This window comes from Streptomyces sp. TOM-9 (assembly GCF_056858595.1).
The window spans coordinates 4877952-4934905 of the sequence record NZ_JBXEQB010000001.1 but is presented as its reverse complement, the minus strand read 5'-3'; the positions used below and the strand labels follow the sequence as shown (position 1 = coordinate 4934905).

Genomic DNA, 56954 nt, shown 5'->3' with positions numbered 1-56954 from the left:
TCGGCGAAGTACGCCCCCGCCACCATCGGCGGCTCCTGGGCCGCGATGGCCTCAGGGGTTTCACGTGAAACCGGGATCGCAGCGGTGCCCTCGCGGCCCTGCTGTTCCACCAGGGCCGCCACCTTGGCGACGGCGACCCCTCGTTCCGGCGCCAGGACCGGGGCGGCGTTCGCCGCCGTCGCCACCGCGGTCGCGGCCGCCGCGTCCGCACCGTTCGGTGCGGCGGGAATCAGCGCGCCGAGACCACGGCCGAGTCCTCTGCGTCGCTCACTCACTGGATCCCCTCCGACGTGTTCTGCTCATTGACTTCTTGGGTGCGTCCCAGCCCGCGCAGGGCCATCTCGCGTGCCGCCTCGAGGTACGACAGCGCTCCGCTCGAACCCGGATCGTAGGTCAGCACCGTCTGGCCGTAGCTGGGGGCCTCCGAGATGCGTACCGAGCGCGGGATGCTCGTGCTCAGCACCTCCTTGCCGAAGTGGGTGCGCACTTCTTCGGCGACCTGCGAGGCGAGCCGGGTCCGGCCGTCGTACATGGTCAACAGGATGGTGGAGACGTGGAGCTTCGGGTTGAGGTGGCCCCGGACCAGTTCCACGTTGCGGAGCAGTTGGCCCAGTCCTTCCAGGGCGTAGTACTCGCACTGGATGGGGATGAGGACCTCGGCACCGGCCACCATGGCGTTGACGGTCAGCAGACCGAGCGAGGGCGGGCAGTCGATGAGGATGTAGTCCAGCGGCTGCTCGTAGGACTCGATGGCCCGCTGCAGCCGGCTCTCCCGGGCCACCAGCGAAACCAGCTCGATCTCGGCACCGGCCAGGTCGATGGTGGCGGGGGCACAGAACAGGCCCTCCACGTCCGGCACCGGCTGGACGACGTCGGAGAGCGGCTTGCTCTCGACCAGGACGTCGTAGATGGAGGGGACTTCGGAGTGGTGGTCGATCCCGAGGGCGGTGGATGCGTTGCCCTGGGGGTCGAGGTCGACGACCAGCACCCGGGCCCCGTGCAGGGCCAGGGAGGCGGCCATGTTGACCGTGGTGGTGGTCTTGCCGACCCCGCCCTTCTGGTTGGCGACCACGACCACCCGGGTCTGGGGTGGGCGGGGGAGTCCTTCACCGGCCCGCCCCAGTGCCTCCACGGCCAGTTGGGCTGCACGGCCGATGGGGGTGTCGTCCATCGGGGGCGGTGTTTCACGTGAAACATCATCCCCGTACGACTCGGTGCGGGGACCGGGGACCGGATCGGCCATCGGTCCCGCGATGTTGGCGTCGGACCGCAAGGATTCACTCTCCTCGACTACAAGCTCGCAATGAACAGAGCCTGCCATGCTTTCGGGGTCACGAACCAGTGAGGGCCGTTCTCCTGTGGATGAATCCACCGGTTGGGTCGCTGAATGGGTCATCTCGACGGCCCGATGAGAGAGCGATTCGGCCGCGGCGCGGGCGCGGCCGAGGATTCCTGGAAGCAGAGAGCGCCGTTTCACGTGAAACACGATGCGCAGCGCGGCGACCGTTTCCTACACGACACTCCGGATCATGTACGTATGGCCGTTTTATGGAGCACACGGACCCGGCCGCGATCAGCGCTGCCGCCGCCGGCTCTCCCGGGCCGCCTTGGCCCTCCGGGTCGCCGCACGGACACCGCCGGGGCTCTCCCCCGCGAGCACCCGCACCACGGTCGACAGCGGATCCACGATGCCCTCGCCGACCTGGACCACGGAGGTCTCCACGGCACCGAGACGGCTCAGCGCGGCACGCGCCGCCTTCAGCTCCTCCTCGGCCGTGTCGCCCTTGAGGACGGTCATCTCCCCGTGCGGACGGAGCAGGGGAAGTCCCCAGCCGGCGAGCCGGTCCAGCGGGGCCACGGCGCGCGCGGTCACCACGTCCACCGGAGGCACCTTGCCCACCATCTCCTCGGCCCGGCCACGCACCACCACGACGTTGGACAGCCCCAGCAGCCGCACGGCCTCCTCGAGGAAGGTGGTCCTGCGCAGCAGCGGCTCCAGCAGGGTGATGCTGAGGTCCGGCCGGGTCAGTGCCAGCGGAATGCCCGGCAGTCCCGCTCCCGAGCCCACGTCGCACACCGAGACGCCCTGGGGGATCACCTCGGCGAGCACCGCGCAGTTCAGCAGATGGCGTTCCCACAGCCGGGGCACCTCCCGCGGACCGATCAGCCCGCGACGCACGCCCGCGTCGGCCAGCAGTTCCGCGTACCGCACCGCGTCCGCGAAGCGCTCCCCGAACACCTCACGTGCCGCCTCCGGCGCCGGGGGAAGCTCCGCCGCTGCCTCCGTCACGAGAACCGTCCTTCCGTTGTTACGGGCCTTCTCCAGGCTGACAAGATTCGGCCCCGCCTGCGAACAGACGGGGCCGAGTGAGTACCGCTGAGACCGGGGGAGGTCAGGAGGCCGGAAGGACGACCACCCGGCGCTCGGGCTCCTCGCCCTCGGACTCGCTGCGCAGCCCCGCGGCGGCCACGGCGTCGTGCACGACCTTGCGCTCGAAGGGCGTCATCGGCTTCAGCTTGACCGGCTGGCCGGAGCCCTTGACCTCCTCGGCCGCCTTCTCGCCCAGCTCGGTCAGCTCGGCCCGCTTCTGCGCCCGGAAGCCGGCGATGTCCAGCATCAGCCGGCTGCGGTCGCCGGTCTCCCGGTGGACCGCGAGCCGGGTCAGCTCCTGGAGCGCCTCCAGCACCTCGCCGTCCCGGCCGACGAGCTTGTTGAGGTCACGGCTCGACGGGTCGCCGACGATGGAGACCGAGGCGCGGTCCCCTTCGACGTCCATGTCGATGTCACCGTCGAGGTCGGCGATGTCCAGCAGCCCCTCGAGGTAGTCGGCCGCGATCTCGCCCTCCTGCTCGAGGCGGGTGAGCGCGTCGGTGGTGTTGCCGTCCGTCACGGCAGGACTCCTCTACTACTTCTTCTTCGACAGGTTCGGCTTGTCCGCGCCGCTGCTCGGCTTGGGCTTGGTGCCCGCGGTCGTTCCGCCGCCCGGCTTGGGCTTCGGCTTGGTGCCGCCGGCAGCAGCACCCGGCTGCGCGGGACCGCCCGTCTGGCGCTGGGACTTGGTCTGGCGCTTGGGCTGGCTGCGCTTCACCGGCGCCGCGTCCTGCAGCTCCTTGTCGGCGGCGGGCTCGTCCTTCAGCTTGCCCTTGGCCTTCAGGCGCTCCTGGCGCTGCTGGAAGGCGAGGCTGCCGGGGGTCGGGTTCCGGCGGATGACGAACATCTGCTGCCCCATGGTCCACACGTTGGTGGTCAGCCAGTAGATGAGGACACCGACGGGGAAGTTGATGCCGAAGACGGCGAACATGATCGGGAAGACGTACATCAGCATCTTCTGCTGCTGCATGAACGGCGTCTTCACCGTCATGTCGACGTTCTTCGTCATCAGCTGGCGCTGCGTGTAGAACTGCGAGGCCGACATCAGGATGATCATGATGACGGTGACCACGCGGACGTCGGTGACCGAGGCGCCCAGCGAGGCGAGCTTGTCAGCGCTGTCGGTGAACTTCGCGGCGAGCGGGGCGCCGAAGATGTGGGCCTTCTGGGCGCTGTTGACCAGGTCCTGGCTCATCACGCCGACCTGCTTGCCCTGCGCGATGTAGCTCAGCACGTGGTAGAGCGAGAAGAAGAAGGGGGACTGCGCCAGGATCGGAAGGCACGAGGAGAGCGGGTTGGTGCCCGTCTCCTTGTACAGCTTCATCATCTCTTCGGACTGACGCTGCTTGTCGTTCTTGTAGCGCTCCTGGATCGCCTTCATCTTGGGCTGGAGCGCCTGCATGTTCCGGGTCGACTTGATCTGCTTCACGAAGAGCGGGATCAGGCAGATCCGGATCAGGACCACCAGGGAGACGATCGACAGGCCCCAGGCCAGGCCGCCGTCCTTGTCAAAGACAAGGCCGTACAGCGAGTGGAACTGGACAATGATCCACGAAACGGCATCGTAGAGGGGGTTCAAGATCCCCACGGTCAGGCTCCTTGGGCATGAGGCGTCTCGACGGGCTCGGGAGTAACGGACCCGCCCGGTGCGTCACCCCGGAGGGCTTCGCGCAGGCGAGCGTGCCACGGCGGTCGCTTGCGCGGGGGGACATGGTCCACACCGCCGAGCGACCACGGGTTGCAACGCAGGATCCGCCACGCGGTCAGGGCAGTGCCCTTGATCGCGCCGTGCCGATCGATCGCCGTATACCCGTAGTGGGAGCACGAGGGGTAGTACTTGCAGACCGGACCGAGCAACGGGCTGATGGTCCACTGGTAAATCTTGATCAAGGCCAGCAACGGGTACTTCATAGCGCCACCCCCAGGAGCCTCCCGAGGGCGGCATCCAGGTCTCGGGCCAGCTGTGAATGGTCTGCGTCACCCGCACCGGGCAGCGCTCGTACGACTACCAGGCTACCGGGGGGCAGCACGGACAGACGTTCGCGGACGAGGTGACGAAGCCGACGCTTGACCAGGTTCCGGGTCACGGCGTCACCGACGGCCTTGCTCACGACGAAACCCGCACGCGCCGGGGAAGCACTCCCCCCCGCCGCGTGCGGGTCCCTTGTGTCACTGTCGGTGCGCAGGTGGACGACCAAGAGCGGCCGTCCGGCCCGGCGTCCTCGACGTACCGCCGTCGCGAAGTCCTGGCGCCGCCTCAGCCGATTACCGCTGGGCAGCACGACTCACACCTCGCGCTTCGGTGCGATCAGGCGGACAGACGGGCGCGGCCCTTGCTGCGGCGGGTCGCGAGGATGGCGCGGCCGGCACGCGTACGCATACGCAGCCGGAAGCCGTGGGTCTTGGCGCGACGACGGTTGTTCGGCTGGAAGGTGCGCTTGCTCACTCGGGGGCTCCAGGATGAATCGGGTGGTGGCGGGGCGTCGCCTGGCTGTCACCGTGCGCCCACGAGAAACTCGCGGAACATTCAGGTGTGCACCGCTTGACGATCACCTTGGTGATCCTCGCCCATCGGTAGGCAGGCGGCAGCAGCCATCGACAACTCGACCTGGTTACGGTACGCGGGGCCGCGGCGTCAGGTCAAACCCGCCGGGGCGCGGGCCGTCGGCACCGCCATCCGGACGTGGTTTTGCACACCCTGTGGACAACGACTTGAACCAGGTAGCCCGCGCTGACTACCGTGGCCAAACCCCGAAACATTCCCGTCCGTCCCAAGAACCACACCTTCGTGGGACCCATCGGCACCAACCAGCGACCGACGAGAGAGCGTGCACTGTGGCTGACGTAACTGCCGATCTTGCCTCAGTGTGGCCCAGGGTCCTGCAGAAATTGCTCGCCGAAAGCGACGACCTCAAGCCGAAGGACGCGGAGTGGCTGCAGCGGACGCAGCCGCTGGCGCTCGTCGCGGGCACGGCGGTGCTGTCCGCCCCCAACGAGTTCGCCAAGAGCGTGCTGGAGGGACGACTCCTCCCGCTGATCACCGATGTACTCAGCCGTGAGTTCGGGCACCCCGTGGGCATCGCCATCGCCGTGGCCTCGGGCGGCGAGCAGGAGGCGGCCCCCGCGCCGCCGGCCCCGGTCGCCCCCGAGCCGCAGTCGCAGGCCCAGCAGCAGCCCCCCGTGTACGGGGCGGAGCCCGCCCGGTACGGCGAGCAGCCGCACGGCTACGGCGAGGTCCCGCGGATGCGCCCGGCCTACCCCGACCACGCGGTCGGGCCCACCGGCGGTGCCGGCGGCTGGCCGCCCCACGAGCCCGTGGACCGCTGGCAGCAGCAGCACTTCGGCGACTACCAGGAGCGCGAGCCGTACCGGCCGCCCGCCTCCCGCTACGAGATCCCCCCGCCCCACCAGCCTCAGGGGCGTCCGGAGCCGGTGCCGCCGCAGCGGCCGGCCATGCCCACCATGCCGACGCCGCGCACCGGTGGCGGCGGTGGGGCCGGTTCCCCCACGGGCGCCGGGACGGGGGCGAGCGGTTCGGGTGGTTCCGTGGGCCCGGCCGAGCCCACGGCGCGGCTGAACCCCAAGTACCTCTTCGACACCTTCGTCATCGGCGCCTCCAACCGCTTCGCGCACGCCGCGGCGGTCGCCGTCGCGGAGGCACCGGCCAAGGCGTACAACCCGCTGTTCATCTACGGGGAGTCCGGCCTCGGCAAGACGCACCTGCTGCACGCGATCGGGCACTACGCCCGCAGCCTCTACCCGGGTACGCGGGTGCGCTACGTGAGCTCCGAGGAGTTCACCAACGAGTTCATCAACTCCATCCGCGACGGCAAGGCGGACGCGTTCCGCAAGCGCTACCGCGACATGGACATCCTGCTCGTCGACGACATCCAGTTCCTGGCGAGCAAGGAGTCGACGCAGGAGGAGTTCTTCCACACCTTCAACACCCTGCACAACGCCAACAAGCAGATCGTGCTCTCCTCGGACCGGCCGCCCAAGCAGCTGGTGACCCTGGAGGACCGGCTGCGCAACCGCTTCGAGTGGGGCCTGATCACCGACGTCCAGCCGCCCGAGCTGGAGACCCGGATCGCGATCCTCCGCAAGAAGGCGGTGCAGGAGCAGCTCAACGCCCCGCCGGAGGTGCTGGAGTTCATCGCCTCCCGGATCTCGCGGAACATCCGCGAGCTGGAGGGCGCGCTGATCCGCGTGACGGCCTTCGCCAGCCTCAACCGGCAGCCGGTGGACCTCCAGCTCACCGAGATCGTGCTGAAGGACCTGATCCCGGGCGGGGAGGACTCCGTCCCCGAGATCAGCGGGCAGGCGATCATGGCGGAGACGGCCTCGTACTTCGGTCTGGACGTGGAGGACCTCTCGGGCTCCTCCCGCAGCCGGGTGCTCGTCACGGCCCGGCAGATCGCCATGTACCTGTGCCGTGAGCTCACGGACCTGTCGCTGCCCAAGATCGGCGCCCTGTTCGGCGGCCGCGACCACACGACCGTCATGCACGCGGACCGCAAGATCCGCTCCCTGATGGCCGAGCGGCGGTCGATCTACAACCAGGTCACCGAGCTCACCAACCGCATCAAGAGCTGAGCGCAGCGCCCTCGGCGTCCACCGAGACCTCCACAGCGCCCCGGGCCAACTCCCGGGGCGCTTCTCGTTGTTCGATTGCGCCGGCCGCGTCTTGGGGACAGGAACGTCTCTCCACAGGCGGGGGCGGTTTTCCCCCGTCCACAGCCTGGGGATGCCCGGGTTGTCCCGAACGTGTCCACAGGCACGACTGCGGGATACTCATTCGGGCTGCTGGAGGCCGTGTGGATTTGTGGGCAACCCTGATCCACAGACTGTGGACGCTCCGGCCGCCCACAAGGCCGCCCTCCCGGTTGTCCACCGGCCGCCCACAGGCAGGGGCCCGTTGTCCCCAGTCAGGGACCACTTCTCCACAGTCCTGTCCACTGTTCGGCAACGGAACACACCCGCTCACCGATCGGAGTGAACCGCATCACACCAACGTGGTGGGTTGGGCTGGGGAGAACCTGGGTATTCCTGGGGACAGCGCTGGGGAGAACTGGAGCCTCCCTGTGAATCGCGTGTGCACAACTTCCGGGCGTCCACAGATCGCCCGGGTTGTCCACGGGCTCCACCCACAGGCGCGGTGGATAAAAAACAGGGCCTGACCTGCACCGGAACCACTTATCCACGGTATCCACACCCCCTATTACTACGACCAGGGATAGTTACCGGGGAACCTGCTTCGAAGTGGGGCCTGTGCACAACCGAGCCGCGGGCCGTCCGCCTCCCCGCCCTCCGGCTTGACCGCAACCCGCACCGCATGTCCGTGGCGGCTGTCAGACTGTTCTCCGGCAAGAGGGCCAGCAGGGCCAAGAGACAGTCGGCCACAGACAGCCAGCAACAGCAGGAGGCGGTTCCGGTGAAGATCCGGGTGGAGCGCGATGTACTCGCGGAGGCAGTGGCCTGGGCGGCCCGCAGTCTCCCGGCCCGTCCCCCGGTGCCGGTCCTGGCGGGCCTGCTGCTGAAGGCCGAGGAAGGCCAGCTGAGCCTGTCCGGCTTCGACTACGAGGTCTCGGCCCGCGTCTCCGTGGAGGCGGACGTCGAGGAGGACGGCACCGTCCTGGTCTCCGGCCGGCTGCTCGCCGACATCTCGCGGGCGCTCCCCAACAGGCCTGTGGAGATCGCCACCGACGGCGTGCGCGTGAGCGTCGTCTGCGGCAGCTCGCGATTCACACTCCACACCCTGCCTGTGGACGAGTACCCGGCGCTGCCCGCGATGCCGACCGCCTCCGGCACCGTCCCCGGCGAGGTCTTCGCCGCAGCCGCCGCCCAGGTCGCGATCGCCGCCGGCCGTGACGACACCCTGCCGGTGCTCACCGGTGTGCGGATCGAGATCGAGGGCGACACGGTCACCCTGGCCGCCACCGACCGCTACCGCTTCGCGGTCCGCGAGTTCCTGTGGAAGCCGGAGACCCCGGACATCTCCGCGGTCGCCCTGGTGCCCGCCAAGACGCTGCTGGACACCGCCAAGTCCCTCACCAACGGCGACTCGGTCGCCATCGCCTTGGCCGGCTCCGGCGCGGGCGAGGGCCTGATCGGCTTCGAGGGCGCGGGCCGCCGCACCACCACCCGCCTGCTCGAGGGCGACCTGCCGAAGTACCGGACGCTCTTCCCGACCGAGTTCAACTCCGTCGCGGTGATCGAGACCGCTCCGTTCGTCGAGGCCGTCAAGCGCGTGGCCCTGGTGGCCGAGCGCAACACGCCGGTCCGGCTGAGCTTCGAGCAGGGCGTGCTGACCCTGGAGGCCGGTTCCAGCGACGACGCACAGGCTGTGGAGCGTGTGGACGCCAAGCTGGAGGGCGACGACATCTCGATCGCCTTCAACCCGACCTTCCTGCTGGACGGCCTGAGCGCGATCGATTCGCCGGTGGCGCAGCTGTCGTTCACCACGTCGACCAAGCCCGCGCTGCTCAGCGGCCGTCCGGCGGTCGACGCCGAGGCCGACGACGCGTACAAGTACCTGATCATGCCGGTCCGGCTGTCCGGCTGACGCGAGGCCTGTCCGGTCGCGTCGCCCTGCAGGTACCGACGTAGGCTCGACGTAGGTCAGGCAGGCTTCGAACGAAGGATCAACGATGGAGCTCGGTCTCATCGGTCTCGGCAAGATGGGCGGGAACATGCGCACGCGCATCCGCCAGGCCGGTCACACTGTCGTCGGCTACGACCGCAACCCGGACCTCGCCGATGTCCACAGCCTGCAGGAACTTGTGGACAAGCTCGCGGCCCCGCGGGTGGTGTGGGTGATGGTGCCGGCCGGCGCCGCGACCCAGGCGACGATCGACGAGCTCGGTGAGCTGCTCTCCCCCGGTGACGTGGTCGTCGACGGCGGCAACTCCCGTTGGACGGACGACGAGAAGCACGCCGAGGAACTGGCCGCCAAGGGGATCGGTTTCGTCGACTGCGGTGTCTCCGGCGGCGTCTGGGGCCTGGAGAACGGCTACGCGCTGATGTACGGCGGCGAGCCCGAGCACGTCGAGAGGGTGCAGCCGGTCTTCAACGCCCTCAAGCCGGTGGGGAACTTCGGTTCCGTCCACGCGGGCAAGGTCGGCGCCGGCCACTTCGCCAAGATGGTCCACAACGGCATCGAGTACGCCATGATGCAGGCCTACGCCGAGGGCTGGGAGCTGCTGGAGAAGGTCCACTCGGTCACCGACGTGCGCGAGGTGTTCCGCTCCTGGCAGGAGGGCACCGTCATCCGCTCCTGGCTGCTGGACCTGGCCGTCAACGCCCTCGACGAGGACGAGCACCTCGACAAGCTCAAGGGCTACGCGGAGGACTCCGGCGAGGGCCGCTGGACCGTCGAGGCGGCCATCGACAACGCCGTGCCGCTGCCCGCGATCACCGCGTCGCTCTTCGCGCGCTTCGCGTCCCGCCAGGACGACTCCCCGCAGATGAAGATGATCGCCGCGCTCCGCAACCAGTTCGGCGGCCACGCCGTCGAGAAGCACTAGTCACACCCACGGGAAGGAGGCGGCGCGCAGCCATGCACGTCGCGCATCTGTCGCTCGCCGACTTCCGTTCCTACGCCCGGGTCGAGGTCCCGCTCGACCCGGGCGTCACCGCTTTCGTCGGCCCCAACGGCCAGGGCAAGACCAACCTGGTCGAGGCGGTCGGTTACCTGGCGACCTTCGGCAGCCACCGGGTCGCGAGCGACGCCCCGCTGGTGCGGATGGGCGCGGACCGGGCGATCGTGCGGGCGTCCGTGGTGCAGGGCGAGCGGCAACAGCTGATCGAGCTGGAGATCAATCCGGGCCGCTCCAACCGGGCCCGGCTCAACCGTTCCTCCCAGGTCCGCCCGCGCGACCTGCTGGGGATAGTCAGGACGGTGCTCTTCGCCCCCGAGGACCTGGCCCTGGTCAAGGGCGACCCCGGGGAGCGCCGGCGCTTCCTCGACGAGCTGCTCACCGCCCGGGCGCCCCGGCTGGCGGGCGTCCGCAGCGACTACGAGCGGGTCCTCAAGCAGCGCAACACCCTGCTGAAGTCGGCCGCCATGGCCCGCCGCCACGGCGGCCGCGGGGCCGACCTGTCCACGCTCGACATCTGGGACCAGCACCTGGCCAGGGCCGGCGCCGAGCTGCTGGCCCAGCGCCTGGACCTCACCCAGGCCCTGCAGCCGCTGGCGGACAAGGCGTACGAGCAGCTGGCACCGGGCGGTGGCCCCGTCGTCCTGGAGTACCGCAGTTCGATCGGCGAACGGATCGCCGGGGCGTCGGGCCGCGAGCAGCTGTACGGACTGCTGCTGGAGGCCCTGGGCGAGGCCCGCAAGCAGGAGATCGAGCGCGGGGTGACCCTGGTCGGTCCGCACCGGGACGACCTCTCCCTCAAGCTGGGACAGCTCCCCGCCAAGGGGTACGCGAGCCACGGCGAGTCCTGGTCGTACGCGCTGGCGCTGCGCCTGGCCTCGTACGACCTGCTGCGCGCCGACGGCGGCGAACCGGTGCTGGTGCTCGACGACGTCTTCGCCGAGCTCGACGCCCGGCGCCGCACCCGGCTGGCGGAGCTGGTGGCCCCGGGTGAGCAGGTGCTGGTGACGGCGGCGGTGGACGACGACGTACCGGACGTGCTGGTCGGCGCCCGGTACGCGGTGGAGGACGGCGGCGTGGAGCGGGCATGATGGACCAGCAGCCACCGCAGCCGGCGCAGGAGCCGGGCGTCCAGGACAAGCCGGTGTCCGGCGTCGACCTGGCCAGGGTCGCGTTGCGCGCCGCCAAGGAGCAGGCCCGCGCGAGGGGCGCGGCCGCCCAGCAGAAGAAGCAGGCCCGGCGCGGAGGCCTGCGCAGTGGTGCGCGGGCGGACGGGCGGGACCCGCTGCCCCTGGGCGCCGCGATCAGCCGGCTGATCACCGAGCGCGGCTGGGAGGCCCCCGCGGCGGTGGGCGGCGTGATGGGCCGCTGGCCGGAACTGGTGGGCGACGACGTGGCCCTGCACTGCCAGCCGCAGCGGTACGACGAGGAGGACCGGGTCCTCACGGTGCAGTGCGACTCCACGGCCTGGGCGACCCAGCTGCGGCTGCTCGCCCCGACGCTCGTGGCCAGGCTGAACGCCGATCTCGGGCACGGCACCGTGAAGTTGATCAAGGTCCTGGGACCGGGAGGACCGGTGCGTTCGTACGGCCGTCTGCGTGCTCCCGGGAGCCGTGGGCCGGGCGATACGTACGGATAGGCCGGGAACCTGCTGTGCGTAATCGGGTCGAAGCCCTGTGCGCCCGCGTGAGCCGTTTTGGGACCCGGTCCGCGTGTGGGGAGTCGGCTGGAGGTACTTCCGTCGGGTACACGGGAACTCAGGTACCGCCAAAGCCCCATCTATGTCGGCGCTACCGGTAGACTGGTAGCAGTACCGCCCGCCCCTGGCCTCCGGCACCGGGGGACCCCAGCGGGACCAGTCGAACGATGTCGAGTGATGCAGCCGGTTCCGCGCCGCGGGACCCCGCTCATGCTGTGCCAGAAAGGGCGCTTCGTGGCCGATTCCGGCAACCCCAACGAGATCAATACGTCCGCAGCTGACGGCTCCGCCGCGCCCGCCACCGGCGGGGCGTACGACGCCAGCGCGATCACCGTCCTTGAGGGCCTGGACGCGGTTCGCAAGCGCCCGGGCATGTACATCGGCTCGACGGGCGAGCGCGGCCTGCACCACCTGGTGTACGAGGTCGTCGACAACTCCGTCGACGAGGCACTGGCCGGTCACGCGGACACCATCAACGTCACGATCCTCCCCGACGGCGGCGTGCGCGTGGTCGACAACGGCCGCGGCATCCCTGTGGACATCGTCCCGTCCGAGGGAAAGCCCGCCGTCGAGGTCGTGCTCACGGTGCTGCACGCGGGCGGCAAGTTCGGCGGCGGCGGCTACGCCGTCTCCGGCGGTCTGCACGGCGTCGGCGTCTCGGTCGTGAACGCGCTGTCGAACAAGGTCGCTGTCGAGGTCAAGCGTGAGGGCTTCCGCTGGACCCAGGACTACAAGCTCGGTGTGCCCACCGCCCCGCTGCAGAAGAACGAGCCGGTCGCGGAGACCGGCACCACCGTGACCTTCTGGGCCGACGGTGACATCTTCGAGACCACCGAGTACTCCTTCGAGACGCTGTCGCGGCGCTTCCAGGAGATGGCCTTCCTCAACAAGGGCCTGACCATCTCGCTGACCGACGAGCGTCCCGAGCACGCGGACGTGGAGAACGAGGGCCAGCCGCGTTCGGTCGCGTACCACTACGAGGGCGGCATCGTCGACTTCGTGAAGTACCTGAACTCGCGCAAGGGCGAGCCGGTCCACCCGTCGGTGATCGACATCGACGCGGAGGACAAGGAGCGGATGCTCTCCGTCGAGGTCGCGATGCAGTGGAACACCCAGTACAGCGAGGGTGTCTACAGCTTCGCCAACACCATCCACACCCACGAGGGCGGCACCCACGAGGAGGGCTTCCGCGCCGCGCTGACCACGCTGGTCAACAAGTACGCGCGCGAGAAGAAGCTGCTCCGCGAGAAGGACGACAACCTCACCGGTGAGGACATCCGCGAGGGTCTGACCGCGATCATCTCGGTCAAGCTGGGCGAGCCGCAGTTCGAGGGCCAGACGAAGACCAAGCTCGGCAACACCGAGGCGAAGACCTTCGTCCAGAAGGTCGTGCACGAGCACCTGACGGACTGGCTGGACCGCAACCCCAACGAGGCCTCGGACATCATCCGCAAGTCCATCCAGGCGGCCACCGCCCGCGTCGCGGCCCGCAAGGCGCGCGACCTGACGCGTCGCAAGGGCCTGCTGGAGACGGCGTCGCTGCCGGGCAAGCTGAGCGACTGCCAGTCCAACGACCCCGCCAAGTGCGAGATCTTCATCGTCGAGGGTGACTCCGCCGGCGGCTCGGCCAAGTCCGGCCGCAACCCGCAGTACCAGGCGATCCTCCCGATCCGCGGCAAGATCCTGAACGTGGAGAAGGCGCGGATCGACAAGATCCTGCAGAACACCGAGATCCAGGCGCTGATCTCGGCCTTCGGCACCGGTGTGCACGAGGACTTCGACATCTCGAAGCTGCGCTATCACAAGATCATCCTGATGGCGGACGCCGACGTGGACGGCCAGCACATCAACACCCTGCTGCTGACCTTCCTCTTCCGCTTCATGCGGCCGCTGGTCGAGGCGGGCCACGTGTACCTCTCCCGTCCCCCGCTCTACAAGATCAAGTGGGGCCGGGACGACTTCGAGTACGCGTACTCCGACTCCGAGCGCGACGCCCTGATCGAGCTGGGCCGCCAGAACGGCAAGCGCGTGCGCGAGGACTCGATCCAGCGCTTCAAGGGCCTCGGCGAGATGAACGCCGAGGAACTGCGGGTCACCACGATGGACGTCGACCACCGTGTGCTCGGCCAGGTCACCCTGGACGACGCGGCCCTCGCCGACGACCTGTTCTCGGTGCTGATGGGCGAGGACGTCGAGGCCCGGCGCTCCTTCATCCAGCGCAACGCCAAGGATGTCCGCTTCCTCGACATCTGAGTCGGCCCCCATCAGCCGCCGCCCGAAAGGACTTTGACCAGCAATGGCCGACGAGAACACCCCTGTCACGCCCGGCACCCCGCAGGACGCCGCGGGCGCCGCCGAGGCGGACACCACGACGCGGATCGAGGCCGTGGGCCTCGAGACGGAGATGCAGCGCAGTTACCTCGACTACGCGATGTCCGTCATCGTGTCGCGCGCGCTGCCCGACGTCCGGGACGGCCTCAAGCCCGTCCACCGCCGCGTGCTGTACGCGATGTACGACGGCGGCTACCGCCCGGAGCGCGGCTTCTACAAGTGCGCCCGTGTCGTCGGCGACGTCATGGGTACCTACCACCCGCACGGCGACTCCTCGATCTACGACGCGCTGGTGCGCCTGGCCCAGCCGTGGTCGATGCGCATGCCGCTGGTCGACAGCAACGGCAACTTCGGTTCCCCGGGCAACGACCCGGCCGCCGCCATGCGGTACACCGAGTGCAAGATGGCGCCGCTGTCCATGGAGATGGTCCGGGACATCGACGAGGACACCGTCGACTTCCAGGACAACTACGACGGCCGCAACCAGGAGCCGACGGTCCTGCCGTCGCGCTTCCCCAACCTGCTGATCAACGGCTCCGCCGGCATCGCGGTCGGCATGGCGACCAACATCCCGCCGCACAACCTGCGCGAGGTCGCCGAGGGCGCCCAGTGGTACCTGGCCAACCCGGAGGCGTCCAACGAGGAGCTGCTCGAAGCCCTCATCGAGCGCATCAAGGGTCCCGACTTCCCGACCGGCGCCCTGGTGGTGGGCCGCAAGGGCATCGAGGAGGCGTACCGCACCGGCCGCGGCTCCATCACGATGCGCGCGGTCGTCGAGGTCGAGGAGATCCAGGGCCGGCAGTGCCTGGTCGTCACCGAGCTGCCGTACCAGGTCAACCCGGACAACCTGGCGCAGAAGATCGCCGACCTGGTGAAGGACGGCCGGGTGGGCGGCATCGCCGACGTCCGCGACGAGACCTCCTCGCGCACCGGACAGCGCCTGGTGATCGTGCTCAAGCGCGACGCCGTCGCCAAGGTGGTGCTGAACAACCTCTACAAGCACACCGACCTGCAGACGAACTTCGGCGCCAACATGCTGGCGCTGGTGGACGGCGTGCCGCGCACGCTCTCGCTGGACCAGTTCATCAAGCAGTGGGTGACCCACCAGATCGAGGTCATCGTCCGCCGGACGCGGTTCCGGCTGCGCAAGGCCGAGGAGCGCGCCCACATCCTGCGCGGTCTGCTGAAGGCCCTGGACGCGATCGACGAGGTCATCGCCCTGATCCGGCGCAGCGCGACCGTGGACGTGGCGCGTGAAGGCCTGATGGGCCTGCTGGAGATCGACGAGATCCAGGCCAACGCGATCCTGGAGATGCAGCTGCGCCGCCTGGCGGCCCTGGAGCGGCAGAAGATCGTCCAGGAGCACGACGAGCTCCAGGCGAAGATCAACGAGTACAACCGCATCCTGGCCTCGCCCGAGCTGCAGCGCGGCATCATCAGCACGGAGCTGACGGCGATCGTCGAGAAGTTCGGCGACGACCGGCGCTCGGCCCTGGTGCCCTTCGACGGCGACATGTCCATCGAGGACCTGATCGCCGAGGAGGACATCGTCGTCACGATCACCCGCGGCGGCTACGTCAAGCGCACCAAGACCGACGACTACCGCTCGCAGAAGCGCGGCGGCAAGGGCGTGCGCGGCACGAAGCTGCGGGAAGACGACATCGTCGACCACTTCTTCGTCACCACCACCCACCACTGGCTGCTGTTCTTCACCAACAAGGGCCGGGTCTACCGCGCCAAGGCGTACGAGCTGCCGGACGCCGGCCGCGACGCCCGCGGGCAGCACGTGGCGAACCTGCTGGCCTTCCAGCCGGACGAGCAGATCGCTCAGGTGCTGGCCATCCGCGACTACAACGCGGCGCCCTACCTGGTGCTCGCCACCCGGTCGGGCCTGGTGAAGAAGACCTCGCTGAAGGACTACGACTCCCCCCGCTCGGGCGGTGTCATCGCGATCAACCTGCGGGAGACCGAGGACGGCAGCGAGGACCTGCTGATCGGTGCCGAGCTGGTCGGACCGGCCGATGACCTGCTGCTGGTCAGCCGCAAGGCGCAGTCCATCCGGTTCACCGCGACGGACGAGTCGCTGCGGCCGATGGGCCGTGCGACCTCGGGCGTGAAGGGCATGAGCTTCCGCGAAGGGGACGAACTGCTCTCGATGAATGTCGTGCGACCGGGTACGTTCGTCTTCACCGCCACCGATGGCGGGTACGCCAAGCGCACCAGTGTGGACGAGTACCGGGTCCAGGGGCGCGGCGGACTCGGCATCAAGGCGGCCAAGATCGTCGAGGACCGGGGTTCCCTGGTCGGGGCGCTGGTGGTGGAGGAGACCGACGAGATCCTCGCCATCACCCTCGGCGGCGGTGTGATCCGCACCCGTGTCAACGAGATCAGGGAAACCGGGCGTGACACCATGGGCGTCCAACTGATCAACCTCGGTAAAAAGGATGCAGTCGTGGGCGTCGCCCGCAATGCCGAGGCGGGGGCGGAGGCCGAAGAGGTCGTCGCCGCCGAAGAGGCCGAGGGCGAGCAGCCCCTGGCCGCCGAGTCGGAGGAGTAGAAAGCCGTGAGTGGAGCCGAGGGCGCCGCGGGTGGGACGGGCGCGGACGGAGGGCAGCCGATGCCGGCCGCCGTTCCGGACGCGATCGGCGGTGCCCCTGGCCCACGTACGGACAACGGCCCGCACCAGGGGGGAATCACCGTGACCGACACCCGTCCAGCGCAGCACCAGCACGCTGTGCACCAGCAGACCTACGGCGGTGTACCCGCCGGCCCGGTCGCGGAGCAGCCGCAGCAGGCGCCGCAGCTGCCCCAGGACCCGCACCAGCCGCCCCAGGCGTACGCGCCCCCGGCCGGGCCCCCCGCGACCGCGGGCGTCCGCCAGCCGCGTCCGGCGGCCCGTACCGTCCCGCGCACGCGCAAGGCGCGGCTGCGGGTGGCGAAGGCCGACCCGTGGTCGGTGATGAAGGTCAGCTTCCTGCTCTCCATCGCGCTGGGCATCTGCACGGTCATCGCGGTCGCGGTGCTGTGGATGGTGATGGACGCCATCGGCGTCTTCACCACGGTCGGCGGCACGCTCAGCGAGGCCACGTCGTCCGGCTCGGACGGCGGGTTCGACCTGGTGTCGTTCCTGTCGCTGTCGCGCGTGCTGACCTTCACGGCGGTCATCGCCGTTATCGACGTCGTGCTGGCCACGGCGCTGGCGACGCTGGGCGCCTTCATCTACAACATGTCGGCCGGCATGGTGGGCGGGATCGAGCTGACTCTGGCGGAGGACGAGTAACCGATTTTGGGCCACGGCCCCGGGTGCGCTAATCTTTCAACGCAGCGCGGGGCTATAGCTCAGACGGTTAGAGCGCTTCCCTGATAAGGAAGAGGCCACAGGTTCAAGTCCTGTTAGCCCCACCGCGTGAACGGCCCGTACGGATCATCCGTACGGGCCGTTTCCTTGTCCGCGGCCGCGCAGTTGGTTCCGGTGGCAGGTCACCGTTCGATATCGACCGGTGTGTATAGTCGGGCCCGTCGGAAGACCCCCAACGCAAGAAGGACGAGGTCGCGCGGTGAAGAAGTTTCTCCTGGTCGCACTGGCCGCCATCGGCGGTCTCCTCGTGTACCGCCAGATCCAGGCGGACCGCGCCGAGCAGGACCTGTGGACGGAGGCCACGGACTCCGTTCCGGCGGGTTCCGGCGCGAGCGTCTGAGACGGCACAGCCCGGACGAAGGATTCCCGAGGCCCCGATCACGATGTGGTCGGGGCCTCGTCATGTCCGCCCGCGGTCGCCCGGCCGTGGTCGCCCGGCCGTTGTTGCCCGACCGTGATGCGATCCGCTTGTATTTGCTGTCGCAAATCAATAGCTTCGCTGAGGCCGACGATGTGCGAGGGGGAACAGCACATGCGACGAGGGAAGGCGCTGCCGTGCGGGCCCGTGGAGCCGCTGTGGGCGGCTGCGTGCGGGCTGCTGGTACTGGCCGCCCTGCTGGGCCCGGCCGGGACGGCCCGGGCCCGGGCCGTGGACGACGGCGACGGGCTGGTCATGGTGCTGGACTCCTCCGGCTCCATGGCGGGCGCCCGCATGACGGCGGCCAGGAAGGCGGTCGGCGCCGTCGTGGACGCGCTGCCGGACGGCTACCCGACGGGACTGCGGGTCTACGGTGCGGGCAAGCAGCACGGCTGCGACGACACCCGTCTGCTGGAGCCCGTGCGGCCGCTGGACCGGGACGCCCTGAAGCAGGCCGTTGCCGGGGTGCGGCCCCAGGGGGACACCCCCATCGGGCTGTCGCTGCAGAAGGCGGCCGCCGACCTGCCCGAGGGCGGGCGGCGCACGATCGTGCTGGTCTCCGACGGCGAGGACACCTGCGGGGCGCCCGAGCCCTGCGAGGTGGCGGCACGGCTGGCCGGGCAGGGCGTGGACCTGCGGATCGACACCATCGGCTTCCAGGTGCGCGGCGGTGCCCGCGAGCAGCTGGAGTGCATCGCCGAGGCTGGTCACGGCAGCTACCGGGAGGCCCCCGACGCCGCCTCGCTCGTACGGCAGCTGACGCGGGCCTCCCGGCTGAGCGCGGACGCGTACCGCCTCCAGGGCCGACGGGTGGACGGCGGGACGAGCGCCACCGGTGCGCCCGGGCTGTCCCCCGGCCCGTACGTCGACGACATCGGGCCCGGCGAGACCCGCTGGTACGCGATGACGCTGGACGCGGCTTCCACAGCAGACCTGGCGGTGACCGCGGTGCCGCGGCCGGGGGTGAAGGCCGCGTACGGGGACGGCGTCGAGCTGCGGCTGGCGGCCACCGGCAGGTACCCCCTCACCTGCGGCTCGGACACCGCGCACTTCGGGCAGGACGAGGGCGCGATGGTGATCGGCGGCGCCGTCAGCCGGATTCCCAGTGACGACCACGACGGCGCCTGCGACGGGGCGGGGCGCTACGTGCTCTCCGTGCACCGCACCAGCGCCGCCGGCTCCGACCGCGCCCGCTGGCCCCTGGAGCTGCGGTACGGCTCCGAGCGGCCGTTCCCGGCGGGTGCCACCCCGGCACCGGCCGCGACCCGTTACGGGGACCCGCCGGCGGCTCTGACGGGCGCACCGCGGGACGTCGAGGGCGGCACGGGGTTCAACGACGCGCGCCGGCTCGGCAGGGGCATCTGGCGGGACACGCTGCTGCCCGGTCAGATGCGCTTCTACAAGGTGCGGGTCGGCTGGGGACAGCGGCTGACGTACACCGCCGACTTCGCCAACGAACCGCTGCTGAAGGGTGGTTCCACGGCCTCGTCCTTCGTGGCGACGGCCGCGTACGGGCCGGGACGGCAGCCGCTGGGCGACGCCTCCGGGGCCTCGCAACGCCGCGGCTACTACGGGCGCCCGCTGTCGGTGGGGCTCGGCACGGTACCCGTGACCTGGACCAACCGCTGGGTCGCCGGCGGAAGCGCCCGGGGCGCCCGCACGGCGGGCGAGCACTACGTCGCGGTCTCGCTCGGGCCGGGCGCGGCAGGGCTGGCGCGGAACGCGGCGGTGGGGGTCGTCCTGCGGGTGGACGTGACCGGGACAGAACTGGCCGGTCCGGAGTACGACGCGCCCGCGCGCGGCGGCGGTTCGGCCGCCGGCCGGGACGGCGGGGAACGGGCGGTGGCCGGGGACACCACGGCGGCCGCAGCCCCCGCGGACGGCGGGGGCCTCATGACGACGGGCGACGCGATGGCGGCGGCCGCGGGTGGCGCGGTGGCGCTCGCCGGGGTCGGGACGGTGGCCCTGCTGGGCCGCAGGCGGAAGGACGGGGCATGATCCGCAGGGCACTCACATCGGTGGCGGCGGCGCTCGCGCTGCTGGCGGGACCGGCGGGAGCGGCGTACGCCGACCCGGCCGTCCCCTCCTGGCAGCCGCAGGGCGAGGAGGTACGCGGCCGTGCGAGCACCGCGGACGCCCCGCAGCTCAAGCCCGGAGTCCTGTACCGGGACAGCCTGGCGGCGGACGAGGGCGGCAAGAACTACGCGCTCGACCTGGACGCGGTGCGCTCGGCCTACCTCGCGGTCTTCGCGCTGCCCCGCCCGGGCACCGAGGTCGCGTACGGGGACGGCATCGAGCTGACGCTGACGAGCACCGACGGCACCCGCTGCGACAGCGACCGCCGGACGTTCTCCGCCGACGGGGCGGCACGGCCCATCGGCACCTGGGTCAAGCGGACCATCGGCGAGGACGGGCCGTGCCGGCAGGCGCACGCGTACGTCCTGGAGGTGACCCGCATCTCGCAGGGCACCTCGGACGCCGCGCCCTGGCCGCTGCAGATCCGGTTCACCAACGAGCCGGGGCTCACCGGCGGCGCCACGCCCGGCCCCGCCCTCAGCCCGGGCACGCAGACGCCGGTGCCCGCGAGCGGCACCGCCCGCGGGGCCACCGGCGGCGCGGACTTCGCCCATGCCGGGGCCCTCGGCGCCGGGGTCTGGAAGGACGAGGTGCTGCCCGGGCAGACGCGCTTCTACCGGGTGCCGGTCGGCTGGGGACAACAGGCCTGGGCCGCGGCGGACTTCGCCAACGCGGACGTGACGAAGCCGGGCGGCTACAGCGGCTCCGGTGTGCGCGTGGAGGTCTACAACCCGCGCTGGGCCTTCATCGGCGGCGACACGGCCTCCTACTCGGGGGAGCAGACCTCCGTCACCGCCACGACCGGGAAGGTCGCCTACGCCAACCGCTACGAGAGCGGCGACGCGGTGTCGGCGGCCCGTTTCGACGGCTCCTACTACCTGGCGGTGTCGGTGCACCCGGAGGTCGCGGGCTTCGTCGACGGCGCCGTCCCGGTCACGCTGCGGATCAACGTCGAGGGCGCCGCGCAGGCGGGGCCGTCGTACGACGGTGACCCCGGCGAGGACCTGGGCCTCCCCGGGGAGCCCGGCTCCGGCAACCCGCTGCTGCGCGCCCTGGGCTTCGCGGCCCTGGGCGCCGGCACCGTGCTGCTGCTCTCGCTCGCGGTCTGGACGGTGGCCGCGCGGCGCGCGCCGGCCGCGGCCTCAGGAGGACGCTGACAGGGCCCAGAAGCCGAAGGCGAAGCAGAGGGCCGCGACGAGCAGCATCGGCACGACGACCTTGGCGGGAGGACCGGGCCGGTGCGTCGGCGCCGGTGCGCCGGCCCGGACGGCGGGCACGGCCGGTGCGATCAGCGGCGGCAGCGGCTGGGCGACGGCGGCGCCAGCGACGGCCACCGGGGCACCGGCACCCGCCACGGTGGCCGTGTACGGACGCGTGGGCGCCGGGGTGACCGGCGCTTGCGTCGGCGGTGTGGGCGGCGTCGGAGCCGTCGCGGCGGGCCGCGGGGCCGATGCGGGCGGCGGCAGGCGGAAGCTCCCGGTCTCCTCCACGGACGGCGCCGGGTCCACCGGTCCGTCGGGGGAGAAGCCGGCGGGCAGCGGCCCGATCTGGTCGAAGACCTCGACGGCCTCCTCGTCCTGCTCGGGGTCCGGCAGCAGCTCCACCGCCGCCGCCAGGGCCTTGCGGGCGCCCGCGGCGGTGCGGAAGCGGGCCTCCGGGTCCGGCTGCAGCAGGGTGCCGATCACCTCCCACAGCGGGCCGGGGACGCCCTGCGGGGCCCGGGGCATGCCGTGGATGTACTGGGTGACGATCGCCTCCGCGTCGGGCTTGTTGCCGCCGAGCAGGTAGAGCGCGACCAGCCCGGTCGCGTACAGGTCGGCGGGGAAGTCGGGCTCGGCGCCGAGCAGCTGTTCCGGGGCGAAGTAACCAGGGGTGCCGACGACGTAGTTGGCCGCGGTGAGCCGGGGCTCCCCCTTGCGCATGGCGATGCCGAAGTCCGACAGCCGCAGGTGCGGGCGCCCGGTGCCGGTCGCCTCCATCAGGAGGTTCGCGGGCTTGATGTCCCGGTGCACCACGCCCTCGGCGTGCACGGCCGTCAGGCCGGAGAGCAACTGGTCGAGCAGGCCGCCGACGTAGCGCGCCGGCAGCGGGCCGTAGTCGCCGATGAGGTGCGACAGCGAGCCGCCGCGCACCAGGTCCATGGTGAACAGCACCTTGTCGTCGTCGGCCGCCCAGCTCGTGGGGGCCAGGACGTGCGGGTGGTCGATGCGCAGCGCCTGCTCCCGTACGAAGCGCAGCAGGGCGTGGGCGTCGCTCTGCAGCAGCACCTTGGCCGCCACGTAGCGACCGCGCCGCCGGTCCCAGGCGCGCCACACCGCGCCCACCCCGCCGCGCCCGACCGGATCGACCAGTTCGTACCGGCCCGCGAAGACCTCACCCATGGCGTGCGTCTGCCCCCTGCTTCCGCGCCTCGTAGTCCCGGACCGCCGCGTCGGACGGCCCGGCACCGTACACCCTGAGGAACTCTGCCAGTTGGGGGTGGCGGTGGGCGAGGGAATCGGCCGCTTCGGAGATCTCGGCGGGCGAGGCCACCCCGTGCAGCAGCGAGCGGATCTCGTGGACGACCCTGCGCGCGGGCGGCAGCGGCGTTCCGGTCGCGCTCTGGGTGGTGCCGAGCAGGGGCGAGCCTTCGGAACCGCGGATCTCCTCCATCCGCGGCACGGCGTCCGCCGCGGCCACCGCTCCGCCGGACACCTCCGCGGCGAGCTCCTGCAGCGCCTGGAGCCGCTGTACGACCGCGGGATTGCCGATCTTCGCGCGCTGCCCGCTCATCAACTGGGAGAGCATCGGCGCCGACAGCCCCAGCACCCCCGCCAGCCGCGCCTGGTTCAGCCCCAGGGTCTCCATGAGGCGGCGGAACAGCACGCCCAGCGGCTCGCCGTACCAGGTGCGCTGCATGTCCTGGACGCGGGTGGTGGCGTCCGGCTGCGAGGTGTCCATTGCGGGCTCCTGACGGGGGACCTTTGCGGCCGCGAACTTGCCCGTCATCCTACGGACCCCCGATACTCGGTCGGTGATCCTCTCCGCAGCCGGTACGCTGGTCTGCGGCACGGGGCCTTAGCTCAGTTGGTAGAGCGCCGTCTTTGCATGGCGGATGTCAGGGGTTCGACTCCCCTAGGCTCCACACCGTCCGACCGGGCCGGGAACCTCATGGAGGTCCCGGCCTGTCGTGTTCCCGGGACCCGGTGCCGGCCGCGGACCCGTGCGGCAGAATCGGCGGCGTGCGGTTCGGCATTCTGGGGGAGACGAGAGCGCTGCGGGACGACGGGGGCACCGCCGCCGTCGGAGGCCCGGGCCGGCGGGCGCTGCTGGCGATGCTGCTGCTGGAGGCGGGCCGGATCGTCAGTGCCGAGCGGCTGATCGACGGGCTGTACGGGGACGAGCCGCCGGCCGGGGTCGGCAACGCGCTGCAGTCCCAGGTCTCGCGGCTGCGCGCGGCCGTCGCCGTGCCCATCGAGCGCCATCCGGGCGGCTACCGGCTGGTGGTCACCCCTGACGAGGTGGACGTGCACCGCTTCGAGCGGCTCGCAGCCGAGGGGCGGGAGGCGCTGGCCGCGGGTGAGCCCGGGCGGGCCGCGGGCCTGCTGCGCGGTGCGCTGGAACTGTGGCGGGGCTCGGCCCTGGCGGACGTGGGCGACGCGCCCTTCGCGCGGGCGCAGGTGGCGCGGCTGGAGGAACTGCGGATCGCGGCGGTGGAGGACCGTATCGCGGCCGAGCTGACGCTGGACGCCCGGCACCACCAGGAACTCGTCGCCGAACTGCAGGAACTGGTCACCCGGTACCCGCTGCGGGAACGGCTGCGCGCCCAGTTGATGCGGGCGCTGTACGGCTGCGGCCGCCAGTCCGAGGCGCTGCGGGTGTACGAGGACGCACGGCGTGAACTCGCCGAGTCCCTCGGCGCCGACCCGGGCCCGGAACTGGCGGAGGCGCATCTGGCGGTGCTGCGCGGCGAGCCGGTCCCCGCCCGTACCGCGCCGGCCGCGGTCGCCGGGGGCAGCGAAGGCGTGCCGGATGCCCGGTCTTCGGGTGTTTCACGTGAAACATCGTCCGCCGGGAGTCCGTCCGCGCCGCTCCTCCGGCACGGGCTGCCCGCCCAGCTGACCAGCTTCATCGGCCGTGAGCAGGAGCTGGCACGGATCGGGGAGCGGCTCGGTGACGCCCGGCTGGTCACCCTGATCGGCCCGGGCGGTGCGGGCAAGACCCGTACCGCGGTGGAGGCGGCCGGGCGGCACACGGGGGAGGTCTGCTTCGTGGACCTCTCCGGGCTGACCCACGGCTCCGAGGTGCCGCAGGCGATCGCGGGGGCCCTGGGCCTGCGGGAGGCGGGTCTGCTCCCCGGGGCCGCCGGGCGTGAGACCGGGGGGCCGGAGGGCTCGCCGCTCGCCCGACTCATGGCCGCGCTGACCGACCGGGACGTGCTCCTCGTGCTGGACAACTGCGAGCACCTGATCGCCGACGTCGCCCGCATCACCGCGGAGCTGCTGGCCGCCTGCCCGCGGGTGCGGGTCCTGGCGACCACCCGGGAGGCGCTCGGGGTCAACGGCGAGACGCTCTGCCCGCTCGAACCGCTGCCGCTGCCGGCCCCCGGCGCGCCCGAGGAGGACGTGCTCGGCTCCCCCGCCGTCCGGTTGCTCCTCGAGCGGGCCGCCGCCGTGAGTCCGTCCGGCAGGCTGCCCGACGCCGAGGCCGCCGCCCGGATCTGCCGGGCCCTGGACGGCGTCCCGCTCGCCATCGAGCTGGCCGCCGCCCGGCTGCGGTCGTTGTCCGCCGCCGACGTCGCCGACCGGCTCGGTGACGTGCTCGCGGGGCCCGGTGACCGCTTCCGGTTGCTCTCCCGGGGCAGCCGCACCGCCCAGCCCCGTCAGCGGACCCTGCGCGGGGTCGTGGACTGGAGCTGGGAGCTGCTCCCCGAGGACGAGCGGACCGTGCTGCGCCGCGCCTCCGTCTTCGCCGGAGGCTGGACCCTCCCGGCCGCCGAGGCGATCTGCGCGGGACCCGCGGCCGGCCCGGCGGACGGCGACGCCATCGACGCCGAGGACGTGCTCGACCTGCTCGCCTCCCTCGCCGACAAGTCGCTGGTGGTGGTGGACCGTCCGGAGGGCGACGGCGGCGGTGTGCGCTACCGGCTGCTCCAGACCATCAGGGCGTACGGAGCCGAACGCCTTGCCGAGGCGGGCGAGTCGGAGGCGCTGCGCGGGGCGCACGCCGCGTACTTCCTCGACCTGGCGCTGACCGCCGACCCGCGGCTGCGCCGGGCCGAGCAGCTGGAGTGGCTGCGCCGGCTCGCGGCCGACCACGACAACCTGCACGCCGCGCTGGGCGGTTCGGTGGCCGCGGGCGACACCGCCGTGGCGCTGCGGCTGCTCGCGGCCCTGTGCACGTACTGGATGCTGCGCGGCATGCGCTACGAGGGCGCCCGGCCTGCTAGCGAGTTGCTGGCGGTGACCGGGCCCTGTGCGCCGCCCGGGCTGGCCGAGGAGTACGCGCTGTGCGTGATCACCGCCGCCTCCGTCACCGCGGACCAGGCCGAACTCGCCGTCCACCTGGCGGCCGCCACGGACGTGGTCGCCGGGCTCGGCGGCATGGCCCGCCGCTACCCCGTGCTCAACCTGCTCTGGGCGCCCTTCGCGGGAGTGCCCGACGACGAGACGTACGCCCGGTACGCGGACGGCGCGGCGAGCCTCGTCGAGCCCTGGCAGCGGGCCCTGGTCCACGTCGGCTCGGGGTTCCACGCGTGGATGGTCGGCGGTGACATCGCCGCGGCCGAGACGGAGTTCGACCGGGCCCTCGCCGGGTTCCGCGCCCTGGGCGACCGCTGGGGGGCCACCATGGCCCTCACACAGCTGGCCTGGCTGTCCGGGGCCCGCGGTGACGTGGCGCGGGCCGTGGGGCTGATCGACGAGGCCCTCGGCCACGCCGCCGAGCTGGGCGCCACCGAGAGCGTCGCCGAGTTGCTCGGCGAACGCGGCAGGTGCGGCCTGCGGGCGGGACGGTACGAGCAGGCCCGGGCCGACTTCACGCGCGGGCTGGAGCTCGCCCGCGGCTGCGGCGCCCGGGAGATGTTCGCCGGGGCCCACCTGGGCCTCGGCGAGTGCGCCCGGCTGACCGGCGACCTCGCCGAGGCGCGGCGGCTGTCGGGGCTGGCCCTGTCCGAGTCCCTGGACGGCTGGTACACCGGCGAGAGCGCCCGTGCCGAGGCGCACATCGCCCTCGGCAGGATCGCCCAGGAGGAGGGCGACACCGCCCGCGCCCGCGGGCACTTGCGCGAGGCCGCGGGTGTGGAGCACGGGGCCCGCGACCTGCCGCTGGCGGCGAACCTCGCCGACGCTTTCGCCGGCCTCGCGCTTGCCGAGGGCGACCCCGCACGGGCCGCGGAACTGCTGGGCGTGGCAAGTGCGCTGCGCGGCACCGAGGTGCCGGCCGGTCCCGACGCCGCCCGCACCGAGGGCGCCGCACGGGCCGCCCTCGGCGACCCGGCCCACCAGGAGGCGTACGCGCGCGGTGCGGGCCTCCCCGCCGACCGGGCGCTGCGGGCACTGACCGGGCTGACCGCACGCTGACCGGGCCCGGGCGGCCGCCGGTCAGCGCACGGTGCGCGGCCGGTCAGCGCCCGCGCGCACCGTGTCGGTCATGACGAATCCCGCACGCAAACATGACGCCGCGGCCGTGACGCCCGCTGCCCCCACCCGCCACCGCTGGGCCGCACTCGCGGTCTGCTGCCTGGCCGCCATGCTCCTCGGGATCGACAACAGCGTGCTCAACTACGCGATCCCGTCGCTGCTGAAGGACATGGGCCCGTCCGGCACCGAGATCCTGTGGATCTCCGACGTCTACGGCTTCGCCATGGGCGGCCTGCTGGTCGTCATGGGCAACCTCGGCGACCGGCTCGGCCGCAAGCGGATGATGCTGCTGGGTGCCGCCGCCTTCGGCGTGGCCTCGCTGCTCACCGCCTACGCACCGACCCCCGGGGCGCTGATCGCCGGCCGCGCGCTGCTCGGCGTCGCCGGGGCGGCGATGGTGCCCTCGACGCTCTCCGTCGTACGCCACGCCTTCACCGACCCCAAGGAGCGCACCACGGCGATCGGGATCAGCAGTGGCATCGCCGCCGCGAGCTTCGCGCTCGGCCCTGTGGTGGGCGGTCTGCTGCTGGACCACTTCTGGTGGGGCTCGGTCTTCCTGATCAACGTCCCGCTCATGGCGGTCGTCCTCGTGGCCGGCGCCCTGGTCCTGCCGGAGTCCCGCAACCCGCGGCCGGGACGGCTGGACTGGATCGGCGTGCCGCTGTCGGTCGTCGGTGTCGTGGGCGCCATCTACGCCGTCAAGGAGGGCTTTCGGGACGGCGTGGACCATGCGCCGGTGTGGATCGCCGCGGCGATCGGGACGGCGGCCCTGGTGCTGTTCGCCCGCCGCCAGGTCCGGGTCGAGGAACCCCTGATCGACCTGCGCCTGTTCCGCAACCCCGCCTTCAGCGGCGCCGTCGGCGCCAACCTGGTCATGATCTTCGCCTCGTCCACACTGTCGCTCGCCTTCTCCCTGTACTTCCAGGTCGTCCGCGGTTGGTCGCCCTTCACCGCGGGGCTGGCCCTGCTCCCCGGCCCGCTGGCCGCGGCCTTCGCCGCTCCGCCGGCCACCGCGCTGATCCCGCGGCTCGGCCGGGCGCGGGTGGTGGCCCTCGGCCTGGTGCTGCTGGCCGCGAGCACCGCGGTGCTCGGCCGGCTCTCCACGCCCGGGACGCCGTACTGGGAGCTGCTGGCGCCGCTGGTCGCCAACGGCGCGGGCATCATCCTGATCGTCTCGGTCACCAACGACACGATCCTCGCGAGTGCCCCCAAGGAGCGGACGGGCGCGGCCGCCGCCGTCTCGGAGACCGCCATGGAGATGGGCGGTTCGCTGGGCATCGCGGTCCTCGGCTCGCTGCTCGGCGCGGTCTACCGGGACGCGCTCGCCCTGCCCGCGGGACTGCCCGCGGGCGCCGCGGACGCCGCCCGCGAGTCGGTGGGCGGGGCCGCCGAGGCGGCCGCCCGGGTGCCGGGGGCGGACGGGGCCGCGCTGCTGGCGGCCGCGAAGGACGCCTTCTGCCACAGCGTCCAGGTCACCACCGTGGTGGGGGCGGCGCTGCTCGCCGTCGGCGCCGTCGTGGCGCTGTACGCCCTGCGCGGGGTGCCCGCGCAGATCGCCGACCCGGAGGCCGAGGAGGAGGTCCTGCCGCTGCCCGCGCCTTCCGGACGGTGACGGGTGCGTACGGCAGGAGGGCGGCGGGACCCGTCACGGGTCCGCCGCCCTCCTGCCGGTCGTGTCGCACCGCCTCCGGTGTCCGGGCCGTCACGTCACGGGCGGGAGTCCCCGCGGTCGCGGCGGTCGTCGGCGTCCGACTCCGCCTGCTTGGCCTGCACCTCCGGGTCGAGGGCGTCCACCGGCGAGCCGTCGACCTTGCCGAACGAGGCGTCGGCCCCGACGCCGCCGTTGAGGGAGGCGCGGTCGGCGACCTCGGTGGCGGGCGCGGGCTCCACCAGCCAGTCGGGGTTGGTCTGCTTGCTCCACCACTTCCACGCCGCGAAGCCGGCCCCGGCGACGAGACCCGCCAGCAGCAGGCCCTTGGCGAACCGCCCGTTGCGGGCCCGGCGCTCGCGGCGGCGCTCCAGCTTGCGGATGTCGTCCGCCGTGACGTGGCTGCGCAGCACGGCGACCGCGGCGGCGCTGCGGGCGGCCGCCTCCTCCGCGGCCGGGGCCGCGACGCTGCGCACGGTGGTCACCGCCTGGCCCATCCGCGGCGCCGTGAACTCCGCCGCCAGACGGGCGGTGTCACGGGTGCGCCGGGCCGCGGTCCCCACCTTCTGCTGGACGCCCGGCGGCACCGCCGCCAGGGCCTGGTCGAGACGCGCCGCCAGGTGCGCGTCGTACTGCGTCCGGGCCGCCGCGCGGGCCTGCCGCCCGGCCGCCGACACCCGCGGTGCCAGGTAGAGCCTGGCCTCGTCCGTGTAGTGCGCGGCGTTGAGCTTCGCTGTGTCGGCGTACGGCGCCACCACGTCCGCGGCGTGCCGCACGCTGACCCTCGTCCTCTCGGCTGCGTCGCGCACGCTGTCGATGCGGGTCACGAGAACCTCCTCCTCGGTGGCGTTCGGTTTTCGCCTTTCCACCCGGTTTGAAATCATGCCCGCCGCCGCGGGGTACGGCATGTGCGTACGGGCATCCGGGTCAAGGGGAGCCGTCACCGACGATGCCACCGGATGACCTGGGGCGCGACAGTTGCGTGCGGGAAGGCGTGACGTGCGAGGATTTGCCCCTGTCAGTGAGGACTATGGAAGGCAAGATCGTGGCCGAGCAGCTCTACGCCACCCTGAAGACCAACCACGGGGACATCACCGTCCGGCTGCTGCCGAACCACGCGCCCAAGACGGTCAAGAACTTCGTGGAGCTCGCGGAGGGGACCCGTGAGTGGACGGACCCGCACACCGGCCGGACCTCCCACGAGCACCTCTACGACGGCACGGTCTTCCACCGGGTCATCTCCGGCTTCATGATCCAGGGCGGCGACCCGCTGGGCAACGGCACCGGCGGCCCCGGCTACCAGTTCCCCGACGAGTTCCACCCGGACCTCGGTTTCACCAAGCCCTACCTCCTGGCCATGGCGAACGCCGGCCCGGGCACCAACGGCTCGCAGTTCTTCATCACGGTCGCCCCGACGGCGTGGCTCACCCGCAAGCACACCATCTTCGGCGAGGTCACCGACCCCGCCAGCCAGAAGGTCGTGGACTCCATCGCGACCGCCCCCACCAACCCGCGCACCGAGCGTCCGCTGGAGGACGTGGTGATCCAGAGCGTCGTGATCGAGCGTCGCTAGGGTCCCGGGAACCCGAACGCCCCGCCCGTGCGTATGACGGGCGGGGCGATTCCGCTGCGAAGGGCTGACACATGACCGACCAGGCCGTCCGCTGCTACCGGCACCCGGACCGGGAGACCGGCATCCGCTGCTCCCGCTGCGAGCGGCCGATCTGTCCGGAGTGCATGATCAACGCGTCCGTGGGCTTCCACTGCCCGGAGTGCGTGCGGGAGGGGCGTCGTGCGGCCCAGGCCGCCGAACCCCGCACGGTGGCGGGCGGTTCGGTCGCCGGGGACCCCCGGCTGGTCACCAAGATCCTGATCGGGCTGAACCTGCTGGTGTTCCTGCTCGCCAGGGTCGAGGGCAAGCAGTTCGTCACCGAGCTGGGGCTCTTCGTCCCGTGCTACGCCCCCGGCACCGCGTTGTGCGGCGTGGCGGGCGGACCCGGCGAGTGGTACCGGCTGGTGAGCTCGATGTTCCTCCACCAGGAGATCGCGCACATCGCCTTCAACATGCTCTCGCTGTGGTGGATCGGCGGTCCGCTGGAGACGCTGCTCGGCCGGGCCCGCTACACCGCGCTCTACCTGGTCGCGGGGCTGGGGGGCAGCGCGCTGGTGGTGCTGCTGGCCCCGGAGACCCTGACCCTGGGTGCCTCGGGCGCGATCTACGGACTCTTCGGCGCCACGGCCGTCTTCGTGAAGCGGCTGCGGATGGACATGCGGCCCGTCCTGATCCTGCTCGGGCTGAACCTGCTGTTCACCTTCACCTGGGGGAACATCAGCTGGGAGGCGCACATCGGCGGTCTCGTCACCGGGGCGATCATCGCCGTCGCGATGGCGTACGCGCCGCGCTCGCGCCGGGCGCTGGTCCAGTGGGGGACGTGCGTGGCGATGCTGGCCGCCGTGGCGGTCACGGTGTGGGCCGGGGTCGCGAATATCTCCGGCTAGGCCGTAACGCGCACCGTTGATCAGACGTTATCCACAGAGAGGCGGAGGCCTCCTGTGCATCCTGTGGGCAAGCCGTGCACGTGCCCCTACACACCGTGTCTGACCTGCAAGATCAACGAAAGACCGGTGGTCCGTACATCGGACCACCGGTCACACCGGTGTCAACCGGCTGGCGGTTATCCACAGATCATGCGACCTTTTCAACACTGTGGATGACGCCTGTGGATAACTGTGCGATCTGCTACTTCCACTGTGTGGACACGACGAACCCGCCCGCGATGAAGCCGAAGCCGACGGCGATGTTCCAGTTGCCCAGCTGCTCGATCGGGAAGCTGCCCTGCGTCACGTAGAAGACCACGATCCAGGCCAGGCCGACGAGGAACAGTGCCAGCATGAGCGGAGCCACCCAGCCGCGGCCGGACTTCAGCTTTATGGGGGTGGTCTTCTCCGGGGGCGGAGTGAAGTCGGCCTTCTTGCGGATCCGTGACTTCGGCACGAGGGACTCTCCTGTCGATGCGCTGCGTAACCGCGCGTGTGACGTCTTGTATGAGCGGCCCGACGGCAGGGGGGCCCACGCCTCCGGGCGTCCGTTAGCGTAGTGCTTCCGCGGGTTGGAAGGAGATAAGGCTACGGTGAGCAATCCGGTGGACGCCTCCCCGGGCCCCCGATCCGCCCGGTCTGTGGTGCTTCGCGTGCTCAGCGCCGGGGTCTTCGCGATGGCCGGTCTGCTGTTCTGGATGAGTTTCGACACCGCCAAGGGCCTGGACATCCGCACCGACGACCCGCTGCTGCGCCTGTCGGACCGTGTCCAGGAGAAGAGCCGGCAGAACGAGCAGCTGGAGAACGAGCTCGCCGGGGTGCGCGAGGACGTCGACGGACTCGCCCACACCGACAGCGGCGTCAGCGACGCCACCCGCAGGGAGCTGGCGCGGCTCGGCGCCGAGGCCGGCACCCTCAAGCTCACCGGTCCCGCCGTCTCCGTCACCCTGAACGACGCGCCGCCGGACGCGACGGCGCTCGTCCCGGGCGTGCCGAATCCGCAGCCGAACGACCTCGTCATCCACCAGCAGGACCTGCAGGCCGTGGTCAACGCCCTGTGGGCGGGCGGCGCCTCCGGCATCAAGGTGATGGACCAGCGGCTGATCTCCACCAGCGCGGTGCGCTGCGTCGGCAACACGCTCATCCTGCAGGGCCGCGTCTACTCCCCGCCGTACACCATCACGGCCGTCGGCGACCAGGAGAAGCTGCACAAGGCGCTCGACGCCAGCCCCGCGATCCAGAACTACCTGCAGTACGTCCAGGCCTACGGGCTCGGCTGGAAGGTCGAGGACGAACGACGGGTGACTCTTCCCGGCTACTCCGGCACAGTGGACCTGCAGTACGCCAAGCCTGTGGGGTGATCATGCGCCTGGTGGTGCGGACGCTGAGCGAAATGTGCATCACCGTGGGCGCGCTGATCGTGCTCTTCGTCTGCTACGTGCTGTTCTGGACCGGCGTACGGGCGGACCGCGCGATGGACGGGGAGATCGACCGGCTGCAGGACCGCTGGGCGACCGGGCCGGTCGCCGCGGCCGACCCGTCCCCCGGGGGCACGGGCGCTGCCACCCCCTCGGCGTCCCCTTCCCCGTCGGGGCCGGCCGCGGCGCCCTACCGGGACGGCACGGCCTTCGCGGTGATGTACGTCCCGCGGCTGGGCCGTTCCTGGCACAAGCCCGTGCTGGAGGGGACGGGCACCGGCACCCTGAAGAAGGGCCTCGGCCACTACGCGGACACCGCCCGCCTCGGCGCCGTGGGCAACTTCGCCGTCGCCGGCCACCGCCGCACCTACGGCGACCCGTTCAAGGACTTCCCCAGGCTGCGCAAGGGCGACGAGGTCGTCCTGACCGACGGGCGCACCTGGTACACCTACGAGATCGACCGCGCACCCTACCGCACGGTCCCCACCGACGTCGCTGTGATCGATCCCGTCCCGGAGAAGTCCGGGTACACCGTTCCCGGCCGCTACCTGACCCTGACCACCTGCGATCCCGAGTGGGGCCACAGCCACCGGCTCATCACCTGGGGGCACCTGGAATCCACACGGCCTGTGGAGGACGGTATGCCGGAGGGTTTGTCGGGCTAATCTTGGGCGAGGCACGGGCACGGAGGGCAGGAAGGCGGCGCATGTACGGCTGGATCTGGCGGCATCTGCCGGGCAACGTGTGGCTGAAGGCACTCATCTCGCTGGTGCTGGTCCTCGCCACCGTCTACGTGCTCTTCCAGTACGTCTTCCCCTGGGCGGAGCCGCTGCTGCCGTTCGGGGACGTGACCGTCGACGAGGGGATGGCAGCCGTCAGATGAGCGCACGCATCCTCGTCGTCGACAACTACGACAGCTTCGTCTTCAACCTGGTCCAGTACCTGTACCAATTGGGCGCCGAGTGCGAAGTGCTCCGCAACGACCAGGTGGAGCTCGCCCACGCCCAGGACGGCTTCGACGGCGTCCTGCTCTCCCCCGGGCCCGGCACCCCAGAGGAGGCCGGTGTCTGCGTCGACATGGTGCGCCACTGCGCCGCCACCGACGTCCCGGTCTTCGGGGTCTGCCTCGGACTGCAGTCCATGGCGGTGGCGTACGGCGGTGTGGTGGACCGGGCGCCGGAGCTGCTGCACGGCAAGACCTCCCTGGTGACCCACGAGGGCCGCGGGGTCTTCGCGGGGCTGCCGACGCCGTTCACCGCGACCCGCTACCACTCGCTGGCGGTGGAACGGGACACGGTGCCGGAGGAGTTGGAGATCACCTCCTGGACGGAGAACGGCATCATCATGGGACTGCGGCACCGCAGCGCCCGGGTGGAGGGCGTCCAGTTCCATCCCGAGTCGGTGCTCACCGAATGGGGGCACCGGATGCTCGCCAACTGGCTGGTGGAATGCGGCGACAAGGGCGCCGTCGAGCGTTCCGCGGGCCTCGCGCCTGTGGTCGGAACCAGGGCGTGACTGCGTGACCGCGCATCGGCACTTCGGTGACACCGCCGAATTCGCCGCCGTGGTGGAGCAGTTGGCCGACCCGCTCAACGACCCGCTGCCCAGCACCGGGCGCCGCGCGGCCCGCCCCGCCCAGGAGTCCGGCACGGACTCCGGCGCAGACTCTGGTGCGGAGCCCGCCGCGGCGCCGCCTGCGCCGCCCCCCACGACGCGGCCCGCGACCGCGCAGCCGGTCACCCCCCAGGCCACGGTGCCGGGTCAGCAGGTGTACGAGCAGGGGCAGGGACAAGGGCAGGAGCAGGGGTACTACGGGTCCACGAGGCCCGCCTACGAGCCGCAGCCGGCCGACCCGTGGCCGTCCCGGCCGTCGTCCGCGCCGGACCCCGAGGAGCCGCCCGAGCCGCGCCCCCGGCACGGAGGGCCGGCCGAGCAGCCGTACGCCGAGGGGTTCAGGGCCGTCCGGCGTCCGCTCACCGACGCGGAGCGTGCCGCCGCGCGGCGCCGGGTCGCGGGCGCGCCCGGCGACACCATGGCGATGCCCGTGGTGACCGGGGCCGAGCCGGAGCGCGAGCCGGAGCAGGACCGGGAGGAGATCCCGCAGCCGCCCTCCGGCGTTCCGGCGCCCGAGGGCGGTGGACGTGCGGCCCGCCGGAAAGCGGCCCAGGAGGCCGCACGACGCGGCGGCAGGGGACGGAGGCGTTCCGGCACCCCCGAGGCCCCCCAGGCCGCCACAGGGGCCGTCACGGCCCCCATGGCGTCGACGCCGGCCGCACCCAGGTCCCGCATGGAGGCCCGGCGCGCCGCGCGCGCGGCCAAGGAGAGCCCCGCGGTGATCGCCAGCCGGGTGGCCGGCGAGGTGTTCATCACCCTGGGCGTGCTGATGCTGCTCTTCGTCACCTACCAGTTGTGGTGGACCAACGTCCTCGCCCACCAGCAGGCCGGCGGCGCCGCCAACAACCTGCAGAAGCAGTGGCAAGGCGAGAAGGACCCGGCCCCCGACCCCGGCGCCTTCTCGCCCGGGCAGGGCTTCGCGATCATGTACATCCCGAAGCTGGACGTGAAGGCGCCCATCGCCGAGGGCGTCGACAAGCACAAGGTGCTCGACAAGGGCATGATCGGCCACTACTCCGGCGACCTGGAGACGGCCATGCCCTGGGACAAGCAGGGCAACTTCGCCCTCGCCGCCCATCGCAACAGCCACGGCGAACCGTTCCGCTACGTCAACAAACTGGTGGCGGGGGACAAGGTCGTGGTCGAGACGGAGAGCACGTACTACACGTACGAGATCACGAGCACGCTGCCCTCGACCCCGCCCTCCAACATCTCGGTGATCAAGCCGGTCCCCGACGGATCCGGCTTCACCAAGCCCGGCCGCTACATCACACTGACCACGTGCACACCGGAGTTCACCAGCAAGTTCCGGTTGATCGTCTGGGGCAAGATGGTCGAGGAATGGCCGCGCAGCAAGGGCAAGCCGCCCGCCTTGGTCGGCTGAGCCAGGTACGGACGTACAAAGATCGGGGCAAGTGGTGACGACCACCCAGCACGACCGCGCCCGGGAAGCAGTGCCCGACCGGCACCGGCTCTCGTGGTTCGCCGCCACCGTCAGCCTGATCGGTGAACTCCTCATCACCGCGGGCGTGATCCTCGGGCTCTTCGTCGTCTACTCCCTCTGGTGGACCAACGTCCTCGCCGACCGCGCCGCCAAGCACGAGGGCGACGCCATCAGGCGACAGTGGGCCGACAGCGCCCCGGGCAAGCTCGACACCAAGGGCGGCATCGGCTTCCTCCACGTCCCCGCCATGGGCAGGAACTACGAGGTCCTGGTGAAGAAGGGCACCTCCACGAAGGTGCTCAACGAGGGTGTCGCCGGCTACTACACCGAGCCCGTCGAGTCCGCCATGCCCGGGGACAAGCAGGGCAACTTCACGCTCGCCGCGCACCGGGACGGCCACGGCGCCAAGTTCCACAACATCGACAAGATCAAGAACGGCGACCCGGTCGTCTTCGAGAACCGCGACACCTGGTACGTCTACAAGGTCTACAAGGTGCTCCCCGAGACCTCGAAGTACAACGTCGAGGTCATCGACCAGATCCCGAAGGAGAGCGGCAAGAAGAAGGCCGGCCGCTACCTCACGCTCACCACCTGCACCCCGGTCTACACCTCGCGCGACCGCTACATCGTGTGGGCCGAACTCGTCCGCACCCAGAAGGTGGACGCGAAGCGGACGCCTCCGGCGGAGCTGGGCTGACGCGCAGGAGCCGCCAGCACGGGCAGGGGACGCAAACGGAAGGGGCCGCGGACGTGATGTCCGCGGCCCCTTCCGTTTCCGGTGCGTTCGGCGTCAGCCGCCGTTGCCTCCGTTGATGAAGCCTCCGCCGCCGTTCTGGTCCCGGGCGAAGATCGTCAGGGTGTCACCCGGCTTCATCTGGGTGCCCTGCTGCGGGACCTGGCCCTGGACGATGGCGTTCCCGTCCTGCGACGAGCCGGGCGCGAACGCCAGCGTCACGCCGAATTCCTGCGCGATGCCGCTGACCTGCGTGACCGTCATGTTCTGCAGGTTGGGGATCGCGTTGGTGGACGGCGGCTTGGCGACGAACAGGGTGACCGTCTCGCCCGCCTTGATCGTGCTTCCGGCCGTCGGGTCGGTCCGGATGACCGTGCCCTGGGCGTGGTCGGCGGACTCCTCCTGGGTGACGGTCACCTTCAGGCCGTCGGCTTGGAGGATCTGAGTGGCCTCCGCCTGGGTCTTGTTGCTCACGTCCTTGATCGTGACCTCTTCGGGCGCCACGGCCACGGTGAGCGTGATCGTCGAGCCCTTGTCCCGCTTCGAGCCGCTCTTGGGGTCCTGCTTGAGGACCGTGCCCTCTTCCTCGTTGGAGGTCTTGGACTGCTTGTCGACCTCGAAGCCCTTGTCCTTCAGCTCCGCCTCGGCGTCCTCGAAGGAGTCACCGGTGACGTCCGGGACCTCGACCTTCTCGGCGCCCTTGGAGAGCTGCAGGGTGACGCTCTGGTCCTTGGGGATCTTGCTGTCGACCTCGGCCGACTGCTGGCAGACGTGGTCCTTGGGCTGGTCGGCGCAGAACATCGCCTCACCGAAGGTGATGGTGATCCCGCCGTTCGAGGCCCGGTCCTGGGCCTCCGACTTGGTGTCGCCGACGAACTGCGGGACGGACACCGTGTCGTTGCCGCTGCCGTTCCCGGAGAACAGCGCCTTGCCCATGAAGATCGCGCCGATCAGGACCAGGACGGCGGCGACGACCAGCAGGATCGTGGACGTGTTGCTCTTCTTCGGCTTGCGCCGGCCGTTGCCCTGGGGCTGGTCGTAGCCGTAGCCGCCGTCGTCCTCGCGCATGGGCGGCAGCATCGAGGTGCCGGCGTCCTGCTGGGGCGGTAGGGCCGTGGTGGGGGCGTCGTTGCCGTAGCCGCCGTAACCGCCGCCGTTGTAGCCGACGGCGCCCAGGGCGACCGTGGCGGCGACGGGCTGGCCGTCGAGGCAGGCCTCGATGTCGGCGCGCATCTCGTCGGCGGACTGGTACCGGTAGTCCGGGTCCTTGGTCAGCGCCTTGAGCACGATGGCGTCCATCGAGGGCGTGACCTCGGGGTCGTAGACGCTCGGCGGCTGCGGCTCCTCGCGCACGTGCTGGTACGCCACCGCGACCGGGGAGTCGCCGACGAAGGGCGGCCGTACGGTGAGCAGCTCGTAGAGCAGGCAGCCGGCGGAGTACAGGTCGGAGCGCGCGTCGACGGTCTCGCCCTTGGCCTGCTCCGGGGAGAGGTACTGGGCGGTGCCGATCACGGCCGCGGTCTGCGTCATGGTCATGCCGGAGTCGCCCATGGCGCGGGCGATGCCGAAGTCCATGACCTTGACCTGGCCGTTCCGGGTCAGCATCACGTTCGCGGGCTTGATGTCGCGGTGCACGATGCCGGACCGGTGGCTGTACTCCAGGGCCTGGAGGATGCCGATGGTCATCTCCAGCGAACGCTCCGGCAGGAGCTTCCGCCCGGAGTGGAGCAGCTCACGCAGGGTGGAGCCGTCCACGTACTCCATGACGATGTACGGGATGGAGACCCCGTCGACGTAGTCCTCGCCGGTGTCGTAGACCGCGACGATCGACGGGTGGTTCAGCGAGGCGGCCGACTGGGCCTCACGGCGGAACCGGGCCTGGAAGGACGGATCGCGGGCGAGGTCCACCCGGAGCGTCTTCACGGCGACGGTGCGGCCGAGCCGGGTGTCATGGGCGATGTACACCTCGGCCATGCCACCGCGGCCGAGCACCGAGCCCAGCTCGTACCGGCCGCCGAGGCGACGCGGCTCTTCCATAGCGCTTGCCCTTCCTAAACCGTCCGTGTGGCTGCTCGGGCATACCGTACCCGCCGCCGCGTGCCGATCCCGGCCCTCGCCGGTAGCCGATACACGACCGGTATCGCGACGTGCGACATAGCGCACATCCATGGATACGGTGTGACCGGCATCACTTGTTCAGCACGGCCTCCATGACGCTCTTGGCGATCGGCGCGGCGAAGCCGCCACCGGAGATGTCGCCGCGGTTCGCGCTGGCGTCCTCGACCACGACGGCGACGGCCACCGGGGAGCCGCTGTCCGTCTTCGCGTATGAGATGAACCATGCGTAAGGCTTCTCACTGTTGTCGACGCCGTGCTGGGCGGTACCGGTCTTGCCACCGACCGTGACGCCCGGGATCTGGGCCCGGGTGCCGGTGCCCGACTGCACGACGGTCTCCATCATCTGCTGGAGCTTCTGCGCGTTCTCCGCGCTGAGCGGCTGCGAGAGCTCCTCGGGGCTGACGCTGTCCACGAGCTTGTTGTTCGAGCCGCGGAGCTCGCTCACCATGTACGGCTTCATCAGCTTGCCGTCGTTGGCGATCGCCCCGGCCACCATCGCCATCTGCAGCGGGGTGGCGGCGGTCTCGAACTGGCCGATGGACGACAGTGCCGTCTGCGGCCTGTCCATCTTGGTGGAGAAGTTGCTGGCCGCCACGCGGACGGGGACGAACTGCTCCTCGTTGAAGCCGAACTTCTCGGCCTCCTCGACCATCTTGTCGCGGCCGAGGGTCGCACCGAGCTTGCCGAAGACGGAGTTGCACGAGACCCGCAGCGCCTCCCTCAGGGAGACGTTCTTGCAGGCGATGCCGCCCTCGTTCTTCAGTTCCTGGTTGTTGGTGTCCGGGAGGATGTACGGCACCTCGGAGTCGGTCGGCTCGTCGATGTCGTCGTACAGCCCGTCCTGCAGCGCCGCGGCCGCCGTGACGACCTTGAACGTGGAGCCCGGCGGGTAGGTCTGCCGGAGCGCCCGGTTCAGCATCGGGTCGTCGGGGTTGTTCTTCTTCTGCAGGGCGTTCCAGGCCTCGCTGTCCTTCTGCGAGTTGCCGGCGAAGGAGGAGGGGTCGTACGAAGGCGTGCTCGCCAGGGCCAGGATGGCCCCGGTCTTCGGGTTGATGGCCGCGACCGCGCCCTTCTTGTTGCCCAGGCCCTCGAAGGCCGCCTTCTGGGCGGCGCCGTTGAGGGTCGTGACGACGTCCCCGCCCTGCTTCTGCCTGCCGGACAGCACGTCGACGGTGCGGGTGAAGAAGAGCCGGTCGTCGTCACCGGTGAGGATCTTGTCCTCGACGCCCTGGAGCAGGGTCGTCCCGAAGGCCTGCGAGGCGTAGCCGGTGACCGGCGCCCACATCTTCCCGTTCTTGAAGGTGGCCTTGTACCTGAAGTCGCTGCCCGTGGTCTCGGTGTGGCCGGTGATCGCCTTGCCGTCGACGAGTATGTCGCCGCGCGGCGTCGCGTACTGGTTGATCGTGACCCGTCGGTTGTTCGCGTCGTTCTTGAGCTCGTCGGCCTGCACGAACTGGATGTAGTTCACCCTGACGAGCAGGGCGAGCACGAGCAGTCCGCAGAAGATGGCGACTCGGCGCAGGGGCTTGTTCACTGGGTCCGCACCACCTGGGTCGGTTCGGCATCGGGGGACGAGGCGGGGGTCGGCGCCGGGCGGCGCGCGGTGTCGCTGATTCTCAGCAGGATGGCCACCAGGGCCCAGTTGGCGATCACCGAGGAACCGCCCTGTGCCAGGAACGGCATGGTCATGCCGGTCAGCGGGATGAGCCCGGTGACACCGCCGGCCACGACGAACACCTGGAGCGCGAAGGCCCCGGACAGGCCGATCGCCAGCAGCTTGCCGAAGGGGTCACGGGCGGCCAGCGCGGTGCGGGCGCCGCGCTCCACCAGGAGTGCGTAGAGCAGCAGGATGCCCATCAGGCCCGCCAGGCCCAGTTCCTCGCCGACGGTGGCCAGGATGTAGTCGCTCTTGGCCGCGAAGCCGATGAGCCGGGAGTAGCCCTGGCCGAGACCCGATCCGAACAGGCCGCCGGAGCCGAAGGCCCACATGGCCTGCGCGGGCTGGCTGGCGCCCTGGCCGGCCTCGACGGTGCGGAACGGGTTGAGCCAGTCCTCCACACGGCTGTGGACGTGCGACTCGAAGCTGCCGACGACCACCGCGCCGCCCACGGACAGCAGCAGACCGAACACGATCCAGCTGGTGCGCTCGGTGGCGACGTACAGCATGATCACGAAGAGGCCGAAGAAGAGCAGCGAGGTGCCCAGGTCGGTCTCGAAGACCAGGATGAGGATGCTGAGGGCCCAGATCACCAGGATCGGGCCGAGGTCACGGCCGCGGGGCAGGTACATCCCCATGAACCGGCGGCTGGCGAGCGCGAGCGCGTCCCGCTTGACCATCAGGTAGCCCGCGAAGAACACCGCGATGATGATCTTCACGAACTCACCGGGCTGGATGGACATGCCGGCGATGGTGATCCAGATCCGCGCGCCGTAGACCGGCGGGAAGAACACCGGGAGGATCAGCAGGACCAGCGCCACGACCATCGAGATGTAGGTGTAGCGCTGCAGGATGCGGTGGTCCTTGAGGAAGACCAGGACGCCGAGGAAGAGCGCGACGCCCAGCGTCGACCACATCAGCTGCGTCGGCGCGGAGGAACCGCCGGGGAGCGTGGGCTCCTGGTCCAGCCGCCAGATGAACACCAGGCCCATGCCGTTCAGCAGGGTGGCGATCGGCAGCATCAGGGGGTCCGCGTAGGGGGCGAACTTGCGGACGACCAGGTGCGCGACGAGGGCGATGGCGCCGAGGCCGAGGCCGTACGCGAGCATGCCGGCGGGCAGGGTGCCCTTCTTCGCCAGCCCGACGTTCGCGTACGCGAAGACCGGGATCAGGACCGCGAAGACCAGGAGCGCGAGCTCCGTGTTGCGGCGGCTCGGTGCGCCGACGGATGTGATGGTCGTGGTGTTCGTGACAACGCTCATGCTGGACTGACGCCCCTCCTGCTCACTAGCTGCCGCTGGGGCACTGTTGGGCCAGCGACTGGTCCTCGTCGGAGAGGGTGGGGCTGGTCGACGGGCTGCTGGAGGGGGTCGTGTTGGGCTTGGGGGAGCCGGACGCGTCGGGGGACGGGCTGCCGGTGGTCTTGCCGGTGGCGGTGTCCGCGCCCTTCTGCGCGTCCTTCCTGGCCTTCTCGGCCGCGGCGGCCTTGGACTTGTCGATGGCTTCCTTGGTCTGGCAGACCTTCGCCTGGTGCTCGAGCTCGTCCGCGGTCCGGCGTGCGTCGCCGAGTCCGCTGGCGGCGATCGTGGCCGTGACGTACTTGCGCTGGTTCTGCGGTAGGTACTTGAGTTCGATACCGGGGCGGTCCTCGTGGACCTTCGACAGGTTGACCCAGGCCAGCTTCTGCTCGATGCCCTGGTAGATCGCCGCGTGGTCGCCCTTGACGCCGACGTAGTACTGCGTCTGGGTCCAGCGGTACGCGCCGTACAGGCCGCCGCCGATGACACCGAGGACGACCAGCAGGATCAGCGAGCGCTTGAGCCACCGGCCGCGCTTGCGGGGCTTGCTCAGCTCCTCGTCCTCGAACGCGCCGAAGCCGTCCACGGGGGCGCTGACCTGCGGGTTCCCGCTGCCGGGGGGACCGAAGGCGCCGTCGGGTGCCGGCGGACGGCCGAGCTCGGAGGCGCGGCCGGCCGGGGTCTGCAGATGCCGCGGGTCGGACAGCGGCGAGTGGTGCCGGCTGTCGGCGACGGCGCCCACGACGACGGGGGTGTCGTGCAGCTGCACGGCCAGGGTGTCGCCGTCGTCGATGTCCAGGACGTCGGCGACGATGCAGGTGATGTTGTCGGGGCCGCCGCCGCGCAGGGCGAGCTGGATCAGCTCCTGCACGGTCTCGGCGGGCGCCTGGTACCCGGCGAGGGTGTCCTCGAGGGTCTGGTGGCTGACGACGCCGGACAGGCCGTCGGAGCAGATCAGGTAGCGGTCGCCGGCCCGGACCTCGCGGACCGACAGGTCGGGCTCGACCTGGCCGCGGCCGTCCAGGGCGCGCATCAGCAGCGAGCGCTGCGGGTGCGTGCCGGCCTCCTCCTCGGTGATCCGGCCCTCGTCGACGAGCCGCTGCACCCAGGTGTGGTCCTGGGTGATCTGGGTGAGCACACCGTCGCGCAGCAGGTACGCACGGGAGTCGCCGACGTGCACCAGGCCGAGCCGCTGGCCGGTCCAGAGCAGAGCGGTGAGCGTGGTGCCCATGCCCTCCAGCTGGGGGTCCTCCTCGACCATGACACGCAGCTGGTCGTTGGCACGCTGCACGGCGACGGCGAGGGAGGTGAGGATGTCCGAGCCGGGGACGTCGTCGTCGAGCGGGACGAGGGTGGAGATGACCTCGGAGGAGGCGACCTCACCGGCGGCCTGGCCGCCCATGCCGTCGGCGATGGCGAGCAGCCGCGGGCCGGCGTAGCCGGAGTCCTCGTTGCCCTCCCGGATCATTCCCTTGTGAGAGCCGGCGGCGAAGCGCAGCGACAGAGTCATGCGCACCTCGCCCGTCGGCTCCGGGTACATCCGCACGCTGCCCACCCTCTCGCTCGCGCTCGCTGGCTGTGCTCGCCCATTGTGCGACTACTTCCGCAGCTCGATGACGGTCTTGCCGATGCGGATCGGGGCACCGAGCGGGATCGGGGTCGGCGTGGTGAGCCGGTTCCGGTCCATGAAGGTGCCGTTGGTGGATCCCAGGTCCTCGACGATCCAGTTGCCGTCGCGGTCCGGGTAGATCCTGGCATGGCGGCTGGACGCGTAGTCGTCGTCGAGCACGATCGTGGAATCGTGGGCCCGGCCCAGGGTGATCGTCTGTCCCTGGAGCGCGACCGTGGTGCCCGCGAGCGAGCCCTCGGAGACCACCAGCTTGGTGGGGGCGCCGCGCCGGGCCCGGTTGTTGTTGTTCTGCTGCTGGCGGCCCTGCGCGGGCTGCGCCTGCTGGCGCTGCTGCGGCGGACGCGACTGGGCCTCGCGGCGCCCGGCCGCGCGCTGGGTCACCCGCGTGCCGAACAGGTCGCTGCGGATGACCTGCACGGCCACGATGACGAACAGCCACAGTACGGCGAGGAAACCCAACCGCATGACCGTCAGGGTCAGCTCTGACATTGCCCCCGCTTCACCCTTCGGCTTGCCGGTACACGATGGTGGTACTGCCCACGACGATCCGTGAACCGTCGCGGAGCGTAGCGCGCTGGGTGTGCTGTCCGTCCACCACGATGCCGTTCGTCGACCCGAGGTCCACGACCGTCGAGGGCGATCCCGCCCTGATCTCGCAGTGGCGGCGGGACACACCGGGGTCGTCCACCCGGACGTCGGCCTCGGTGCTGCGGCCGAGCACGAGGGTCGGACGGGAGATCTGGTGGCGCGTGCCGTTGATCTCGATCCAGCGGCGTACGTTCATGGCGGCGCCACCGGGGGCCGTGGGGCCGCTCCCGGGGAGCCTGGTGACCGGCGCGGCGCCGGGCGGCGGACCGGCCGGCATCGGCGGCGGGCCCGCGGGGCGCTGCGGGGCCTGCGGCGGGTAGCCGTAGCCACCGCGGCCGGCGGGGGGCTGTTGTTGCTGCTGCTGGTACTGCTGCTGTTGCGACTCGCTGGAGGCGAGGGTGCGGCTGCGCACCCGGTACAGGCCGGTGTCGAGGTCGTCGGCCTTCTCCAGGTTCACCTTGATGTTGCCCATGAAGGTGTAGCGCTGCTGCTTGGCGTAGTCGCGCACCATGCCGGCGAGCTCCTCGCCGAGCTGGACGGCGTACGGGCTCAGCCGCTCGTAGTCGGAGGTGCTGAGCTCGACGATGAAGTCGTTGGGGACCACGGTGCGGTCCCGGTTCCAGATCGTCGCGTTGTTGTCGCACTCGCGCTGCAGGGCACCCGCGATCTCCACGGGCTGTACCTCGGACTTGAACACCTTGGCGAAGGTGCCGTTCACGAAGCCCTCGAGACGCTGCTCGAACTTCTTGAGTACTCCCACGGTGCACCTCCCTCCTCGAGGTCCTGCGGTTGCGCACGGCGGTCCGCCGTGGTCTTCCGGTCCGATCCTTCCGGTACTGCTTACTGATCGTATCCACGCACTGGGAAAACCGCTGGTTCCCCGGTCGGTCCCACGGGACCGGTGTCAACAGTGCCATGGTCCGCGGCCGCTCCCCCACAGGGATGGTAGAGGCGGCTCATGCCAGTGTCCCGCAACAGAGGACGGTTCCCCTCGCTCGGGGGTGCCCCGAAACGGATGTGATTCCACCCTGAGCAGCGTGCTAATGTTCTCCGTGTCGGAAGGGGCTGACGCACCGGACGGGGAAGACCCCAAGGTGTGAACGGATCCGGAAGACAACACCCATGCGCGGGTGGCGGAATAGGCAGACGCGCTGGATTCAGGTTCCAGTGCCCGAAAGGGCGTGGGGGTTCAACTCCCCCCTCGCGCACACACACAGTGGAGACGGGTCTCCGACCGTGACGAAAGTCGCAGTCGGGGGCCCGTTTCTCGTGCTCCGCGTCCTGCGTCCGGGAGTGACGCAGGCCACGCGACGGCCACGCCTCCCGGCGTTGCGGGTCTAGTGCGGTCCGTTCGTGGAGAGTTCATCTCCCGCCCCTACCCTCTCAGGCGTCTCACTGTGCACACAGGAGGGGAATCAGGGAGGGGAAGACTCGAACGGGGCGCGTCGCGACGGCAGTTGCCGTGGCGGCCGCCGCGGTGGCCGGGGCGGTGCTGATGCCCGTCGACGCCGTGGCGAAGCCCTTGACGGCGCCCGCGGACTTCAACGGGGACGGCTACCGGGACCTGGTCGTCCCGGCTCCCACCGCCAAGGCCGGGGGCAAGGACGGCGCGGGCGCGGTCGTCGTCCTCTACGGCTCCAAGAGCGGGGTGTCCACCACGCGCAAGGCCGTCATCACGCAGAACACCGCGGGCGTCCCGGACAGCGCGGAGACCGAGGACCTGTTCGGTGCCTCCACCGCCTACGCGGACCTGGACGAGGACGGCTACAGCGACCTGCTCGTCGGTACGCCCTGGGAGGACCTGGGCACGACGAAGAACGCGGGCACCGTCACCGTCCTGTGGGGCGGCAAGAAGGGGTTGGCCGCGGCGAGCGCCCTGCCGGTGCCCCGGGTCTCCGAGGGCCGGTACGGGATGGACGTGGCCGCGCTGCGTGACAGCCGCGGCGCACGGGTGCTGGCTGGCGGTTACGACGGCTCGGTGGAGTTCGGGGGCACCTTCAAGCGGAACGGCTCGGTCGGCGTGAAGTCGCTGAACGCGGACACGCCCTCGGTCGCGGCCGTCGAGCTCGCCGACCTGCAGCGCGACGGGTACGCCGACCGCATCGTGACGTCGGTCCGGGTCGGCGGCCAGAGCGGCGGCCTGGTCTACGTCAACCCGGAGGGGGGTCGCGGTCCGCTGGCCGGGGACGGCACGACCACCGCCGTCGGGGACGTCAACGGCGACGGTTACAACGACCTCGTCGTGGGCGACCCGGACGAGCCCGAGGCGGGGACCAGTGGTCACCTGGGCGGAGAGATCGCCCTCTGGTACGGCAGCAGGAACGGTTTTGCGGCCGCACCGGTACGGATGAGCCAGAACACCCCGGCGTCGCGGGCGCCTCGGCGAAGGACAACGAGTTCGGCAGCTCCGTGGCCGTCGCCGACCTCAACAAGGACGGTCTCGGTGACATCGTGATCGGCGTGCCGGGCCAGAAGCAGAACAACAAGGCCCGTGCCGGGGTCGTCGTGGTGATCCCGGGCAAGAGGACGGGCGCGCTCGGCTCCGGCTCGTACGCGTTGTCCCAGGAGACCCCGTCGGTGCCCGGCACGTCGGAGCCCGCTGACGGGTTCGGCACCACACTGGCGCTCGGCGACCTCAACAAGGACGGTCACCCCGATGTGATCGTCGGCGGCGAGGGCGAGGACCGCTTCCGCGGCGCGGTGTGGGTCCTGCCCGGCACGTCCACCAGGCCCACCGGCAAGGGCAGCGTGGAGCTGACCGCCGCGAAGCTCGGGGTGGCCGGGGATCTCCCGCAGGTCGGCGGCTTCCAGCCGTCCTGACCGCCGCACACCGGCGGGAGGGTCACCAGCCGGCGTGATGTGCGTCGCGCTCGCCGACGGGGGGCTCGCCGCCGGCCTCGGCGAAGGCCTGGAGGGCCTGGACGAGGTGGCGTCGTTGTCCTGCGGGCATCGCGTCGACGATGCGGGCGATCTCGGCCCGGCGGCGCTCCGTGACGTCGTTCACGGTGCGCCGCCCGGTCGCGGTCAGCGAGATGACGGTCGTGCGCCGGTCGGTGGGGGAGGCGTCGCGCGTGACCATGTCGATGGCCACGAGGCGGTCCAGCATGCGCAGCGCCGTGGAGGGCTGGACGCCCAGTTCGGCGGCGAGCTGCGAGAGGTTCAGCGCCCCGTGCGTCTCGAGGACGACCAGCATGCGCAGTTGCGGCAGGGTCAGTGCCTCCTCCACCGCGGCGAGCGAGCGGGCGGAGACCGCGACGAGGAGCCGGGACGCCGTCAGCAGGGCACCGACCATCTCCTCGGCGGTGCTCCCGGGGTCGTCGGCGCCGGAGGGGGAGTCGGACGGAGCGCGGGAGCCGGTGGCCATGGGTCCTTTCTACCGTTCCCACGCCCGCCGTACGGGCGTGTACGGCACTCAGGTGAACGGGTGCGGCGCCGGGAACCCGCGGCCCCGGAGAGCCGTTGAGCGATTGGGCAAAGGAATCGTCAAGGGGCGCGGCCCGCGCCGGAATGAGCAGGGAGATCCCATGGGTGTCAGCCTTTCCAAGGGCGGCAATGTCTCGCTGACGAAGGAGGCCCCGGGACTGACCGCGGTCACCGTCGGTCTGGGCTGGGACGTCCGTACGACCACCGGCACCGACTTCGACCTCGACGCGAGCGCGCTCCTGGTCAACGCCGAGAGCAAGGTGGTCTCGGACAAGCACTTCGTGTTCTTCAACAACCTGAAGAGCCCGGAGGGCTCGGTGGAGCACACCGGCGACAACCTCACCGGCGAGGGTGAGGGTGACGACGAGCAGGTGAAGGTGAACCTGGCCACCGTGCCGGCCGAGGTCGAGAAGATCGTCTTCCCGGTGTCGATCTACGACGCCGAGAGCCGCCAGCAGTCGTTCGGCCAGGTCCGCAACGCCTTCATCCGTGTGGTGAACCAGGCCGACAACAACGAGCTCGCCCGCTACGACCTCTCCGAGGACGCCTCCACCGAGACGGCGATGGTCTTCGGCGAGCTGTACCGCAACGGCGCCGAGTGGAAGTTCCGCGCCGTCGGCCAGGGCTACGCCTCGGGCCTGCGCGGCATCGCGCAGGACTTCGGCGTCAACCTGTGAGCGTGGGGTAGCCGTACGCCCGGGCGGCCGGGCACGTACGACGACGCAGGGGCGGCCGGGACGGGGGTCAGGCGACGCGCGCTGCGAGCTCCTTGGCCTTGGCGGTGGCCTGCTCGTGCGCCTTGGTGCGGGAGGCGTCGGAGGCCTCGACGAGGCCGGACATGGCCGGGACGACGCGGGCCAGGGTCAGCTCGGGGACGATGAACTCGACGTCGGTGATGCCGAGGCAGCCCTGCAGGACCTTCTCCAGGTAGTTGGTCACGAACTCGAAGTCCTCACGCGGGGTGCCGGGGCCGTAGCCGCCGCCGCGGCTGGCCACCACGACGACCGGGGTGTCCGCGGCGGAGGGCTGCTCGCCCGCGGTGCGGCCCAGGATGATCACCTGGTCGAGCCAGGCCTTGAGGGTGCTGGGGATCGAGAAGTTGTACATCGGCGCGCTGATCAGGAGGGCGTCGGCCCGTTCGAGTTCGTCGGCCAGCTCGTTGCGGAGCGGGTGCTCGGCACCGCCCACGTAGTGGGTCGCGTCGAGGTGCGGCACGGGCTCGGCGTTCAGGTCGCGGTAGACCACGACGCCGCCCGGGTGCTGGGCCTCCCATTCCTTGCGGAAGGAGTTCGCCACGTCACGGGACGCGGAGGTCTCGGAGGGCCAGATGGACGAGTCGAGGTGCAGCAGCGTGGGCATGGGGGTGCCTCCACTTCCGTAAAGTTCGGAGTGAAAAATTCGTGCGTTGCTATTGCTACCACAGGACCTTACTTTTCTGCAGCACGTAACGGCAAGCCGGGTACCCTTGTGGCCATGGGACAGGGGACTGAGCCGGCCGCGCACGACGCGGAGCCGTGCGCCAAGGTCGACGTCGGGCTGACCCGCGTCTTCGGGATCCTCGGCAAGCGCTGGAGCGGCCTGATCGTGGCCGTCCTCACGCAGCGGCCGGCGTACTTCGTCGAACTGCGCCGGGCCATCCCCAAGATCAGCGAACGGATGCTCTCCGACCGGCTCACGGAGCTGGCCGAGGCGGGCATCGTCGTCCGCGAGGTGGACCCCGGCCCGCCGCTGAGGGTGAGCTACCGCCTCACCGAAGCCGGTGAGGCGCTCGGTCCGGCCCTGGGGGAGCTGGGGTCGTGGGCGGAGAAGTACCTCCCCGACGGCGCCGCCGCCTGTACGGAGGGCGCGGAGGCCTGCGGCTCAGGGGCGGGGGCGACCGGCTGACGCCGGGTCAGGCCTGCTGCTCCGCGGCGTCGTTGTAGCGGGTCAGGTAGGCGGCGAAGCGTTCCAGGTCGGTGTCGTCCCAGTCCGCGAGCCTCCCGCACACGATGTGCCGTGCGGCGCGGTTCGCCTCGGCGAGCAGGGCCGCGCCCGCCGCGGTCGGCAGCAGCACCTGGACGCGGTGGTCGGCGGGCTCGGGGCGCCGCTCGACGAGGCCCAGCCGCTCCAGGGTGGCGACCTGGCGGCTGACCGTCGACTTGTCCAGCAGGAACGCCTGCGCGAGGTCCGTGGCCCGGCAGTCCCGGTGCTCGCTCATGTGGGCCAGTAGCGTGTACGCCACCAGGGACAGCTGTGGGTGCATACGGGCCACCGCGGTGCGTGCGCGGCGGGCGAACGCGGTCATCTCGCGGTGGATCGTCTCGACGGACGCGCCTTTGCCGGCCTGCATGCTTGTAGGCTACATCTGACTGGATCGGGGTGGTCCGATCCGGTTCGTCCCCGGGGTCAGGCGGGCAGCGGCAGCTCGAACCAGACGACCTTGCCGACCGCCTTGCGGCTGGTGCCCCAGCGCCGGGAGAGGTTGCTGACCAGGGCCAGGCCGCGGCCCTCCTCGTCGTCGGCGTCCGCGCGGCGCAGCTGCGGCAGGTTGTGGTCGTCGTCGCTGACCTCGACCAGCAGCTTGCCGACCCGCATCAGCCGCAGCGACACCTCGTGCGAGGCGACCCGCAGCGCGTTGGTCACCAGCTCGCTGACCAGCAGCTCGGTCAGGTCGCTGACCCCTTCCAGCCCCCACCGCGCCAGCTGCTCACGGGTGAGCGCCCGTGCCCGCCGGACGTCGGAGAGGTCCATCGACAGCCGCCACTCGGCGACGTCCTCGGACGGGATGCCCTGGAAGTTGGCGACCAGCAGCGCCACGTCGTCGCGACGGTCGTCGGAGTGGACACGGCTGAGGATCTGCTCGCAGACGTCCTCGGGGGTCTGCTGGGGCTCGATGACGTTGGAGCACAGCGCCGCCAGGCCCGCGTCTATCCCCTGACCGCGCACCTCCACCAGGCCGTCGGTGCACAGCACCAGCCAACTGCCGTCCGGTACGGGGATCTCGACCGTCTCGAAGGGCACGCCGCCGACGCCGATCGGGGCGCCCTTGGGGATCTGCAGCAGTTCGCTGCGGCCGTCGTGCCGGGCCAGCACCGGCGGGATGTGGCCGGCGTTGGCCAGGGTCAGGGTCCGGTGGATCGGGTCGTAGACCGCGTACACGCACGTCGCCAGGTGCTCGGCGCCGAGGCGGTGGGCGAGGTTGTCCAGGTGCCGCAGCAACTGCGCGGGCGGCAGGTCGAGCGCGGCCATCGTGATCACGGAGGTGCGGAACTGGCCCATCACGGCCGCCGACAGCAGACCGTGGCCCATCACGTCGCCGACGATCAGCGCCACGCGCCCGCCGGGCAGCTGGATGGCGTCGAACCAGTCGCCGCCGACCTGGGCCTGACGGTCACCGGGCATGTACCGGTGGGCGATCCGCACCCCGGGGATGCGGGGCGGGCGGGTCGGCATCATGCTGCGCTGCAGGGTCGCGGCGGCGCGCGACTCCAGGCGGTGCAGCCGGGCGTTGTCCAGGTGCACGGCGCCGCGGGCGGCGACCTCGGCGGCGGTCGCGGCGTCCTTGGCGTCGAAGGGGCGGCGGCCGGGGTGGCGCAGGAAGCACATCCGTCCCAGCACCGTGCCCCGTGCGGTGAGCGGTACGACGACCATCGACCGCTCGGGCAGTAACGGGCCGAGGCCGGGGACGCCCAGGTCGAGCGCGATGTCCCGGGCCAGTGCCGGGTCTATCACCGGCACGAGCAGCGGCTCGCCCAGCCGCGGGGTGGAGTCGGCGGGCAGTGGGATCAGTTCGCCCTCCGGCAGGGCGGCCGCCCACGGGCCGGGAGTGGTGTCGGTGTGGGCGACGGCGACCCGGCGCGCGATGATCGTGTCCCCGGTCAGGTCGTCCTTCGGCGGCTCGGCGTCGGAGAACAGCTGGTCGACGACGAGGACGGCGGCGAAGTCGGCGAAGCGCGGCACGGTGACGGCGCACAGCTCGCGGGCGGTCGTCGCCAGGTCGAGGGTCGTGCCGACCTTGGCCCCGGTCTCCCGGAGCAGGGCGAGTTGTTCGTCCAGCACGTGGCCCGGGGCGAGCGAGACGCTGGGTGCGGCCACCGGGACCAGTACCGGCGCCGCGACGTCGCCGCGAGGGCCGGGCAGCAGCTCCGGGTGCGCGGGCCGGGTGCGCCGGGCGGGCCGGGTGGGCCGTGCGGTGCGGCCGGTGGCGGGGTTCGCGGCGGGCTGGGCCACGGTCGTGCCGTGCTCCTCGGGGAGCACGGGGAGCAGCACGGTGCCGTCGACCTCCACCGCCGGGTAGCCCAGGGGCACGATCTGACGCACGATCCGGTCCAGCCGGCCCGCGCTGACCCGGGGCAGCACCGAGCCGAGCCGGCCGGCCAGGTGCTCGGCGTGCGCGGGGTCGGCGGCCGGGGCGAGGCGCGGGATGATGCGGACGGCGCCGCGGGCGGTGGTGCCGTCGGCGGTGTAGGGCAGCAGGTGGTCGCCGAGCGCGAGGCGCGGCCCGGTGTCGCGCAACGGGCGGGCGTTGGCGGCGATCACCAGCAGGCTCCGGCCGGCCGGCTCCATGATGCGGTAGGACCACCACACCACGTCCTTGACGCCGCCGTCGCGGTCGGTGGTGGGCAGCGATCCGGCCCAGGCGGACCGGGTGAACTCGTCCAGCACCTCCAGGGCGTCCTGCTCACCGGGGTGCCGGCCCGCGGTGTGCGGCAGCAGTCCGGCCGCCGGGCGGCCGAACACGCCCTCCCAGCGGTGGCCGAAGAGTTCCTCGGCACCGCGGTTCCAGTACGAGATGTCACCGTCGGGGCCGACGCAGAGCACGGCGAGGCGTACGAGCGCGGAGACACCGGTGGCTGCGAGCGGGGTCGTGGTCGTGGGAAGCCTGGTCATCTCGTCCAACGTCGGGCACCTGCGGTTCGGCTGCGGTTCGGCGCGGAAGGCTGAAGGAGCATCAGGGTCGGGTCTTCACCGTCCAGGCAAGCATGAAACATCGGACGCGGTCCGGTAAATGGCTAGATTGCCCCCAGGAGTGACCAACCGGGCATGGCCCGTGGGGAGGAAGAGCACGTGGAGCACAGGCTTCCGCACATCGCGGGGTTCCAGAGATGGCCGCACGACGGCGCGCCCAAGCGGGAGGGCAAGGCGCTGCGGGAGGCGGTGCCGCGCGAGGCGCACGCGGTGTTCACTCCGGGCGCCGACCGGCCGGGCGCGGTGGAGGCGGTGCGGGAGTCGAGCCTCGGACGCATCCCGGAACTCGTCCCGCTGCGGGTGGGGAGGATGGCGGCGAGCCCCTTCGCCTTCCTCCGCGGCTCGGCCGGGCTGATGGCGGCCGACCTCGCGGGCGGCCCGGTCACCGGGATCGGCGCCCAGATCTGCGGTGACGCGCACGCCGCCAACTTCGGCCTGTACGGGGACCACCTCGGCCGGCTGGTCATGGACATCAACGACTTCGACGAGACCGTCCACGGCCCCTGGGAATGGGACGTCAAGCGGCTCGCCACCTCCCTGGTGCTGGCCGGGCGCGAGGCCGGGGCGGACGAGGACGCGTGCCGGGGCGCCGCCTTCGACGCGGTGGGCGCGTACCGGCGCACCATGCGGCTGCTGGCGAAGATGCCCGTGCTGGACGCCTGGCACGCCATCGCCGACGAGGAGCTGGTCACGCACGCCGACGCCCGCGACCTGGCGGGCACGCTGCGCCTGGTGGCCGGGAAGGCGCGCCGCAACACCAGCGCCAAGTTCGCGGCGCGGGCCACGGAGGAGGTCGAGGGCGGCGGCCGCCGCTTCGTCGACGCGCCCCCGGTGCTGCGCCGGGTGCCGGACGGGGAGGCGGCGGCGGTCGCCGGGGCCCTGTCGGACGGCGGCTACCTCGCGACGATCGGTGAGGACCGGCGGCCGCTGCTGGCCCGGTACGCGGTGCACGACGTGGCGTTCCGGGTGGTCGGGACGGGCAGCGTGGGCACGAGGTCGTACGTGGTGCTGCTCCTGGACCACCTCGGTCAGCCGCTGGTGCTCCAGGTGAAGGAGGCCCGGCCCTCCGCGCTGCTGCCGTACCTGGGGAAGGCCGGGTTCGACGCGCCCGCGGTGGAGCACGAGGGACGGCGCGTCGTGCTGGGCCAAAAACGCATGCAGGTCGTCAGCGACAGCCTGCTGGGCTGGGCCGACGTGGACGGCCGTCCCCACCAGGTACGGCAGTTCCGCAACCGCAAGGGCAGCGTCGACCCCGCGGAGCTGGAGGCCGGCTTGATAGACGACTACGCGCGGATGACGGGTGCGCTGCTGGCCCGGGCGCACGCGCACTCCGCGGACCCCCGGCTGATCGCGGGCTACTGCGGCAAGGGCGGGCAACTCGACGAGGCGGTCGCGGCCTTCGCGGTCGCGTACGCCGACCGGACCGAGGCGGACCACGCCGAGCTGGTGGCGGAGGTACGGGCCGGGCGGATCGCCGCGGAACAGGGTGTGTGAGGGCCCGGGCGCCGGTGTGCCGGGGCAGGTACCAGGCCGTACCCTGTGACCGGCGCCCCCCACTCCTCGTAGGCTGGACCGGTGACGAATTCCCCCGGCACCGAGTCGGCCCCCGGCACCGAGTCGGCCGCCGCATCCTCCGAACCCCAGGACCGGCTGGCCCAGGCGGTGCGTGCCGCCGAGCGGGCCCTGATCGAGTTCGAGATCGCCGTGGAGACCTTCAGGGTGGAGGTCGAGAACTTCTCCCGGCTGCACCACCAGAAGCTCGGCCCGATGTACGCCCGGCTCGACGAGCTCGACGCGCTGATCGCGGAGGCGGTCGCGGCCAAGAGCGGCTCCCGCGAGGACATCCAGCGCGCCTGGGAGGCGCGCGCCCTCGTGATGCCGATGCCGGGGGTGGAGGAGCTCTTCGAGGGCCTGCTCGGCTCGGACGGGGTCCGGCCCCAGGAGGACCCGAACCCGCCGCGCCGCGTACGGCCCGGCAAGGAGGCGCAGCGGCTCTACCGCGAGCTGGTCCGCAAGGCCCACCCGGACCTGGCGCAGGACGAGGCCGAGGTCGAGCGCCGCAGCGAGTTCATCGCCCGGGTCAACGAGGCGTACACCTACGCCGACGAGCAGCGGCTGCGGGAGCTCGCGGAGGAGTGGGAGGCCGGGCCGGTCCCGGAGGAGGAGCAGCCGAGCGAGGCCGAGGTGCTGTACGCGCGGCTGGAGTGGCTCGCGCAGCGCAAGGAGCGGCTCGCCGCGCTCGCCGCCGACCTGGAGAACAGCGCGATCGCGCAGATGATGAAGCTCGCCCCGGAGGACCCGGACGGGCTGCTCAACGAGATCGCGGAGAACCTCCTCAACCAGGTCGCCAACCGGGAGGCCCGGCTGGCGGAGCTGGTGCGCTCCTCGAAGGGGTCCGATTAGCGCGTCGGGTACGTTCGACGTGCACGCCCCGACCGAAGGAGTCCGTTCCATGTTCTACGCCCAGCTGCCCGCGGTGGACGCGGCGCAGGTCCCCGCCGACGGCTACCTGCTCGACGTCCGGGAGCACGACGAGTGGGACGCCGGGCACGCCGAGGGCGCGGTGCACATCCCGATGGGCGAGGTCGTGGCCCGCATCGAGGAGGTCCCGGCGGACCGCCGGGTGCACGTCGTGTGCCGGGTCGGCGGCCGCTCGGCGCAGGTCGCCCAGTACCTGATCGCGCAGGGCCTCGACGTGGTGAACGTCGACGGCGGCATGCTCGGCTGGGAGGCCGCGGGCCGCCCGCTGGTGACGGACGGCGCGGGCCCGGCGCACGTGCTCTGAGGCCTTGCGCGGCGGCCCCGGAGGCCGTCAGGCCTCGGCGGCCAGCAGGTCGCCCAGCTCCTCCTCGTGGGCGGCGGCGGGGCCGAGGGAGAGCTCCAGCTGTTTGGCCCAGGCGTGGTAGCGGTGCAGCGGGTAGTCGGTGTCGGCGCCGAAGCCGCCGTGCAGGTGCTGCGCGGTCTGCACCACCCGTCGTACGCCCTCCGAGGCCCAGATCTTGGCGACCGCGACGTCGGCGGGGTCCAGCCGCCAGGCGGCCTGCCAGCAGGTGACCTCCATCGCCCGCAGGTCGATGTAGCGGTCGGCGGACTGCATGGCCACCGCCTGGAAGGTGGCCAGCGGGTGCCCGAACTGCTCGCGCTTGGCGGTGTAGGCGCCGGTCATGCGCAGGACGGCGGTGCCCAGCCCCAGCGCCAGGGCGCAGGTGCCGGTGGTCAGCAGCCGGCGCAGCCGGTCCCAGGCGCCGTCGGCGGTGATCACGTCTCCCGCGGGGACGCGGACGGCGTCCAGCCGGAGCTCGGCGTGGCGCTCCCCGCTGGTCGAGATCTGTTCGGCCGCGGTGACCGCCTCGCGCGGGACGAGGGCGATGACCGTACGGCCTCCCGCGGCGGAGGCCGGGACCAGGACGAGGTCGGCGTGCGGGGCCCAGGGGACGGCGGTCTGGACGCCGTCGAGCAGCCAGTCGCGGGCGGCGCCGTGCCCGTGGCTGTTCGCGTCTGCGTCCGTCTCCACGGGCCGCGCGGTGACGGCGAGCTCCGCGCCGTCGTGGCCGGTGCGGCCCGCGGAGGCGACGGTCAGGACGAGGTTGCCGCGGCCGACCGCGGGCAGCAGCCGGGCGCGCAGCTCCTCGGGGCCGTCGCCCTGCACGGCGAGTGCGGCGGCACAGGTCTCCAGCAGCGGCACCCGGGCGAGTACGGCCCCGGCCTCGCGCAGCACCAGGCACAGTGCGACCGGGTCGAGACCGGCCCCGCCGTACGCCTCGTCGAGCACCAGCCCGAGGAGGTCGGCGGCGGCCAGCCGGCGCCACAGCGGGCGGTCGAAGTCCTCCGCCACCGCGCCGGCGGTGAGCGCGGGGCTCGGTACGGCGTCGGGGGACACGCCGGAGAACACCGCCCGTGCCGCCTCGACGGCCGCCAGCTGCTCCTCGCTGAAGCTGAAGTCCATGGCCCGACCTCCCGGACGCGTCCATTCTGACGGTGTGTCAGATTAGGCGGACCGGGCGGGGAAGTCCACATCCCCGTCGCCGCCTCCCTGCCCCTGCCCGTGGCGCCCGCGGCCCGTGCTGACCGGGACGGCTGTACCGCACGCGTGTGGCATGAGTACCGTTCCGTGCTGAGCGGACACGGGGAACACGAGCGGAGAACCACGATGGAGCCACCCGAGGAGTCCGGGGGACCGGCCGGGATAGCCGCGCTGTCGCCACCGGCCCGGGCCGTGGTCGCGCTGGCGCTGGCCGCGGCCGCGGTCGGCGTCGCGGTGCACCTGCTCATGGTCTTCCTGCACGTCGCGCCCACGAACACCGCCACCAAGAAGCACGGCGACCTGGTGGGCAGCTACATCTACCCCGAGTTCGAGCAGAACTGGAAGCTCTTCGCACCCAATCCGCTCCAGCAGAACATCCACGTCTGGGCGCGCGCCGATGTCCACAAGGACGACGGCACCGACCAGGTGACCGGCTGGATCGACCTCACGGCCATGGACATCGCCGCCATCAGGCACAACGTCCTGCCCAGCCACACCCAGCAGAACGAGCTGCGCCGGGCGTGGAGCTTCTACGCCGCCTCCCACGGTGAGAAGGACAAGCCCATCGGCGTGCGCGGCGAGCTGAGCAGGCAGTACCTGGAACGCATCGTGGAGGACCGCATCGGGCCCCGGCTCGACGGCGGCGACGTCGTCCGCCTGCAGGTGCGCACCGGCACCACGCCGGTCGCGGCCCCCACCTGGAGCCCCGAGGAGATCGACACGCGCACCACCTTCCAGGTGCTGCCCTGGTGGAACGCGCACGGGGCGGACGAGGACGAGGGAGCTGGGAGCGGGGAGGACGCGTCGTGAGCGAAGCCGTGAACGAGTCCGCGCACGGGGCGGCCGCGGAGCCCGTGGACCGCCCCGTACCCGGGCCAGCGGCGTCCCGTGGCCGCCCGGCCCCCGCCGCCCGCCCGGCCCCCGTCCCGTCCCCCTTCGCCGGACTGCTCGACTCCGCCGCGGGCGGTCTGTCGCGTGGCCTGGCCCGGATCACCGGCACCACCGTCGGCCCGTACCAGACCGCCGTGGTGCGGATCGGCATCTCACTGGCCTGGCTGCTGTTCCTGCTGCGCGAGTGGCCGCACCGCCACGAGCTCTACGGGCCGGACGGGGCCTGGAGCTGGGACCTGGCGAACCGGCTCGTCGCCGACAACCACGCCTTCACCCTGCTGCTGTGGGGCAGGGCCGACGCGTGGTTCGAGGTCGTGTACGCGGGTGCGATCGTGACGAGCGCGATGCTGCTGCTCGGCTGGCGGACCCGCACGGCCTCGCTGCTGTTCATGATCGGCGTGCTCTCCCTGCAGAACCGGAGCGTGTTCGTCGGCGACGGCGGCGACAACGTGATCCACCTGATGGCGATCTACCTCGTCCTCACCCGGTGCGGGCAGGTATGGTCGCTCGACGCC

At 71.5% G+C, this 56954-nt stretch carries 52 protein-coding genes, 3 tRNA genes and 1 pseudogene (2 of these 56 cut by a window edge); 33 read left to right on the top strand and 23 right to left on the bottom strand.

The genetic code is table 11. The features are described from left to right. The 8 genes from AC1VWI_RS22935 to rpmH form a co-directional block, all read right to left on the bottom strand. A protein-coding gene (locus AC1VWI_RS22935; RefSeq protein ID WP_499512893.1) for a ParB/RepB/Spo0J family partition protein crosses the window boundary here: on the bottom strand, positions 1-275 show its start. Its footprint begins 835 nt before the window's first position; 275 of the gene's 1110 nt are visible here — the first part of the coding sequence; the start codon lies at positions 273-275; its stop codon lies off the left edge, out of view. After that, positions 272-1321 (bottom strand): ParA family protein, encoded by a 1050-nt coding sequence (locus AC1VWI_RS22930; RefSeq protein ID WP_499512892.1) that lies wholly within the window; start codon positions 1319-1321, stop codon positions 272-274. Before AC1VWI_RS22930 ends, AC1VWI_RS22935 begins: the two co-directional genes overlap by 4 nt. A 252-nt stretch (positions 1322-1573) precedes the next feature. After that, on the bottom strand, positions 1574-2290 hold the full coding sequence (rsmG, locus tag AC1VWI_RS22925; protein WP_499512891.1) for a 16S rRNA (guanine(527)-N(7))-methyltransferase RsmG: 717 nt from the start codon (positions 2288-2290) through the stop codon (positions 1574-1576). A gap of 103 nt (positions 2291-2393) precedes the next feature. Further along, complete coding sequence (locus AC1VWI_RS22920) at positions 2394-2891, bottom strand: Jag family protein (protein ID WP_499512890.1); 498 nt, start codon at positions 2889-2891, stop codon at positions 2394-2396. A gap of 15 nt (positions 2892-2906) precedes the next feature. Next, entirely contained in the window at positions 2907-3959 is a 1053-nt protein-coding gene (gene yidC, locus AC1VWI_RS22915) for a membrane protein insertase YidC (RefSeq protein ID WP_499512889.1), read from the bottom strand. A 2-nt stretch (positions 3960-3961) separates the two neighbouring features. Next, entirely contained in the window at positions 3962-4282 is a 321-nt protein-coding gene (gene yidD / locus AC1VWI_RS22910) for a membrane protein insertion efficiency factor YidD (protein ID WP_037731476.1), read from the bottom strand. Beyond that, positions 4279-4653, bottom strand: coding sequence for a ribonuclease P protein component (gene rnpA, locus AC1VWI_RS22905; RefSeq protein WP_499512888.1), 375 nt, complete (start codon positions 4651-4653; stop codon positions 4279-4281). Before rnpA ends, yidD begins: the two co-directional genes overlap by 4 nt. Before the next feature lie 26 nt (positions 4654-4679). After that, positions 4680-4817, bottom strand: coding sequence for a 50S ribosomal protein L34 (rpmH, locus tag AC1VWI_RS22900; RefSeq protein WP_003975051.1), 138 nt, complete (start codon positions 4815-4817; stop codon positions 4680-4682). 389 nt (positions 4818-5206) lie between these two features. Between rpmH and dnaA the strand changes: the two genes are divergently transcribed. The 12 genes and pseudogenes from dnaA (at position 5207) to AC1VWI_RS22840 (ending at position 21005) form a co-directional block, all read left to right on the top strand. Further along, positions 5207-6964 carry a chromosomal replication initiator protein DnaA gene (gene dnaA / locus AC1VWI_RS22895; protein WP_499512887.1) on the top strand — a complete coding sequence of 586 codons (1758 nt, stop codon included), beginning with the start codon at positions 5207-5209 and terminating at the stop codon, positions 6962-6964. Between the two features lie 838 nt (positions 6965-7802). Then, positions 7803-8933 (top strand): DNA polymerase III subunit beta, encoded by a 1131-nt coding sequence (dnaN, locus tag AC1VWI_RS22890; RefSeq protein WP_499512886.1) that lies wholly within the window; start codon positions 7803-7805, stop codon positions 8931-8933. 79 nt (positions 8934-9012) lie between these two features. Continuing rightward, positions 9013-9894, top strand: a pseudogene (gene gnd, locus AC1VWI_RS22885) (phosphogluconate dehydrogenase (NAD(+)-dependent, decarboxylating)); the annotation flags it as partial. A gap of 32 nt (positions 9895-9926) precedes the next feature. Beyond that, positions 9927-11057 (top strand): DNA replication/repair protein RecF, encoded by a 1131-nt coding sequence (gene recF / locus AC1VWI_RS22880; RefSeq protein ID WP_499512885.1) that lies wholly within the window; start codon positions 9927-9929, stop codon positions 11055-11057. Beyond that, positions 11057-11605, top strand: a complete 549-nt coding sequence (locus tag AC1VWI_RS22875) for a DciA family protein (protein ID WP_499516892.1) — start codon at positions 11057-11059, stop codon at positions 11603-11605. Before recF ends, AC1VWI_RS22875 begins: the two co-directional genes overlap by 1 nt. Positions 11606-11875: 270 nt before the next feature. Continuing rightward, entirely contained in the window at positions 11876-13918 is a 2043-nt protein-coding gene (gyrB, locus tag AC1VWI_RS22870; RefSeq protein WP_499512884.1) for a DNA topoisomerase (ATP-hydrolyzing) subunit B, read from the top strand. A 43-nt stretch (positions 13919-13961) separates the two neighbouring features. After that, a complete protein-coding gene (gene gyrA, locus AC1VWI_RS22865) occupies positions 13962-16553 on the top strand; it encodes a DNA gyrase subunit A (protein ID WP_499512883.1) in 2592 nt (863 codons plus the stop codon). 60 nt (positions 16554-16613) lie between these two features. Next, positions 16614-17276: a DUF3566 domain-containing protein gene (locus AC1VWI_RS22860; RefSeq protein WP_499516891.1), complete on the top strand. Its 663-nt coding sequence runs from the start codon at positions 16614-16616 to the stop codon at positions 17274-17276. A gap of 48 nt (positions 17277-17324) precedes the next feature. Further along, positions 17325-17398: transfer RNA gene (locus AC1VWI_RS22855), tRNA-Ile, on the top strand. A gap of 155 nt (positions 17399-17553) precedes the next feature. Then, on the top strand, positions 17554-17694 hold the full coding sequence (locus AC1VWI_RS22850; protein WP_018559211.1) for a DLW-39 family protein: 141 nt from the start codon (positions 17554-17556) through the stop codon (positions 17692-17694). Positions 17695-17886: 192 nt separating this feature from the next. Next, entirely contained in the window at positions 17887-19770 is a 1884-nt protein-coding gene (locus AC1VWI_RS22845; protein ID WP_499512882.1) for a vWA domain-containing protein, read from the top strand. After that, on the top strand, positions 19767-21005 hold the full coding sequence (locus tag AC1VWI_RS22840; protein ID WP_499512881.1) for a hypothetical protein: 1239 nt from the start codon (positions 19767-19769) through the stop codon (positions 21003-21005). The genes AC1VWI_RS22845 and AC1VWI_RS22840 overlap by 4 nt, the downstream gene beginning before the upstream one ends. Here AC1VWI_RS22840 and AC1VWI_RS22835 read toward each other — a convergent pair. Both AC1VWI_RS22835 and AC1VWI_RS22830 read right to left on the bottom strand, forming a co-directional pair. Next, the gene (locus AC1VWI_RS22835; RefSeq protein WP_499512880.1) at positions 20991-22229 is read right to left on the bottom strand and encodes a serine/threonine-protein kinase; all 1239 of its coding nucleotides are present in this window, start codon (positions 22227-22229) and stop codon (positions 20991-20993) included. The genes AC1VWI_RS22840 and AC1VWI_RS22835 overlap by 15 nt on opposite strands. Then, on the bottom strand, positions 22222-22788 hold the full coding sequence (locus AC1VWI_RS22830) for a helix-turn-helix domain-containing protein (protein WP_499512879.1): 567 nt from the start codon (positions 22786-22788) through the stop codon (positions 22222-22224). The genes AC1VWI_RS22835 and AC1VWI_RS22830 overlap by 8 nt, the downstream gene beginning before the upstream one ends. A 111-nt stretch (positions 22789-22899) precedes the next feature. On the opposite strand from AC1VWI_RS22830, the gene AC1VWI_RS22825 reads away from it, so the two are divergent. From AC1VWI_RS22825 to AC1VWI_RS22815, 3 genes are all read left to right on the top strand, one after another. Then, positions 22900-22972: transfer RNA gene (locus AC1VWI_RS22825), tRNA-Ala, on the top strand. 97 nt (positions 22973-23069) lie between these two features. Continuing rightward, entirely contained in the window at positions 23070-26408 is a 3339-nt protein-coding gene (locus AC1VWI_RS22820) for an AfsR/SARP family transcriptional regulator (RefSeq protein WP_499512878.1), read from the top strand. 70 nt (positions 26409-26478) lie between these two features. Next, positions 26479-28080: an MFS transporter gene (locus tag AC1VWI_RS22815; RefSeq protein ID WP_499512877.1), complete on the top strand. Its 1602-nt coding sequence runs from the start codon at positions 26479-26481 to the stop codon at positions 28078-28080. 95 nt (positions 28081-28175) lie between these two features. Here the strand turns inward: AC1VWI_RS22815 and AC1VWI_RS22810 are convergent, their stop codons facing one another. Then, a complete protein-coding gene (locus AC1VWI_RS22810; protein WP_499512876.1) occupies positions 28176-28943 on the bottom strand; it encodes a DUF5324 family protein in 768 nt (255 codons plus the stop codon). Positions 28944-29161: 218 nt separating this feature from the next. On the opposite strand from AC1VWI_RS22810, the gene AC1VWI_RS22805 reads away from it, so the two are divergent. Both AC1VWI_RS22805 and AC1VWI_RS22800 read left to right on the top strand, forming a co-directional pair. Continuing rightward, on the top strand, positions 29162-29689 hold the full coding sequence (locus tag AC1VWI_RS22805; protein ID WP_499516890.1) for a peptidylprolyl isomerase: 528 nt from the start codon (positions 29162-29164) through the stop codon (positions 29687-29689). A 71-nt stretch (positions 29690-29760) separates the two neighbouring features. Further along, complete coding sequence (locus tag AC1VWI_RS22800; RefSeq protein ID WP_499512875.1) at positions 29761-30615, top strand: rhomboid family intramembrane serine protease; 855 nt, start codon at positions 29761-29763, stop codon at positions 30613-30615. A gap of 241 nt (positions 30616-30856) precedes the next feature. On the opposite strand, the gene crgA is transcribed toward AC1VWI_RS22800, so the two are convergent. Further along, on the bottom strand, positions 30857-31111 hold the full coding sequence (crgA, locus tag AC1VWI_RS22795; protein WP_089229113.1) for a cell division protein CrgA: 255 nt from the start codon (positions 31109-31111) through the stop codon (positions 30857-30859). A 136-nt stretch (positions 31112-31247) separates the two neighbouring features. Here crgA and AC1VWI_RS22790 point away from each other — a divergent pair, with 136 nt between their 5' ends. The 6 genes from AC1VWI_RS22790 (at position 31248) to AC1VWI_RS22765 (ending at position 35827) form a co-directional block, all read left to right on the top strand. Beyond that, positions 31248-32015, top strand: coding sequence for a DUF881 domain-containing protein (locus AC1VWI_RS22790; protein WP_499512874.1), 768 nt, complete (start codon positions 31248-31250; stop codon positions 32013-32015). 2 nt (positions 32016-32017) lie between these two features. Beyond that, entirely contained in the window at positions 32018-32737 is a 720-nt protein-coding gene (locus AC1VWI_RS22785) for a class E sortase (protein WP_499512873.1), read from the top strand. A 41-nt stretch (positions 32738-32778) separates the two neighbouring features. Then, a complete protein-coding gene (locus AC1VWI_RS22780; protein ID WP_499512872.1) occupies positions 32779-32955 on the top strand; it encodes a hypothetical protein in 177 nt (58 codons plus the stop codon). Continuing rightward, on the top strand, positions 32952-33587 hold the full coding sequence (locus AC1VWI_RS22775) for an aminodeoxychorismate/anthranilate synthase component II (RefSeq protein WP_354792929.1): 636 nt from the start codon (positions 32952-32954) through the stop codon (positions 33585-33587). Before AC1VWI_RS22780 ends, AC1VWI_RS22775 begins: the two co-directional genes overlap by 4 nt. A gap of 4 nt (positions 33588-33591) precedes the next feature. Next, positions 33592-35070 (top strand): class E sortase, encoded by a 1479-nt coding sequence (locus AC1VWI_RS22770; protein ID WP_499512871.1) that lies wholly within the window; start codon positions 33592-33594, stop codon positions 35068-35070. A 70-nt stretch (positions 35071-35140) separates the two neighbouring features. After that, positions 35141-35827 (top strand): class E sortase, encoded by a 687-nt coding sequence (locus AC1VWI_RS22765; RefSeq protein ID WP_499516889.1) that lies wholly within the window; start codon positions 35141-35143, stop codon positions 35825-35827. Positions 35828-35920: 93 nt separating this feature from the next. On the opposite strand, the gene pknB is transcribed toward AC1VWI_RS22765, so the two are convergent. The 6 genes from pknB to AC1VWI_RS22735 all read right to left on the bottom strand — a co-directional run bounded on the left by pknB (position 35921) and on the right by AC1VWI_RS22735 (position 43914). Next, the gene (gene pknB / locus AC1VWI_RS22760) at positions 35921-37900 is read right to left on the bottom strand and encodes a Stk1 family PASTA domain-containing Ser/Thr kinase (RefSeq protein ID WP_499512870.1); all 1980 of its coding nucleotides are present in this window, start codon (positions 37898-37900) and stop codon (positions 35921-35923) included. Positions 37901-38051: 151 nt separating this feature from the next. Further along, positions 38052-39515 carry a peptidoglycan D,D-transpeptidase FtsI family protein gene (locus tag AC1VWI_RS22755; protein ID WP_499512869.1) on the bottom strand — a complete coding sequence of 488 codons (1464 nt, stop codon included), beginning with the start codon at positions 39513-39515 and terminating at the stop codon, positions 38052-38054. After that, positions 39512-40900 (bottom strand): FtsW/RodA/SpoVE family cell cycle protein, encoded by a 1389-nt coding sequence (locus AC1VWI_RS22750; RefSeq protein ID WP_499512868.1) that lies wholly within the window; start codon positions 40898-40900, stop codon positions 39512-39514. The genes AC1VWI_RS22755 and AC1VWI_RS22750 overlap by 4 nt, the downstream gene beginning before the upstream one ends. A 25-nt stretch (positions 40901-40925) precedes the next feature. Continuing rightward, entirely contained in the window at positions 40926-42476 is a 1551-nt protein-coding gene (locus AC1VWI_RS22745; protein WP_499516888.1) for a PP2C family protein-serine/threonine phosphatase, read from the bottom strand. Positions 42477-42533: 57 nt separating this feature from the next. After that, positions 42534-43055: an FHA domain-containing protein FhaB/FipA gene (locus AC1VWI_RS22740; RefSeq protein ID WP_499512867.1), complete on the bottom strand. Its 522-nt coding sequence runs from the start codon at positions 43053-43055 to the stop codon at positions 42534-42536. A 10-nt stretch (positions 43056-43065) separates the two neighbouring features. Next, on the bottom strand, positions 43066-43914 hold the full coding sequence (locus tag AC1VWI_RS22735) for an FHA domain-containing protein (protein ID WP_499512866.1): 849 nt from the start codon (positions 43912-43914) through the stop codon (positions 43066-43068). 364 nt (positions 43915-44278) lie between these two features. Between AC1VWI_RS22735 and AC1VWI_RS22730 the strand changes: the two genes are divergently transcribed. The 3 genes from AC1VWI_RS22730 (at position 44279) to AC1VWI_RS22720 (ending at position 45974) form a co-directional block, all read left to right on the top strand. Next, a tRNA-Leu gene (locus AC1VWI_RS22730) sits at positions 44279-44362 on the top strand. A gap of 254 nt (positions 44363-44616) precedes the next feature. Beyond that, entirely contained in the window at positions 44617-45609 is a 993-nt protein-coding gene (locus tag AC1VWI_RS22725) for a hypothetical protein (RefSeq protein WP_499512865.1), read from the top strand. Further along, positions 45564-45974: an FG-GAP and VCBS repeat-containing protein gene (locus tag AC1VWI_RS22720; protein WP_499512864.1), complete on the top strand. Its 411-nt coding sequence runs from the start codon at positions 45564-45566 to the stop codon at positions 45972-45974. The genes AC1VWI_RS22725 and AC1VWI_RS22720 overlap by 46 nt, the downstream gene beginning before the upstream one ends. A gap of 22 nt (positions 45975-45996) precedes the next feature. Here AC1VWI_RS22720 and AC1VWI_RS22715 read toward each other — a convergent pair whose 3' ends face one another. Further along, the gene (locus AC1VWI_RS22715; RefSeq protein WP_499512863.1) at positions 45997-46518 is read right to left on the bottom strand and encodes a MarR family winged helix-turn-helix transcriptional regulator; all 522 of its coding nucleotides are present in this window, start codon (positions 46516-46518) and stop codon (positions 45997-45999) included. Between the two features lie 160 nt (positions 46519-46678). On the opposite strand from AC1VWI_RS22715, the gene AC1VWI_RS22710 reads away from it, so the two are divergent. Beyond that, complete coding sequence (locus tag AC1VWI_RS22710) at positions 46679-47254, top strand: TerD family protein (protein WP_431959002.1); 576 nt, start codon at positions 46679-46681, stop codon at positions 47252-47254. Between the two features lie 67 nt (positions 47255-47321). Here AC1VWI_RS22710 and AC1VWI_RS22705 read toward each other — a convergent pair whose 3' ends face one another. Continuing rightward, positions 47322-47936 (bottom strand): FMN-dependent NADH-azoreductase, encoded by a 615-nt coding sequence (locus AC1VWI_RS22705; RefSeq protein WP_499512862.1) that lies wholly within the window; start codon positions 47934-47936, stop codon positions 47322-47324. Positions 47937-48050: 114 nt separating this feature from the next. On the opposite strand from AC1VWI_RS22705, the gene AC1VWI_RS22700 reads away from it, so the two are divergent. Then, complete coding sequence (locus AC1VWI_RS22700; protein ID WP_499512861.1) at positions 48051-48461, top strand: winged helix-turn-helix transcriptional regulator; 411 nt, start codon at positions 48051-48053, stop codon at positions 48459-48461. A 7-nt stretch (positions 48462-48468) separates the two neighbouring features. Here the strand turns inward: AC1VWI_RS22700 and AC1VWI_RS22695 are convergent, their stop codons facing one another. Further along, a complete protein-coding gene (locus tag AC1VWI_RS22695) occupies positions 48469-48906 on the bottom strand; it encodes a MarR family winged helix-turn-helix transcriptional regulator (protein ID WP_499512860.1) in 438 nt (145 codons plus the stop codon). A 56-nt stretch (positions 48907-48962) separates the two neighbouring features. Continuing rightward, a complete protein-coding gene (locus AC1VWI_RS22690) occupies positions 48963-51446 on the bottom strand; it encodes an ATP-binding SpoIIE family protein phosphatase (protein ID WP_499512859.1) in 2484 nt (827 codons plus the stop codon). Positions 51447-51623: 177 nt separating this feature from the next. On the opposite strand from AC1VWI_RS22690, the gene AC1VWI_RS22685 reads away from it, so the two are divergent. The 3 genes from AC1VWI_RS22685 to AC1VWI_RS22675 all read left to right on the top strand — a co-directional run bounded on the left by AC1VWI_RS22685 (position 51624) and on the right by AC1VWI_RS22675 (position 54309). Further along, the gene (locus tag AC1VWI_RS22685; RefSeq protein WP_499512858.1) at positions 51624-53018 is read left to right on the top strand and encodes a DUF2252 domain-containing protein; all 1395 of its coding nucleotides are present in this window, start codon (positions 51624-51626) and stop codon (positions 53016-53018) included. Positions 53019-53099: 81 nt separating this feature from the next. Continuing rightward, on the top strand, positions 53100-53927 hold the full coding sequence (locus tag AC1VWI_RS22680; RefSeq protein ID WP_499512857.1) for a hypothetical protein: 828 nt from the start codon (positions 53100-53102) through the stop codon (positions 53925-53927). Positions 53928-53976: 49 nt separating this feature from the next. Further along, positions 53977-54309, top strand: a complete 333-nt coding sequence (locus AC1VWI_RS22675) for a rhodanese-like domain-containing protein (protein ID WP_499512856.1) — start codon at positions 53977-53979, stop codon at positions 54307-54309. A 27-nt stretch (positions 54310-54336) separates the two neighbouring features. Here the strand turns inward: AC1VWI_RS22675 and AC1VWI_RS22670 are convergent, their stop codons facing one another. Continuing rightward, positions 54337-55470 (bottom strand): acyl-CoA dehydrogenase family protein, encoded by a 1134-nt coding sequence (locus AC1VWI_RS22670; RefSeq protein WP_499512855.1) that lies wholly within the window; start codon positions 55468-55470, stop codon positions 54337-54339. Between the two features lie 204 nt (positions 55471-55674). Between AC1VWI_RS22670 and AC1VWI_RS22665 the strand changes: the two genes are divergently transcribed. Both AC1VWI_RS22665 and AC1VWI_RS22660 read left to right on the top strand, forming a co-directional pair. Then, positions 55675-56358, top strand: a complete 684-nt coding sequence (locus tag AC1VWI_RS22665) for a DUF5819 family protein (RefSeq protein ID WP_499512854.1) — start codon at positions 55675-55677, stop codon at positions 56356-56358. Further along, on the top strand, positions 56355-56954 hold the start of the coding sequence (locus AC1VWI_RS22660) for an HTTM domain-containing protein (RefSeq protein ID WP_499512853.1). Its footprint extends 825 nt past the window's final position; 600 of the gene's 1425 nt are visible here — the first part of the coding sequence; it begins with the start codon at positions 56355-56357; its stop codon lies beyond the right edge, outside the window. The genes AC1VWI_RS22665 and AC1VWI_RS22660 overlap by 4 nt, the downstream gene beginning before the upstream one ends.

Coding starts and splice junctions, on each gene's coding strand:
- gyrA (WP_499512883.1), top strand. CDS start 13,962: ATGGCCGACGAGAACACCCCTGTCACGCCCGGCACCCCGCAGGACGCC.
- AC1VWI_RS22665 (WP_499512854.1), top strand. CDS start 55,675: ATGGAGCCACCCGAGGAGTCCGGGGGACCGGCCGGGATAGCCGCGCTG.
- AC1VWI_RS22670 (WP_499512855.1), bottom strand. CDS start 55,470: ATGGACTTCAGCTTCAGCGAGGAGCAGCTGGCGGCCGTCGAGGCGGCA.
- AC1VWI_RS22815 (WP_499512877.1), top strand. CDS start 26,479: ATGACGAATCCCGCACGCAAACATGACGCCGCGGCCGTGACGCCCGCT.
- AC1VWI_RS22835 (WP_499512880.1), bottom strand. CDS start 22,229: ATGGGTGAGGTCTTCGCGGGCCGGTACGAACTGGTCGATCCGGTCGGG.
- pknB (WP_499512870.1), bottom strand. CDS start 37,900: ATGGAAGAGCCGCGTCGCCTCGGCGGCCGGTACGAGCTGGGCTCGGTG.
- AC1VWI_RS22875 (WP_499516892.1), top strand. CDS start 11,057: ATGGACCAGCAGCCACCGCAGCCGGCGCAGGAGCCGGGCGTCCAGGAC.
- yidD (WP_037731476.1), bottom strand. CDS start 4,282: ATGAAGTACCCGTTGCTGGCCTTGATCAAGATTTACCAGTGGACCATC.
- AC1VWI_RS22845 (WP_499512882.1), top strand. CDS start 17,887: ATGCGACGAGGGAAGGCGCTGCCGTGCGGGCCCGTGGAGCCGCTGTGG.
- AC1VWI_RS22740 (WP_499512867.1), bottom strand. CDS start 43,055: ATGTCAGAGCTGACCCTGACGGTCATGCGGTTGGGTTTCCTCGCCGTA.
- AC1VWI_RS22695 (WP_499512860.1), bottom strand. CDS start 48,906: ATGCAGGCCGGCAAAGGCGCGTCCGTCGAGACGATCCACCGCGAGATG.
- AC1VWI_RS22750 (WP_499512868.1), bottom strand. CDS start 40,900: ATGAGCGTTGTCACGAACACCACGACCATCACATCCGTCGGCGCACCG.
- AC1VWI_RS22860 (WP_499516891.1), top strand. CDS start 16,614: ATGCCGGCCGCCGTTCCGGACGCGATCGGCGGTGCCCCTGGCCCACGT.
- AC1VWI_RS22690 (WP_499512859.1), bottom strand. CDS start 51,446: ATGACCAGGCTTCCCACGACCACGACCCCGCTCGCAGCCACCGGTGTC.
- AC1VWI_RS22700 (WP_499512861.1), top strand. CDS start 48,051: ATGGGACAGGGGACTGAGCCGGCCGCGCACGACGCGGAGCCGTGCGCC.
- AC1VWI_RS22675 (WP_499512856.1), top strand. CDS start 53,977: ATGTTCTACGCCCAGCTGCCCGCGGTGGACGCGGCGCAGGTCCCCGCC.
- AC1VWI_RS22780 (WP_499512872.1), top strand. CDS start 32,779: ATGTACGGCTGGATCTGGCGGCATCTGCCGGGCAACGTGTGGCTGAAG.
- AC1VWI_RS22800 (WP_499512875.1), top strand. CDS start 29,761: ATGACCGACCAGGCCGTCCGCTGCTACCGGCACCCGGACCGGGAGACC.
- AC1VWI_RS22775 (WP_354792929.1), top strand. CDS start 32,952: ATGAGCGCACGCATCCTCGTCGTCGACAACTACGACAGCTTCGTCTTC.
- AC1VWI_RS22785 (WP_499512873.1), top strand. CDS start 32,018: ATGCGCCTGGTGGTGCGGACGCTGAGCGAAATGTGCATCACCGTGGGC.
- AC1VWI_RS22840 (WP_499512881.1), top strand. CDS start 19,767: ATGATCCGCAGGGCACTCACATCGGTGGCGGCGGCGCTCGCGCTGCTG.
- AC1VWI_RS22710 (WP_431959002.1), top strand. CDS start 46,679: ATGGGTGTCAGCCTTTCCAAGGGCGGCAATGTCTCGCTGACGAAGGAG.
- gyrB (WP_499512884.1), top strand. CDS start 11,876: ATGCTGTGCCAGAAAGGGCGCTTCGTGGCCGATTCCGGCAACCCCAAC.
- AC1VWI_RS22930 (WP_499512892.1), bottom strand. CDS start 1,321: ATGGCAGGCTCTGTTCATTGCGAGCTTGTAGTCGAGGAGAGTGAATCC.
- AC1VWI_RS22715 (WP_499512863.1), bottom strand. CDS start 46,518: ATGGCCACCGGCTCCCGCGCTCCGTCCGACTCCCCCTCCGGCGCCGAC.
- recF (WP_499512885.1), top strand. CDS start 9,927: ATGCACGTCGCGCATCTGTCGCTCGCCGACTTCCGTTCCTACGCCCGG.
- AC1VWI_RS22705 (WP_499512862.1), bottom strand. CDS start 47,936: ATGCCCACGCTGCTGCACCTCGACTCGTCCATCTGGCCCTCCGAGACC.
- AC1VWI_RS22745 (WP_499516888.1), bottom strand. CDS start 42,476: ATGTACCCGGAGCCGACGGGCGAGGTGCGCATGACTCTGTCGCTGCGC.
- AC1VWI_RS22830 (WP_499512879.1), bottom strand. CDS start 22,788: ATGGACACCTCGCAGCCGGACGCCACCACCCGCGTCCAGGACATGCAG.